General features: G+C 70.0%; 60 protein-coding genes, 1 tRNA gene and 1 pseudogene (1 of these 62 cut by a window edge). 29 read left to right on the forward strand and 33 right to left on the reverse strand.

From position 1 onward, the window contains the following. Window positions 1-69 precede the first annotated feature (69 nt). The 4 genes from ABZX11_RS29555 to ABZX11_RS29570 form a co-directional block, all read right to left on the reverse strand. Window positions 70-294 carry a heavy-metal-associated domain-containing protein gene (locus tag ABZX11_RS29555; protein WP_354918936.1) on the reverse strand — a complete coding sequence of 75 codons (225 nt, stop codon included), beginning with the start codon at window positions 292-294 and terminating at the stop codon, window positions 70-72. 64 nt (window positions 295-358) lie between these two features. Beyond that, on the reverse strand, window positions 359-562 hold the full coding sequence (locus tag ABZX11_RS29560) for a cold-shock protein (RefSeq protein WP_004563013.1): 204 nt from the start codon (window positions 560-562) through the stop codon (window positions 359-361). Between the two features lie 207 nt (window positions 563-769). After that, window positions 770-940, reverse strand: coding sequence for a hypothetical protein (locus ABZX11_RS29565; RefSeq protein ID WP_176173549.1), 171 nt, complete (start codon window positions 938-940; stop codon window positions 770-772). Window positions 941-1154: 214 nt separating this feature from the next. Beyond that, entirely contained in the window at window positions 1155-2813 is a 1659-nt protein-coding gene (locus ABZX11_RS29570; protein ID WP_354919113.1) for a thiamine pyrophosphate-dependent enzyme, read from the reverse strand. 135 nt (window positions 2814-2948) lie between these two features. Here ABZX11_RS29570 and ABZX11_RS29575 point away from each other — a divergent pair, with 135 nt between their 5' ends. Both ABZX11_RS29575 and ABZX11_RS29580 read left to right on the forward strand, forming a co-directional pair. Beyond that, window positions 2949-4229, forward strand: coding sequence for a hydroxyacid-oxoacid transhydrogenase (locus ABZX11_RS29575; RefSeq protein WP_354918939.1), 1281 nt, complete (start codon window positions 2949-2951; stop codon window positions 4227-4229). After that, window positions 4223-4636, forward strand: a complete 414-nt coding sequence (locus ABZX11_RS29580; RefSeq protein WP_176173551.1) for a thioesterase family protein — start codon at window positions 4223-4225, stop codon at window positions 4634-4636. The genes ABZX11_RS29575 and ABZX11_RS29580 overlap by 7 nt, the downstream gene beginning before the upstream one ends. Window positions 4637-5284: 648 nt before the next feature. On the opposite strand, the gene lanKC is transcribed toward ABZX11_RS29580, so the two are convergent. Next, window positions 5285-7852 (reverse strand): class III lanthionine synthetase LanKC, encoded by a 2568-nt coding sequence (lanKC, locus tag ABZX11_RS29585; RefSeq protein WP_354918943.1) that lies wholly within the window; start codon window positions 7850-7852, stop codon window positions 5285-5287. Window positions 7853-8297: 445 nt separating this feature from the next. On the opposite strand from lanKC, the gene ABZX11_RS29590 reads away from it, so the two are divergent. From ABZX11_RS29590 to ABZX11_RS29600, 3 genes are all read left to right on the forward strand, one after another. After that, on the forward strand, window positions 8298-8663 hold the full coding sequence (locus ABZX11_RS29590; protein WP_354918946.1) for a hypothetical protein: 366 nt from the start codon (window positions 8298-8300) through the stop codon (window positions 8661-8663). Between the two features lie 22 nt (window positions 8664-8685). Next, complete coding sequence (locus tag ABZX11_RS29595; protein ID WP_254897490.1) at window positions 8686-9057, forward strand: hypothetical protein; 372 nt, start codon at window positions 8686-8688, stop codon at window positions 9055-9057. Window positions 9058-9246: 189 nt separating this feature from the next. Further along, on the forward strand, window positions 9247-9963 hold the full coding sequence (locus ABZX11_RS29600; RefSeq protein ID WP_176173555.1) for a trypsin-like serine protease: 717 nt from the start codon (window positions 9247-9249) through the stop codon (window positions 9961-9963). Window positions 9964-10014: 51 nt separating this feature from the next. Here the strand turns inward: ABZX11_RS29600 and ABZX11_RS29605 are convergent, their stop codons facing one another. The 4 genes from ABZX11_RS29605 to ABZX11_RS29620 all read right to left on the reverse strand — a co-directional run bounded on the left by ABZX11_RS29605 (window position 10015) and on the right by ABZX11_RS29620 (window position 13686). Continuing rightward, complete coding sequence (locus ABZX11_RS29605) at window positions 10015-11316, reverse strand: alginate lyase family protein (RefSeq protein ID WP_354918950.1); 1302 nt, start codon at window positions 11314-11316, stop codon at window positions 10015-10017. A 99-nt stretch (window positions 11317-11415) separates the two neighbouring features. Then, the gene (locus ABZX11_RS29610) at window positions 11416-11925 is read right to left on the reverse strand and encodes a histidine phosphatase family protein (protein WP_354918953.1); all 510 of its coding nucleotides are present in this window, start codon (window positions 11923-11925) and stop codon (window positions 11416-11418) included. An 83-nt stretch (window positions 11926-12008) separates the two neighbouring features. Next, window positions 12009-12803, reverse strand: coding sequence for a hypothetical protein (locus tag ABZX11_RS29615; RefSeq protein ID WP_354918956.1), 795 nt, complete (start codon window positions 12801-12803; stop codon window positions 12009-12011). 142 nt (window positions 12804-12945) lie between these two features. Then, window positions 12946-13686, reverse strand: coding sequence for a hypothetical protein (locus ABZX11_RS29620; RefSeq protein ID WP_354918959.1), 741 nt, complete (start codon window positions 13684-13686; stop codon window positions 12946-12948). 1246 nt (window positions 13687-14932) lie between these two features. Between ABZX11_RS29620 and ABZX11_RS29625 the strand changes: the two genes are divergently transcribed. After that, window positions 14933-16378 (forward strand): AAA family ATPase, encoded by a 1446-nt coding sequence (locus tag ABZX11_RS29625; RefSeq protein ID WP_354918962.1) that lies wholly within the window; start codon window positions 14933-14935, stop codon window positions 16376-16378. A gap of 800 nt (window positions 16379-17178) precedes the next feature. Here ABZX11_RS29625 and ABZX11_RS29630 read toward each other — a convergent pair. Further along, window positions 17179-17358, reverse strand: a complete 180-nt coding sequence (locus tag ABZX11_RS29630) for a hypothetical protein (protein ID WP_354919125.1) — start codon at window positions 17356-17358, stop codon at window positions 17179-17181. Between the two features lie 88 nt (window positions 17359-17446). Further along, window positions 17447-17929 (reverse strand): annotated as a pseudogene (locus ABZX11_RS29635) (winged helix-turn-helix domain-containing protein); the annotation flags it as partial. A gap of 213 nt (window positions 17930-18142) precedes the next feature. Here ABZX11_RS29635 and ABZX11_RS29640 point away from each other — a divergent pair. After that, window positions 18143-18406 (forward strand): tyrosine-type recombinase/integrase, encoded by a 264-nt coding sequence (locus ABZX11_RS29640; RefSeq protein ID WP_354918965.1) that lies wholly within the window; start codon window positions 18143-18145, stop codon window positions 18404-18406. A 39-nt stretch (window positions 18407-18445) separates the two neighbouring features. On the opposite strand, the gene ABZX11_RS29645 is transcribed toward ABZX11_RS29640, so the two are convergent. Both ABZX11_RS29645 and ABZX11_RS29650 read right to left on the reverse strand, forming a co-directional pair. Beyond that, a tRNA-Lys gene (locus ABZX11_RS29645) sits at window positions 18446-18518 on the reverse strand. A gap of 132 nt (window positions 18519-18650) precedes the next feature. Beyond that, entirely contained in the window at window positions 18651-19499 is an 849-nt protein-coding gene (locus ABZX11_RS29650; RefSeq protein WP_354918968.1) for a hypothetical protein, read from the reverse strand. A gap of 210 nt (window positions 19500-19709) precedes the next feature. Between ABZX11_RS29650 and ABZX11_RS29655 the strand changes: the two genes are divergently transcribed. Next, window positions 19710-20252: a DinB family protein gene (locus ABZX11_RS29655; RefSeq protein ID WP_354918971.1), complete on the forward strand. Its 543-nt coding sequence runs from the start codon at window positions 19710-19712 to the stop codon at window positions 20250-20252. A gap of 4 nt (window positions 20253-20256) precedes the next feature. Here ABZX11_RS29655 and ABZX11_RS29660 read toward each other — a convergent pair whose 3' ends face one another. After that, window positions 20257-20898 (reverse strand): TMEM175 family protein, encoded by a 642-nt coding sequence (locus ABZX11_RS29660; protein WP_354918974.1) that lies wholly within the window; start codon window positions 20896-20898, stop codon window positions 20257-20259. A gap of 69 nt (window positions 20899-20967) precedes the next feature. On the opposite strand from ABZX11_RS29660, the gene pcaB reads away from it, so the two are divergent. Together pcaB and ABZX11_RS29670 are read left to right on the forward strand one after the other, a co-directional pair. Then, the gene (gene pcaB, locus ABZX11_RS29665) at window positions 20968-22380 is read left to right on the forward strand and encodes a 3-carboxy-cis,cis-muconate cycloisomerase (RefSeq protein ID WP_354918977.1); all 1413 of its coding nucleotides are present in this window, start codon (window positions 20968-20970) and stop codon (window positions 22378-22380) included. 530 nt (window positions 22381-22910) lie between these two features. Next, window positions 22911-23912, forward strand: a complete 1002-nt coding sequence (locus ABZX11_RS29670) for an SCO0930 family lipoprotein (protein WP_176173564.1) — start codon at window positions 22911-22913, stop codon at window positions 23910-23912. 5 nt (window positions 23913-23917) lie between these two features. Here the strand turns inward: ABZX11_RS29670 and ABZX11_RS29675 are convergent, their stop codons facing one another. Beyond that, window positions 23918-24586, reverse strand: coding sequence for a DUF4383 domain-containing protein (locus ABZX11_RS29675; RefSeq protein WP_354918981.1), 669 nt, complete (start codon window positions 24584-24586; stop codon window positions 23918-23920). Between the two features lie 190 nt (window positions 24587-24776). On the opposite strand from ABZX11_RS29675, the gene ABZX11_RS29680 reads away from it, so the two are divergent. After that, complete coding sequence (locus ABZX11_RS29680) at window positions 24777-25637, forward strand: hypothetical protein (protein ID WP_176173566.1); 861 nt, start codon at window positions 24777-24779, stop codon at window positions 25635-25637. A 6-nt stretch (window positions 25638-25643) separates the two neighbouring features. Here the strand turns inward: ABZX11_RS29680 and ABZX11_RS29685 are convergent, their stop codons facing one another. After that, window positions 25644-26852, reverse strand: a complete 1209-nt coding sequence (locus ABZX11_RS29685) for an alpha/beta hydrolase-fold protein (RefSeq protein ID WP_354918984.1) — start codon at window positions 26850-26852, stop codon at window positions 25644-25646. A gap of 146 nt (window positions 26853-26998) precedes the next feature. Next, window positions 26999-27961 carry an alpha/beta hydrolase gene (locus ABZX11_RS29690; RefSeq protein WP_176173568.1) on the reverse strand — a complete coding sequence of 321 codons (963 nt, stop codon included), beginning with the start codon at window positions 27959-27961 and terminating at the stop codon, window positions 26999-27001. Window positions 27962-28115: 154 nt separating this feature from the next. On the opposite strand from ABZX11_RS29690, the gene ABZX11_RS29695 reads away from it, so the two are divergent. Then, on the forward strand, window positions 28116-28565 hold the full coding sequence (locus tag ABZX11_RS29695; protein WP_176178003.1) for a MarR family transcriptional regulator: 450 nt from the start codon (window positions 28116-28118) through the stop codon (window positions 28563-28565). Between the two features lie 38 nt (window positions 28566-28603). Further along, window positions 28604-29446 (forward strand): SAM-dependent methyltransferase, encoded by an 843-nt coding sequence (locus ABZX11_RS29700; protein ID WP_176173569.1) that lies wholly within the window; start codon window positions 28604-28606, stop codon window positions 29444-29446. Here the strand turns inward: ABZX11_RS29700 and ABZX11_RS29705 are convergent. Continuing rightward, complete coding sequence (locus ABZX11_RS29705; RefSeq protein ID WP_254897034.1) at window positions 29443-30381, reverse strand: patatin family protein; 939 nt, start codon at window positions 30379-30381, stop codon at window positions 29443-29445. The genes ABZX11_RS29700 and ABZX11_RS29705 overlap by 4 nt on opposite strands. A 104-nt stretch (window positions 30382-30485) precedes the next feature. On the opposite strand from ABZX11_RS29705, the gene ABZX11_RS29710 reads away from it, so the two are divergent. The 3 genes from ABZX11_RS29710 to ABZX11_RS29720 are packed head-to-tail and all read left to right on the forward strand — an operon-like array spanning window position 30486 to window position 34041. Further along, window positions 30486-31028 (forward strand): PadR family transcriptional regulator, encoded by a 543-nt coding sequence (locus tag ABZX11_RS29710; protein ID WP_176173571.1) that lies wholly within the window; start codon window positions 30486-30488, stop codon window positions 31026-31028. Beyond that, complete coding sequence (locus ABZX11_RS29715) at window positions 31025-33037, forward strand: NADPH-dependent 2,4-dienoyl-CoA reductase (protein WP_354918989.1); 2013 nt, start codon at window positions 31025-31027, stop codon at window positions 33035-33037. Before ABZX11_RS29710 ends, ABZX11_RS29715 begins: the two co-directional genes overlap by 4 nt. A gap of 50 nt (window positions 33038-33087) precedes the next feature. After that, complete coding sequence (locus ABZX11_RS29720; RefSeq protein WP_176178004.1) at window positions 33088-34041, forward strand: prephenate dehydrogenase; 954 nt, start codon at window positions 33088-33090, stop codon at window positions 34039-34041. Window positions 34042-34044: 3 nt separating this feature from the next. Here ABZX11_RS29720 and ABZX11_RS29725 read toward each other — a convergent pair whose 3' ends face one another. Next, window positions 34045-34242: an antitoxin gene (locus tag ABZX11_RS29725; protein ID WP_176173573.1), complete on the reverse strand. Its 198-nt coding sequence runs from the start codon at window positions 34240-34242 to the stop codon at window positions 34045-34047. Between the two features lie 23 nt (window positions 34243-34265). After that, window positions 34266-36233, reverse strand: coding sequence for an FUSC family protein (locus ABZX11_RS29730; RefSeq protein WP_354918993.1), 1968 nt, complete (start codon window positions 36231-36233; stop codon window positions 34266-34268). Window positions 36234-36301: 68 nt separating this feature from the next. Here ABZX11_RS29730 and ABZX11_RS29735 point away from each other — a divergent pair, with 68 nt between their 5' ends. Continuing rightward, on the forward strand, window positions 36302-36751 hold the full coding sequence (locus ABZX11_RS29735; RefSeq protein ID WP_354918996.1) for an SRPBCC family protein: 450 nt from the start codon (window positions 36302-36304) through the stop codon (window positions 36749-36751). Window positions 36752-36865: 114 nt separating this feature from the next. Beyond that, window positions 36866-37612, forward strand: a complete 747-nt coding sequence (locus ABZX11_RS29740) for a polysaccharide deacetylase family protein (protein ID WP_354919117.1) — start codon at window positions 36866-36868, stop codon at window positions 37610-37612. Here the strand turns inward: ABZX11_RS29740 and ABZX11_RS29745 are convergent. The 4 genes from ABZX11_RS29745 to ABZX11_RS29760 all read right to left on the reverse strand — a co-directional run bounded on the left by ABZX11_RS29745 (window position 37609) and on the right by ABZX11_RS29760 (window position 40448). Continuing rightward, a complete protein-coding gene (locus ABZX11_RS29745) occupies window positions 37609-38088 on the reverse strand; it encodes a carboxypeptidase regulatory-like domain-containing protein (RefSeq protein WP_176173575.1) in 480 nt (159 codons plus the stop codon). The two genes, ABZX11_RS29740 and ABZX11_RS29745, sit on opposite strands and share 4 nt — an antisense overlap. Continuing rightward, window positions 38085-38690 carry a sigma-70 family RNA polymerase sigma factor gene (locus tag ABZX11_RS29750; RefSeq protein ID WP_176173576.1) on the reverse strand — a complete coding sequence of 202 codons (606 nt, stop codon included), beginning with the start codon at window positions 38688-38690 and terminating at the stop codon, window positions 38085-38087. Before ABZX11_RS29750 ends, ABZX11_RS29745 begins: the two co-directional genes overlap by 4 nt. A 418-nt stretch (window positions 38691-39108) precedes the next feature. After that, a complete protein-coding gene (locus ABZX11_RS29755) occupies window positions 39109-39774 on the reverse strand; it encodes an SGNH/GDSL hydrolase family protein (protein WP_354919001.1) in 666 nt (221 codons plus the stop codon). A gap of 65 nt (window positions 39775-39839) precedes the next feature. Beyond that, on the reverse strand, window positions 39840-40448 hold the full coding sequence (locus ABZX11_RS29760; RefSeq protein ID WP_176173578.1) for an NAD(P)-binding oxidoreductase: 609 nt from the start codon (window positions 40446-40448) through the stop codon (window positions 39840-39842). An 82-nt stretch (window positions 40449-40530) separates the two neighbouring features. On the opposite strand from ABZX11_RS29760, the gene ABZX11_RS29765 reads away from it, so the two are divergent. Next, window positions 40531-41094, forward strand: a complete 564-nt coding sequence (locus ABZX11_RS29765; protein WP_354919005.1) for a TetR/AcrR family transcriptional regulator — start codon at window positions 40531-40533, stop codon at window positions 41092-41094. Here the strand turns inward: ABZX11_RS29765 and ABZX11_RS29770 are convergent. Further along, window positions 41091-41579 carry a MarR family transcriptional regulator gene (locus ABZX11_RS29770; RefSeq protein WP_354919008.1) on the reverse strand — a complete coding sequence of 163 codons (489 nt, stop codon included), beginning with the start codon at window positions 41577-41579 and terminating at the stop codon, window positions 41091-41093. The genes ABZX11_RS29765 and ABZX11_RS29770 overlap by 4 nt on opposite strands. Before the next feature lie 93 nt (window positions 41580-41672). Here ABZX11_RS29770 and ABZX11_RS29775 point away from each other — a divergent pair, with 93 nt between their 5' ends. Next, window positions 41673-42569, forward strand: a complete 897-nt coding sequence (locus ABZX11_RS29775) for an ABC transporter ATP-binding protein (RefSeq protein ID WP_354919011.1) — start codon at window positions 41673-41675, stop codon at window positions 42567-42569. Next, window positions 42566-44200: an ABC transporter permease gene (locus tag ABZX11_RS29780; RefSeq protein WP_176173582.1), complete on the forward strand. Its 1635-nt coding sequence runs from the start codon at window positions 42566-42568 to the stop codon at window positions 44198-44200. Before ABZX11_RS29775 ends, ABZX11_RS29780 begins: the two co-directional genes overlap by 4 nt. Here ABZX11_RS29780 and ABZX11_RS29785 read toward each other — a convergent pair. Together ABZX11_RS29785 and ABZX11_RS29790 are read right to left on the reverse strand one after the other, a co-directional pair. Further along, window positions 44197-44664 carry a hypothetical protein gene (locus ABZX11_RS29785; protein WP_354919015.1) on the reverse strand — a complete coding sequence of 156 codons (468 nt, stop codon included), beginning with the start codon at window positions 44662-44664 and terminating at the stop codon, window positions 44197-44199. The two genes, ABZX11_RS29780 and ABZX11_RS29785, sit on opposite strands and share 4 nt — an antisense overlap. Before the next feature lie 40 nt (window positions 44665-44704). Further along, window positions 44705-45028 carry a hypothetical protein gene (locus ABZX11_RS29790; protein WP_176173584.1) on the reverse strand — a complete coding sequence of 108 codons (324 nt, stop codon included), beginning with the start codon at window positions 45026-45028 and terminating at the stop codon, window positions 44705-44707. A gap of 141 nt (window positions 45029-45169) precedes the next feature. Here ABZX11_RS29790 and ABZX11_RS29795 point away from each other — a divergent pair, with 141 nt between their 5' ends. Beyond that, complete coding sequence (locus tag ABZX11_RS29795) at window positions 45170-46396, forward strand: MFS transporter (protein ID WP_354919018.1); 1227 nt, start codon at window positions 45170-45172, stop codon at window positions 46394-46396. Here ABZX11_RS29795 and ABZX11_RS29800 read toward each other — a convergent pair. Then, window positions 46338-46910: a helix-turn-helix domain-containing protein gene (locus ABZX11_RS29800; RefSeq protein WP_354919021.1), complete on the reverse strand. Its 573-nt coding sequence runs from the start codon at window positions 46908-46910 to the stop codon at window positions 46338-46340. The genes ABZX11_RS29795 and ABZX11_RS29800 overlap by 59 nt on opposite strands. 95 nt (window positions 46911-47005) lie before the next feature. Here ABZX11_RS29800 and ABZX11_RS29805 point away from each other — a divergent pair, with 95 nt between their 5' ends. Together ABZX11_RS29805 and ABZX11_RS29810 are read left to right on the forward strand one after the other, a co-directional pair. Further along, a complete protein-coding gene (locus ABZX11_RS29805) occupies window positions 47006-47203 on the forward strand; it encodes a hypothetical protein (protein WP_254897035.1) in 198 nt (65 codons plus the stop codon). Beyond that, window positions 47200-47688, forward strand: coding sequence for a nuclear transport factor 2 family protein (locus ABZX11_RS29810; protein ID WP_354919024.1), 489 nt, complete (start codon window positions 47200-47202; stop codon window positions 47686-47688). The genes ABZX11_RS29805 and ABZX11_RS29810 overlap by 4 nt, the downstream gene beginning before the upstream one ends. Here ABZX11_RS29810 and ABZX11_RS29815 read toward each other — a convergent pair. From ABZX11_RS29815 to ABZX11_RS29825, 3 genes are all read right to left on the reverse strand, one after another. Further along, window positions 47651-48439, reverse strand: coding sequence for a metal-dependent hydrolase (locus ABZX11_RS29815; RefSeq protein WP_176173587.1), 789 nt, complete (start codon window positions 48437-48439; stop codon window positions 47651-47653). The genes ABZX11_RS29810 and ABZX11_RS29815 overlap by 38 nt on opposite strands. Before the next feature lie 57 nt (window positions 48440-48496). Continuing rightward, window positions 48497-48850 carry an STAS domain-containing protein gene (locus tag ABZX11_RS29820; RefSeq protein ID WP_003078104.1) on the reverse strand — a complete coding sequence of 118 codons (354 nt, stop codon included), beginning with the start codon at window positions 48848-48850 and terminating at the stop codon, window positions 48497-48499. A gap of 217 nt (window positions 48851-49067) precedes the next feature. Next, complete coding sequence (locus tag ABZX11_RS29825) at window positions 49068-49376, reverse strand: WhiB family transcriptional regulator (RefSeq protein WP_176173588.1); 309 nt, start codon at window positions 49374-49376, stop codon at window positions 49068-49070. A gap of 163 nt (window positions 49377-49539) precedes the next feature. Between ABZX11_RS29825 and ABZX11_RS29830 the strand changes: the two genes are divergently transcribed. From ABZX11_RS29830 to ABZX11_RS29840, 3 genes are all read left to right on the forward strand, one after another. Next, complete coding sequence (locus ABZX11_RS29830; RefSeq protein WP_176173589.1) at window positions 49540-49956, forward strand: anti-sigma factor; 417 nt, start codon at window positions 49540-49542, stop codon at window positions 49954-49956. Further along, window positions 49953-50732, forward strand: coding sequence for a SigB/SigF/SigG family RNA polymerase sigma factor (locus ABZX11_RS29835; protein ID WP_176173590.1), 780 nt, complete (start codon window positions 49953-49955; stop codon window positions 50730-50732). The genes ABZX11_RS29830 and ABZX11_RS29835 overlap by 4 nt, the downstream gene beginning before the upstream one ends. Window positions 50733-50794: 62 nt before the next feature. Beyond that, window positions 50795-51214, forward strand: a complete 420-nt coding sequence (locus tag ABZX11_RS29840) for an ATP-binding protein (protein WP_354919029.1) — start codon at window positions 50795-50797, stop codon at window positions 51212-51214. A gap of 1 nt (window position 51215) precedes the next feature. On the opposite strand, the gene ABZX11_RS29845 is transcribed toward ABZX11_RS29840, so the two are convergent. Next, the gene (locus tag ABZX11_RS29845; protein ID WP_354919032.1) at window positions 51216-51707 is read right to left on the reverse strand and encodes a MarR family transcriptional regulator; all 492 of its coding nucleotides are present in this window, start codon (window positions 51705-51707) and stop codon (window positions 51216-51218) included. 42 nt (window positions 51708-51749) lie between these two features. Here ABZX11_RS29845 and ABZX11_RS29850 point away from each other — a divergent pair, with 42 nt between their 5' ends. Together ABZX11_RS29850 and ABZX11_RS29855 are read left to right on the forward strand one after the other, a co-directional pair. Beyond that, the gene (locus tag ABZX11_RS29850; protein WP_176173593.1) at window positions 51750-52727 is read left to right on the forward strand and encodes an aldo/keto reductase; all 978 of its coding nucleotides are present in this window, start codon (window positions 51750-51752) and stop codon (window positions 52725-52727) included. A gap of 18 nt (window positions 52728-52745) precedes the next feature. Continuing rightward, a complete protein-coding gene (locus ABZX11_RS29855; RefSeq protein WP_354919036.1) occupies window positions 52746-53384 on the forward strand; it encodes a nitroreductase family protein in 639 nt (212 codons plus the stop codon). 78 nt (window positions 53385-53462) lie between these two features. Here the strand turns inward: ABZX11_RS29855 and ABZX11_RS29860 are convergent, their stop codons facing one another. Further along, on the reverse strand, window positions 53463-53577 hold the 3' portion of the coding sequence (locus ABZX11_RS29860) for a 3D domain-containing protein (protein WP_354919039.1). It continues 626 nt past the right edge of the window; 115 of the gene's 741 nt are visible here — the last part of the coding sequence; its start codon lies off the right edge, out of view; its stop codon occupies window positions 53463-53465.

Genomic DNA, 53577 nt, shown 5'->3' on the forward strand with positions numbered 1-53577 from the left:
GTGGACAGTCCAACCTGGAAGAGCCGGGCGGGTAAGAACCAACCAGGACGACGTCGCGGCAGCAGCGACCTACGGAACCAGGTCGGCGACGCCCTCGTAGGTGAAGCCGGCTTCGGTGACCGCGGCCCGGACGTCGTCTTCGGCCAGCGCGGTCTCGGCCCGCACGAGCACCCGGCGCGCCGCGACGTCGACGTCCACTTCGGCCACTCCCGGCAGCGCTGTGATTTCTTCGGTCACCGACTGGGCGCAGTGCCCGCAGCTCATCCCGGAAACGGTGTAACCGTGCTCGATCATGGTGCGCAGCTTACGAAAAGGGCCGCCACCCCGAACGGGTGACGGCCCTTTCCCAAGATCAAAGTCAGATCACGGTGACCGACGTGGCCTGCGGGCCCTTCTGGCCCTGGCCGATCTCGAACTCGACGCGAGCGTTCTCCTCGAGGGTACGGAAGCCGTTACCCTGGATCTCGCTGTAGTGAACGAAGACGTCGCCGCCACCGTTGTCGGGGGTGATGAAGCCGAACCCCTTCTCGGAGTTGAACCACTTCACAGTGCCCTGAGTCATCAAAAATCTCCATGTGTAACACCAAAACAGGAAGCCACTTCGGCGACCCGGGTCAGCACCCGGACGGTTTGCTTCCTCGGTGAGGAGACACTACGCCCGCTGACTTTCTGCGAGCGTGACTCAACACGAACACAAAAATCGAGACCTTAAGCAGTAAAGCACACCTTGACCAGGGCGGACAAGCCATCTTCACCCGGGCGGGGTGAGCTATTCGCCACTCGCGGGGCGCAGCCCCTCGGTGGCGAACGGCGAGCGCCAGGCGGCGTCCCGATCGGCGGCCACCACCGCGTCGTCGTGGGCTTCCGCGCTGGCGCTGAACAGCACCGGTACGACGCCGGAGGACTTCAGCTGGTCGGATGCGTGCTGGTGATCGGTCACGTCGAAACTCCCCTCGTTCCCTGCCCGCTTCGGCGCGGGTCATGACCGTGATGGTGCCATGCGGCACCGACAGAAACCGGTTGTCTCCCGCCGGGACCCGGCCGGGAAGGTTCAGCGGCGAACCACCACCGGAACACCGCCAGGTTACCCGAGCCAACGCCCTGCTACCACACGACATTCCCGGGATTTTCCGGAACGAAACGGAGTAAAACCGTTACTGGGCGGGAGGTTGCGGACGCGCCTGCCCGAGCAGGGCCGAGATCCGCACGTCCGGGGTCACGACATCGGGGTCGGTCCGCACGTCGATGACGCACGGCCGCTGCCGCACCAGCGCGCTGGCGATGATGGGCTCGAGCTCTTCGCGATCGTCCACGGTGTACCCGGCCGCGCCCAGCCCACGCGCCCACGAGGCGAAGTCGGTCAACGGGATGGACACCCCGGTGAGCCGGCCGTAGGTGCGGGCCTGGTGCATCGCGAGCGCGCCGTGAACGCCGTTCTGGAAGACGACCACCATCACCGGCGCCCGGTACCGGACGGCCGTTTCGATCTCCTGGCCGGTCATGAGCGTCCCGGCGTCCCCGACCATGGCGACGACGGTCCGCCGCGGTTCGGTCAGCTTCGCCGCGACAGCGGCCGGCACGGCGTAGCCCATGGCGGCGTTGCTCGGACCGAGCTGGCTGCGCGGCGCGGTGAAGCACCAGTAGCGGTGCATGAACTGGGCGAAGTTCCCGGCGTCGCTGGTCACGATGGTGTCCTCGGGCGCCAGCTTCCGCAGCGCCCGCACGACGTCGACGGGGTGCACCCGCGTGTTCCCGCTGGTGTCGGGCGGAGTCATGAAGGTGTGGACGGCGGCGTTGGCGGCCGAAGCCCGCCGCGTCCGCGGCGCCGCGACCTCACGTAGCTCCCGCAGGAACGGCTCGACCTCGGAGTCCACGCGGAAGGTCAGCCCCCGCCGCTTCGGGCTCACGTCGATGCCGGTGCCGACCATGACCAGCGTTTGCTGAGGGGTCGGGTAGCGGTAGGCCTGGGTGGTCACCTCGTCGAGCTGGGTCCCGAGCGCGAGCACCAGGTCCGCGCGCTCCAGGGCGTCCAGCTGCCGGGCCGGGATGCCGAGCCCCAGGTGACCGGCGTACCGGGCGTGGTTTTCGGGGAAGGCGTCCTGCCGCCGGAAGGCGTTGTAGACGGGCAGCGCAAGCTCATCGGCCACGGCGATGAGTTCGTCTCGCGCCGACCGCGCCCGCCCGCCGACGATGACCACGGGGTATTTGGCCTCGTCCACCAGCTGCGCCACAGCGTCCGCCGAACGGCCCAGCGTCCCGGACGCGGGCGGCCGCACCCGCGCCATCGGCTTGGCCGCGTCGTAGGGCATGCCCCAGATGTCGCAGGGCACGCCGAGCACGACCGGCCCCGGCCGCCCTTCCTGCGACGTCGTCAGCGCGTGCGCGAGCAGCCCCGGCAGCCCGTCCGGGTCGGTCACCCGCAATGTCGACTTGGCGATCGACTCGAACATGGCCGTGAGGTCCGACGTCGGCAGCTCCCCCGACGACAGCGGCACGGGTCCGGTCGCCGGCGTCTCCAGCAGGACGACCATCGGCGTCTCGTCCTGGTACGCCGTTTGGACGCCGATGGCCAGGCTCGCCGCACTCGGCCCCCGGCTGGCGAGCAGCACGGCGGGACGTTCGGTCAGCTTCCCCTCGGCCTCCGCCATGAACGCCGCGCCCGCGTCGTGACGGGCGGAGACCAGCGTGATCTCCCGCTCCCGTTGCAGGGCGTCGAGCAGTTCCAGGAACGACTCACCGACCACCGCGTACACGCGGCGGACACGCGCCTCGGTCAGGATCCGCACGGCCGTCTGGGCGACGGTCGCTCCCAGTTGGTATCTAATGAGGAGAGCTTAGGCGGGCACCGTTCAGTGCAGTCAAGTGATCTTCACCGAAACCGGACAAGGATAGGCCGAATGTCCGCTTTGACCGACTGCTAGCCGATCAAGGGAGCGAGGACCACCGACTTGGCCGCGACCGAACATGAAACTGTTTTTACTTATGGCGCACCGGCGCTGAAGTACGGCACCGGCGCCAGCGACGAGATCGGCTACGACCTGACCCAGTACGGCGCGCACCGCGTGCTCGTCGTGACGGACCCGCAGGTCGCCGAGACCGGCTGGCCCCGCCGCATCGCGGACGGGATAGCGAGCTACGGCATCGACACCGAGATCTTCGACGGCGTCCACGTCGAGCCCACCGACGTCAGCATGCAGAAGGCGGTCGACTTCGCCCGCGGAACAGGCCCGTACGACGCCTTCGTCGCCGTCGGCGGCGGGTCGGCCATCGACACGGCCAAGGCAGCGAACCTCCTGACGAGCAACGATGGCGACCTGATGGACTACGTCAACGCCCCCGTCGGCGGCGGCCGCGCACCGGACCGCCCGCTCAAGCCCCTGGTCGCGGTACCCACCACGACCGGCACGGGCTCCGAGAGCACCACGGTCTGCGTCCTCGACGTGCTGTCGCTGCGCGTCAAGAGCGGGATCAGCCACCTGCGGCTGCGCCCGACCCTGGCCGTCGTCGACCCACGGCTCACCGTCAGCCAGCCGCCCGGAGTGACGGCCGCCAGCGGCATGGACATCCTCTGCCACGCCGCGGAGAGCTACACCGCCAAGCCGTACACCGAGTTCGAGCGCAAGCGCCCGGAGCAGCGCGTGCCGTACTGCGGCTCGAACCCGCTGGCCGACATGTTCGCCGAGCAGTCCCTCAGGCTGTTGTCGTGGGCCCTCCCGGCTGCCGTGCGCGACGGTTCCGACCTCAAGGCCCGCGAGGCCATGGCCCTGGCCGCGACGTTCGCCGGTCTCGGCTTCGGCAACGCCGGCGTGCACATCCCGCACGCGAACGCCTATCCGATCGCCGGCCAGGTCAGGGATTTCCACCCGGAGGGTTACCCGGGCGAAGAACCCATGGTCCCGCACGGCATGGCCGTCTCGCTGACCGCGCCCGCCGCGTTCCGCTTCACCTTCGACGCGGCCCCGGACCGCCACCTGCGCGTCGCCCGCCTCCTGGCGCCCGACTTCGAGTGGCCCGGCGACTTCGCCGACCACCTGCCCGCGGTGCTGATCGACCTGATGCGGCAGATCGGCATCCCGGACGGCATCGGTGCCGTCGGCTACACGGAGTCCGATGTGGACTCCCTCGTCGAGGGAACGCTGAAGCAGCAGCGCCTGCTGGCCACCGCACCGCGCGAGGCGTCCGCGGACGACCTGTCGGAGATCCTGCGCGATTCGGTGTCGCTGTGGTGAGCGGCTACCCGCACTGGCAGACGGTCCCGTTGCGCTGGAAGGACAACGACGTCTACGGGCACGTGAACAACGTGGTCCACTACTCGCTGATGGACACCGTGATCAACACGTGGCTCATCGAGCAGGGCGGCCTCGACATCGAAACCGGGGCGGTGATCGGGCTGTGCGTCGAGTCGCACTGCGGGTATCACTCATCGGTGTCCTTTCCTGGTTCGCTGAGGGTCGGGTTGCGGGTCGCGCACCTCGGGAAGTCCAGCGTCCGCTACGAGATCGGGATGTATGCGGCCGACGAGTCCCTGGTCGCCGAAGGACACTTCGTCCACGTCTTCGTCGACCGCGAGTCCCGCCGGCCGACACCGGTCTCCGGCAAGCTGCGCGAGGCACTGGAGGCACTGCAACCCGGATGACGTGCACCGCCGCCGTGTCACCTCCTTTCCGACGGTGTCGCTTCCGGGCCGTGTTTCTCCCGTGCTTCCGATGATGCATCACGGCACCGACAGAACCGGCCGATCGGCCCGAGTTGTCCACAACCGCCACGATCATCGGCCAGTTATCCACAGATTCCCGTCGAGGGGTTCCCCGCCCCTTCGGCGGCGATAAGCTGGAAAGCGCACAGGAAAGGTCCACAGTGGACGAGCTGATTGCTCACCGGATCGGCAGGTAACACGGACGGCGGCCTAGGAGTCGGTCCGGTTGCGGCGGCAGAGTGGTGAGGGGGCGGCTCGAGTGTGGTCCCCCGACCGCCGCCGGCAGGCGTCCCGCCGGCGGTCGCGGCACCCGAACTCGAAGTGGGCCGAAGAAGTTGGTGGTCGCGCGTCCGCTCTCGGCAGACGCCCCGGGGGCGGACGCGCCACCGCCGTGTGTGGCCTGGTGGTTTCACGGATTCGTCGCCGGAAGGCGCCCCGCCGACGACCGGAACCCGCCGGAGGCGGCCAGGTAGTGGTCGCGGCCCGTCGCCGGAAGGCGCCCCGCCGGCGGGCCGCACCACCACCGAGAGCGGCCGCCGCCGACCCCAGCCGGCCGGTTGCTTGCACCGGCCGCCGCGGTGGTTCCAGTCAGCGACCGATAGACGGCGAAGACTGCGTACCGCCCAAAAAGGGCAGTGCTTCCTTACCGTCGAAGAGCGAAGCCAGAGAAAGGAGGACCCCCGCACTGCCGGTCTTGACGTCCATCGACAGGCGCAGCAGCCGGGTGCCCGGAAACGCGAGGCCGCCCTTGTACGGCACCGCGTACCAAGCCAACCACGCCAGGTGTTGATCGATCGCCGCCGAACGGTTCGGGAGTTCCGCGCCCGGACTCGCAGCCAGCGCAACCGCCAGCCCGCACCGTCCGGCGAGCAACCCCGGCTGGACGACGAACTCACCCAGGCACGCCTTCCGCAAAGCGGGAAGGCTGTCGCAGGCTTCCGCGTCCGGGCGGTGCCGCGCCAGCTGCTCGGCAACCAGGAGGATCCCGGCGCTGCCGACACCGACGTGAGGCAACGTGCGGGCCGCGCCGTCTCGGACCTGCAGCGAGCCGTCCTCGGCTTCGATGCATTCTTCGAGGTCACGGCACAACGCCTGGTCGGCAAAGGCGAGCCAGGCCGGCTCGCCGGTGCGTTCGAAGAGCCGGATGAACAGCAGCGCCGGCCCGGCCCAGCCGGACAACAGGCCGGCGCGAGCCGAGTTTCCCGGCGGCGCGGCGGTCTCCAGCGCCTCGGCCAGCCGAACGGCCGTGGCCAGCGCCTGGCGGCCGAACTCGTTGTCCTGGCGGACGGTCGCGAAGTGCAGCATCGTCAGCCCGATGCCGGCCAGACCAGTCTCCAGGGAATGGTCGGTCGTCTGCTCGACGAGCCGCGCGGACGAAGCCAGCAGCTTGCCGGCTTGGTCGTGGTACCCGAAGTTCTCCAGCACATAGGCGATGCCGGAGCTGCCGTCGTAGAACCCAGGCCGGGTCGGCGGCTCCCGGCGGACCGCTTCGATCAGCCAGCCTTCATGCTCGGGGAAGCGGCCGGCCCCAGCGACGTCAAGCGCGTGCAGCACACCGGCGGCACCGACGCCGAAACTAGAACCGCCGACGCGAAACTGTTCGATGTCCCCCGGGAACAGCCGGTCCTGGCGCGAGGGCGTGGCGCTGGCCAGGATCGCCTCGACGACCTGCTTGCGAACCAGCGGCCAGTCCGGTTTGTCGTGGTCGAGCTCCGTGTGAGCCGAGGTGGGTTCAGCATCGACGTCACGCTGGGCCAGCACAGCGACTGCGGCATCGGCGTACCCCTCGGGCAGCGCGAACCGGCGTTGAGCGAAGTCGGCGATGCGGCGCAGCTTCGCCGGAGCGAGCTCGGCCAGCGGCGTCAGCGGGAGGAAGAGCCACAGCCGCAACGCCGCGAGTGCGTGTTCGTCGACCTCGAAACCGCTGCGGTCGGCCGGCGCGCGGAAGCCGGGCGTGCCCGGAGCGGGACGATCGCCTGACTCGACGTCGAACGCCGTCCCGAAGTCGGTCAGGGCGATGCGGTCTTGGTCGTCCTCGTCGATCAGGATGTTCGAAGGGTGCAGGTCTCCGAAGACGATGCCGCGAGCGTGGATGTCCGCGAGCGTCTTCTCTACCTGTGTGGCGATGTCCAGCGCGCGCCGCGCGTATGCCGCGAGGTCAGCGGTTGACGAGTTGCTGCTGGTCAGCGGGTAGTTACGGGACAGCCAGTCGGCCAGCGAGGTCCCTGGCAGGTACTCCGTGGCCAGGTAGTGGCGCTCCGAGACGGTGAAAAGCTCGACCACCTGCGGCACACCCGGGATACCGGCGAGCCGGACGAGCACCTCGTGCTCTCGGCGTAGCCGTTCGACGGCGTCGGTCCCCGCCTCGTCAAGACCCGCGTGCGGACGGGCCTCCTTGAGGACGACCGGGTCACCGCCCGTCTTGGGGGCGGCCACGAAAATTCTCGTGCTGTGCGAGGTGCGGAGCGGGCGCACCGTCCGGTAGGGGAACTGAGCCAGGGCACCTTCTTTGCGCGCAGCGAGACTGCTACGCAAACAGGCTGGCAGCTTGACCCAGTCGGGTACCGAGAACGTCAGCTCGCGCTTCTCGGGTACCAGCCGTCCATCCGGCTTGCGAACCGCCGGGACGCGGCTGCCATTGTGTTCGACCCACTGGTCTGCGAATCCGCCGTAACGTACATAGAGCGGGTGGTCGCCGTACTGCAAGGCGCCGGAAATGCCGGGTCCCGCCTCACCTTCCAAGCTCGTTGAGAGAGCTACGAGGACTCGCTCGAGTTCGCTGTCGTCGACCGGGTTAATGGTGGCCAACTCGACACCGCCGTCGCCGGATGCGTATTTCGAATTCCGCGTGAGCAAAGTCGTCAGCGAGCGGAGGTGCTTGAACGCAACTCTGTGCTCGAGGCAGCACTCAGAGACCTGCGCAAGTACCCGGCTCGCGTTGTCCGGGCGAGCCGTGACATGGACCTGCCAGCCCTGCGCAGGAAGAACACTGCCTTCGGGATGTAGCTCGCGCCACGCTCCACGTTCGGTGGTCACCCAATCAGGGCCCGGCACCGGGAGAGCCTTCGCGAGATCGTCGGCCGGAGCGCCGTTTTCAGGCTGTTCGTCGTAGAACAGCCGGTCGGCGAAGCAAAAAGCTTCGTGGCGCAGATCCATCCGAGATACCCCTCCGTACGATCCCCCGGACATCACAGTCCTGGGACGAGGATATTCCCCCATGCCGAACAGCTCTGGGCCAATCCGCCAACCCGGCGGTTCAGCTGGGCTATCCGAGGTAAGTAGAAACGACGTCTACCGGCCGATAGACGAACCCAGGGTGATTTTGTCCAGTCGGACCATCACACCATAGTGGTGTAACGTGAAGATCTTTCCGCCATTTCCGCAGGTCCACCCATGGAACGCCGCGAATGACCCCAGCGAATTGGCAGAATGCCATCAAGACCGGCTTGTGATCGATTTTCGGGATAGGCGCCATTCTCGTCGGCCCAGACGTAGAACACAGGAGCACCGCGGTGGTCCACGCCACGCCCGGCACCTCGCCGGACAGACCCGCCGGTACCACGGAGTAAGTTGACGACCGGCGGACCGGAAGGAGGAACGGGTGATCTTCGGATTCGCCGTGACGGTCGCCGTGGCTGCCACGCTCGTCGCGCTCTGGAGCTTCGTCCAGTCGGCCAGGAACCGGCTGCCGGACAACCCGCTCCTGATCGGAGTCGCGGCCGTCGAGGCGCTGCTGGTCGTCCAGCTGGTGATCGGGATCGTGCTGCTCGCCGGCGGTGACCGGCCCGGCAGCCTGGCCACCTACCTGGCCTACCTGATCGGCTGCCTGGTCGTGCTGCCCGTGGGCGCCGCCTGGGCGCTGGCCGAGCGGAGCCGGTCGAGCACCGTCGTGCTCGGCATCGCCTGCCTGGCCATCCCGGTGATGGTGCTGCGACTGAACGAGGTGTGGAGTGGAGCAACAGCGTAAAACGGCCTCCGGCCCCGGACGGGTGCTCGTCGCCGTGTACGCGATCTTCGCGCTGGCCGCGACGTCGCGGGCCGGCGTCCAGATCAGCACCAAGTTCCACGAAGCTCCGCTCGCCTACCTGCTCTCGGCGTTCGCCGCGGTCGTCTACATCGTCGCGACGATCGCGCTGGCCCGGCGCGGGGACGGCTGGTGGCGCGTGGCCCTCGTCGCCTGCTCGATCGAACTGCTGGGCGTCCTGACCATCGGCACGCTGAGCCTCGTCGACGCGGCCGCGTTCCGGCACCCGACCGTCTGGTCGGTCTACGGCGAGGGCTACCTCTTCATTCCGCTGGTCCTGCCGGTCATCGGGCTGTACTGGCTGCGGAAGACCGCCCCGGCGAAGGTCGCCGCCTAAGACGGACGGCCCCGCTCACGAGCGCGGAACAGTACGGGAACTGCACGTACCCCACTCCGGGAAATAAATACGGATTCCACCGGCGACTTTCGTCGGTTCCGGACATTCGCCGGCAACTCGGACAATCTTCGAGTTCGGTCCCCACCGGCTTTCCCCACGCGGTTCTCCCCCGCGTGAAAAGGAGTGAGCGTGAAATTCGGCAAGTTCGTCCTGCTGGCCGCGAGCACCGCGCTGGCCGTCGTCGGCCTCGGCGGTCCGGCGGCCGCCGACAGCACCCCGCAGGCCCAGCCGTCGATCATCGGCGGCAGCACCGCCACCAGCGGCCCCTGGGCGGCCCGGCTGTTCGTCAACGGCCAGCAGAACTGCACCGCGACGATCATCGCCCCGCAGTACATCCTCACCGCCAAGCACTGCGTCAGCAGCTCCGGCACCTACACGTTCCGCATCGGCAGCCTGGACCAGTCCAGCGGCGGGACGACGGCCACCGGCTCCACCATCACGCGCTACCCCGGCTCCGCCGACCTGGCGATCGTCCGGCTCACCACCTCGGTGAACGCCACCTACTCGCCGCTCGGCAACGTCGGTGACGTCTCGGTCGGCCAGAACGTCTCCGTCTACGGCTGGGGCGCCACCAGCCAGTGCGGCTCCGAGATCAACTGCCAGTCGCGCTACCTCAAGGTCGCGACCGTGCGGGTGAACTCGATCAGCTGCAGCGACTACACCGGCGGCGTCGCGGTGTGCGCGAACCGCGTCAACGGCATCACCGCCGGCGGCGACTCCGGCGGCCCGATGTTCGCTTCCGGCCGTCAGGTCGGCGTCGCGTCGACGAGCGACCGGTCGAACAACACCGCCTACACCAACATCACGCGTTATCGCAGCTGGATTTCGCAGGTGGCGGGCGTCTGATTCCGCCGGAAAAGGGCCCGGCCGCGAAAGGCCGGGCCCTTTTCCGCACGCTCAGGACGTCGAAATGTCGTCGAGCTGTTCCGCGGCCGGCCGCACCGGGTAGAGGTCTCCGCCCGGCTGCACCGGCACCCGCGGCAACGCGGATCGAGCCGCGGGATCACCCGCGTCGGCCGCCGCGTGCAGGACGTCCAGCGCCGCGTACGGCCGGAAGTCCAGCTCGGGGTACGGCCACGCCGGCTGCCCCTGCGTCGCTCCCGGGATCAGGAAGTCGACCGCGGCGAACAGTGTCGCGCCACTTGGTGCCGTGTAGTGCCACAGGTCGACGCCGACGTGCTTGCCGATCTGCGCCAGCCGGGTCAGCGCGACCAGGTTGAACGCCGAGTAGTGCCAGCTGCGGGTCCGGCTCGTCTCCTGCGGCTGCAGACCGCCGGCCTGGATCTGCGGCGCGATCCGGTTCGGCCCGGCGTCCCGCGCGATGGCCGCGGCCAGCTCACGCTGCCCCGTGCCGAGGGCGAGCGACGCTGCGAGCATGTCGTAGAAGCTGCCGTGGTTGTTCTGGGCCTTGGCCTCGTCGGTCCCGTTCTTGCTGGTCCGCAGCCAGTCCAGGAACTGCGTGTACCAGCCGGTCATGCCGGCCTGGTCGGTCTTCGTCCAGCCGGGCGCACCGGTCGCCAGGATCGCGGTGGCGTCGACGACCTGGCTCAGCGTGTAGGAGAACTCGATGATGCCGATGCCGCGGCCGTCCACCTTGCACGGGATGCCCTGGGCGAAGTTCATGTTCGGGTTCATCTTCGTGGCCGTGTCGAGGAACCACGTGCGCAGGTCGAGCGCCGCGCGACGGGCGTATCGCGCGTCGCCGGTGTAGTACCAGGCGAGCGCGAGCCGGTAGATCGCGGCGAATGCCTGGCCGCGGTAGGCGTGGTCGGTGATCTCGTCGACGATCGGGTTGCGCTGGCCGTCGCGCTGCACGAAGGGGCAACCCCACGGGTTTTCCGCGGTCGGCTGCGTCGTCGGCCACCAGTAGGGCGCCAGGCTCAGGTAGTCGTGCTTGTCACCGCTCGGTGGGACCTGTTTCTTCGACGTGACGCTCCACGGCCCCGCCGTGAGATCGGTCTTCGCCGCAGTGAGCAGGTTGTTCAGCGCGGTGCGGGACGTCTTCTCGCCGACGAGCGCGGCGAACTTCGTGCGAAGCAGCTGATTGCCGTCGAGGACGGCGGTCTGCGGCGCGCACACCGGCCCGATGACCGGGACAGCGCAGCCGGTGGGTCGCGACGCGGCCTCAGCCGGCGTAGCAAGCGAAGCGACGAGGCCGACAGCGGCGAGCGCGGCCACGACGGTGTGGCGGAAAACCATGTCCGCTCCATTCACAAATATGAACAACAGACCTGTGAGTGAATGGAGCGTACGCATGTGAACACAGCCGAGGCAATGCCTGGTCCAAACCAGAGACCGTCAGCCGGCGAAGTCGCGCGGCCGGAAGAAGGCGACGAGCCGCGCGGTGCGAAGAGCGTCCCAGGGATCCGTGGTGGCGAGCACGGCCGCGGCGCCGGTGGGGAACTTGGTCTGGACCGCCAAGGTCTCTTCACCGAGGCCGGCGAGGTGCAGGGTCACGTCGCTGACCCCGGGCTCGTGCCCGACGAGCGCGAGCTTGGTGACGCCGGGCGGCGTCCGGCGGGCGGCGTTCAGGAACTCGGGGACGTCGCCGCCGTAAAGATCGTCGTCGTATTCGACGGGCGGTGGCGCGGGGAGTTCGTCGCTCACGCGCAGCCACGTTTCGCGCGTGCGACGCGCGGTGGAGCAGACCGTCAGCTCGGGAACGTGTCCCTCTTCCACGAGCCACCGGCCGAGCCTGGGCGCGTCGCGGAGACCGCGCGGCGCCAACGGCCGCTCGTGGTCGGGCAGGCCCTCCGACCAGTCCGACTTCGCGTGCCGGACAACGATGAGCCACCTGGTCGCGTCCATTCCGCCACCCTAACGGTTTCCAGAACAACAAAATCGGGGCCGGAAGCAGCTGCGCTTCCGGCCCCGATCATGGTGTTTTGGTGCTACCCGCGCTTGAGCGCATCGGTGAGGCCGCCCTGGGTCAGCGGCGTGTTACCGGCCAGCTGGGTCAGCCCGCCCAGCGAGAGCAGCTGCGTCACGTCGGGCAGCCCGTTCAGCGTCGGGAGACCGCCGGTGCTCGGCACCAGCCCGCCGACCAGCGGAAGCCCGGTCGCCGACCGCTCGTCGGTCTGCTGGAGCGGCGCCGCGGCGTCGGCGGAGGCCTGCAGGCCGGTGACCCGGGTGCCCGCCTCGGGGTCGAGCGGTTCGGTGGAGACGTTCCCGTGCAGCGGCAGCCGGTCGTCGACCGGCGTGATCGTGGCGCGCCCCTGCTCCGTGTCGGCCGTCGCCGCCAGCGGCAGGGCGGCCGGGAGGGCAGGCAGGTCGGTGGCCGAGAGCTCACTGCCGAGCGGCGCGTTGAGGTCGTGCTCGGGCGAGTCGCCGTCGGCCTCGGTGCTCGGAACGGCGTCCTGCTGCAGCAGGTGCAGCGGCACCACGTGCAGGACCGGGGCGAGGCTGCCGACGACCGGCTGCTGCACGGCGGGCAGCGCCGCGGCGAGAGGCTGGTCGGACTGCTGCAGGTCCTCGCCCGTCGTCTCGGTCACCGCTTGGAGCTGCTCGGGGGCGCCGTTGACCGTGTTCGCGAAGTGGTGGATCCCGGGGTTCGTGGCGAGCTGCCCCAGGACGGCGTCGGAAACGCCGGGAACGATGGACTCGGCCGATGCGACGCCGGAGCCGACCGCCAGCAGCCCGCCGCTGGCCAGTGCAACCTGCAGGATCCGCTTCGTCTGAATACGCATGACAAATACTCCTTTGATGAATACTGGAAAAGTGATTTCTGGATGAAGGTTCAGCGCAGCCGGAAGTAAGATTCACGACCGCTCCGGCAGCACCTCATGCGAGCCCGGCGAAATACCGGCTCTGTTCGAAGGTGGCCGTTCGTCAGTCCGGCGTGACGCCGGGCTGGATTTCCGCTGCCACCACGGCGTGCTGCTGCACGCGATTCCGACGGCCCGAGGACTGCAGGCGAGTTTCGGAACGGGGCTGAGCGACATCACCGCAACCGCGATCGCCGCCGGCGGCGAATGCCGCCGTCGCGGGGACCACGTATGACTGCAAACCCGATCGTCCGCCGAGCCCGCCCAAACCGTGGTCGGCCCCGAGGTCAGCGTGTGCCTCACCGAGCACGGAAGCCGCGGCAGGCCGAAGCGGAGGCGCTGCGGAGGGGTCGGTTGACGCTTCCGGCGAGCCGGTTTTCGCCGGCGCAGACCGGACGTCGTGCGACTCGGTGGCAACGGGGTCGGCGGGCCGCTTTCCGACGTGCTCGACAGGGCTGTCGGGCGACTTGAGGATTCCCGTCAGGTCGGTCAGCGTGAGAACGGCAGCAGGAATTGTTGTCACTGCAGGGATTGCGTGGGCGTGCAGCACGTCAACACGAGTGGCAGCCTCAGAAAGGCCGCGTGCGACGTCATCGACGCGTTCCACCGCTTGCGGCAGCACAGACGGCTTCGGGTCGCTCACGGCCGACACGGCAGTCTGAACGCCGGCACCGATCGGCTCGTTCGTGATGTCGGTGAGCGTGCTGGCCGACGCCGTGGCCGTCAGCCACGCGACGGCGGAGACGGCGGCAGCGCCGCCGACCACGACGAGCGCACGAACCAGGGCACGGCGGGCATTGACCATGCCGCCTTCCCGCCCTGTCCCGCTCGTCACGTTCGCGATCCCGCCTGTTCGCCGATTCCCTGTGCCGCCGACGCAGCCGTTCCACCATAACCACACTCTCATTCCCCGGTCGCGCAATACCCCACTCTCGTGGCCGATTAGCCGAAATCGGGCCGTTTCGAGCCCGACGACCACGGCGCCGACCAGGGGAAATCGGTCGGCAAGATCGCCTTTGCGCGTCTCGAATGATGCGTCGCCAATTCACCCGATGCAGCTACAACGACCGCGGATTTCGCGAATGTTCGGGTACACGATCGGGGGCCTGGGACGCCGTCCACACCCAGCCGGCCACCGACGGCGTGCCCTCGGCGTACCTACCCTGCCGCCGGGCGACCACGCTGCTAGTGATGAGAGTTCGTACAACTGCGCCGCCAGCGCGCTCACCAACGGCGGCGCCGGCCAGGGCTTCTGACAGTCGTGCAGCCGTACTCCACTGACGAAGGAGACGACTGTGTGGTGGGCCGCCTGGGGCTCGAACCCAGAACCTACGGAGAATAAGCCCAGGTCAGCGGCTAGTTCTCGTCATCTGTCGATACCAGTCTTCACCTGCATCGACGTCCGCGCCAAACGATCATGGTCGGTCGCTGGTTCTCGTCGTTCTGCGTAGTTTCCCGGGGGAAAACCGGCGAGATGATCATGCCCTCTTCGCGGCTCTCGCTGCCAGCTCGCGCGTACCTACTCTACCGCCCACAGCTCCCCCGCCATCCTGATACGAAGCCAGCACGCGGCCGGTGGCGTCGGGTCAAGGCACGCTTCCCAGCCTTGACGCGGCGCTACCGGCCGTTGTCACGATCAAGCTTCGGGATGTGCTTACCGCCGAACGGGCGTAACACGGTGGCGTCTGACAGCGACCCGGGTTGTACGACTCATCGACGAGGGAGGCTCGACGTTGGCTGAATGGCTCAGACGTGCCGTCGGCGTGCGGCGCTGCGCAACTGCACCAAAGGCGGCCACGCCGCCCGGCCGGTCGGCAGAGCGGAGCGGAGCCGGCCGTGCCGGGCACGGCGTGGTCGCCGACGTGAGCAGCGCCGCCAGGCGACAAGCGCGCCGCCCGGCGGCGCGCCCTTGATCCCATAGAGCCAAATTCGGCAAAACGCAATCAAGGAAGCTGGCGTCGATACATCGTTCACGAGACAAGTAGCCCACCACGCGACACTCGTATAGTCTTGGCAAATCGACCACCATCGAGAAGCCAAAAGGGGAACTAGTGGATATAACCATCAGAAACATCGGCCCAATAAAGGAGGCGAGCTTCTCAGTAGATCCACTCGTTGTCTTGGTCGGGCCGAACAATGCCGGTAAATCCGTCGCAGCAACAGTGATATACGCTTGTCTTTCGACAAGCAATATGCCTGTCGCAAACTATCGCCTCGACCGCCGTTATTCACCGGGATCAAGCTCTGGATCTAGCAATACGTCAGATGACGACTGGGGAGACCTTGCCTCATTTATCGTTGACACGGTCGGGTTTCGCAATAACAAGGAAGATATTTTCGAGCAAATTGCCGAGGGCGATCATGTGCCACCCGGGCTACGCGAGACGATCACCCAGATTGTGGAACGCCTTTTCGACGCCTATTGCCTCTCCATAGTAGACGAACTCGAGCGAGTATTCGGAACTGAAATCCTAGAGCTTCGCCGAGTCCAGCAGCGCGCAACGAAGGCTCACATAACCATAAGAAGCACTGCGCCATCTTGGAAAATCGATATATTTATCGATTCCAAGGGGCCAAATTTTGTGGTCGAACATCCGGAATGGCAACCAATCTGGTCACTCATGGCAAAACATGGCTTTCGCCGATGGGGACGATTCGGGCCAAGTCGGGCAATGATCGCACGAGAGATCGCGATCGAGACTCGTCGCGCCTGCTTCTACTCACTCCCAAACCGAACGCGTTACTTACCCGCCGCACGATCCGGCATCATGCAGTCACATAAGGTCATTGCGAGCACCCTGATCCGGCAATCCTCCTGGGCAGGACTGCAGGATATGCGGATACCAGCAATGAGCGGGGTAGTTACAGACTTTCTCAGCGAAATGATTGAGATTGACGTCTCGTACCAGGGGCCGTTCAGCAAGATCGCCAGCCAGTTGGAAAGAGGAGTGCTACACGGCTCAGTGGAGCTACGGAGCAGTCGCGGGAACTCGCCAGAACTCGTATTCGCCACCAAGAATGGCAGCTATCCGTTGACACGAACGTCTTCGATGGTGTCAGAGCTAGCTCCAGTCGCGGTATACCTGAAAAACATAATTCACGCAGGTGAATTACTTATAATTGAGGAACCAGAGGCGCATCTACATCCAGCAAGTCAGGTTGCATTTGCCCAGATACTTGTGCGCCTAGTGAACGCTGGCCTCAAAGTTGTAATGACCACACATAGTGAATTTTTTCTCCAGCAGCTCAACAATTCATTAGCTGCAGGTAGTTTATCTCAAGGAGAAGTCGCCCATCTGAAGTTTGACAGAGAACTACAGATTAGGCGCGACAGCGTTGGCGCTTACACATTTGTTCCGGGAAACCGTGGAACTATAGCCAGACGCCTTGCTCTCGACGCTCGTTACGGGATACCAGACGCTGGCTTCGATACCGTTACCGAGCAACTATACAACGAGAACGTCGAATTGGATCGGCAACTTGAGACAGAAAATTGAGATTCCGGCCGATGCGGCTTTGCATCGCACCTGCTGCTCGATACGCAGCTTTACGGAAGGTAAGTGCTCAATCAAGCTGCCGAACTCTGGCAAGTGGCTGGCGATATCAGGGACGAAGTTCCAAAAAACTCATAATCCTAACGGTAATTTGTGCGACGTGTGCTTGCTGTGGGCCGCAGTCAAAGTGGACTTGACCGCAATGGCCCTAGAGGCAAAGGGGGTAGCGCTAGCGTTGATCACGTACGCGGGCAGCTCCAGGGCGGCGCAGACCTTATAGCAAGCTGGGTACCACCGAAGCAGACTGTAAACTTCTTTCCTGTTCTAGTTCATAATCGTCTTTCGACTGTACAAGTTCGAGAACTGGCTAAAATTTGGATCAAGTTCCGCGGCCGTAAATACAAGGTCGGCCTTCTCCGTTGCGGCAGCCACGTGTCAAATACGCCAGGCTTTAGTGAATGCAACTGACGCTAGCGTCTATCGATTTTCCCACACCATTAGTGAACATCCATGACGTATCGAATCTCATATCGATCTGCCGGAAAGAGAATGTCAGCTGTCTCTACTGCCAGATCTTCTTCGGCACCGAACCGTCAGCTACGCGGAAAGTCTGTGTAATCTGCACGACCGGCCTACTTGCGGGGATTCTAGAGGCTTAGATTCCTCGACAGTGGCTGTGCGAATGTCAAGGCGCTCCTCAAACTGGTTTACCTCGTGCCCAATGGCCGAGAACCGGTCGACGATGCCCTTGTCGGCGTGCGGAGCCTCGTGCGGCAGCTCGATGTCTGTCCCGCCGGTAATGGCTAGCGGCTCCACGCCAGGCTGCTCGTGACCGGCTGTGGAGGGTTCCCCATCCGGATGAAGTACCGGGTACAGGTCACCGGGTCGCATTCGTTGATGCCCAGCCGCTCGGCGATGTTGGCCGGCGCCGTCGTCTTGTTCTCGACCTGCATCTCGACGTTCGCGGCCTCGGCCTCGCGCACGTATGTGCGGGCCTCCTGACCTCGGAAGTAGCGCAGCGGCGCAATCCGCGTCCGCTTGTACAAGCGGCGGACGAACACACCCCTTGCCCCGGATGCCGTTCGCGAAGCCCCACTCCCGCAGCAGACGCATCGCCGCGCGCGCGGTGATCGGTGAAACGTCGTGGATCTCGCAGAGCTGAGCCTCGCTCGGCAGCTTCTCCGCATCCTGCAGCTCGCCGCTGGTGATCCGGGCCCGGTACTCCTTCGCGATCTGCTTATAGCGAGGCTCGTCGTTGTCCGGGAACTCCGGGTGGTCGCCGAACAGCAGCTCTGACATGTCTCCTCCTGGTCGTCGGCGGTCACGCAACCCGACGCGGGACACCCGCCGTATTCCGAAGAGCAAGAAGAAGCCTCGGGCCCTTGGACGCGGAGGAGCGCACGAAGTGGCTGGCGCGGGTTGAGGCCAACGAGAAGGCGCAACGGTGGGACCTCCTGACCTCTCGCGCTTCATGATGGCTGCTGGTGTCCGGGTCGGCGAGGCGCTGGCGACGTTCTGGGAGGACGTCGACTTCGTCGAGGGCACGGTGGACATCACGCACACGGTCGTCCGGGTCAAAGTGAGGGCCTGCTCCGCAAACCTCGGCCGAAGACGGAATCGAGCATGCGCGCACTCCCCCTACCCTCCTGGGCGCTGGCTCTGCTGGAGCGGCGGTGGGCTGAGGCGAAGGCGGATGGCTGACCTCTGGCGAGCCCGATCTTCGGCAGCACGACCGGCACCCTGCGGGACCCGAACAATGTCCTCCGAGTGCTTCGTGAGGTCCGGGGATCGGACGACTTCCTGTGGCTCACGTCGCACAACTTCCGGAAGACGAAGGCGACCGCCTTGGACGACGCGGGCGTCCCGACGCGGCTGATCGCGGATCACCTCGGCCACTCGCGGGTATCGATGACCCAGGACACCTACCTGGGCCGGAAGACGGTCGACCCGATCACAGCGAAGGCCCTGGAAGGGCTCTTGGATAAACCGTCGGACCCCAATTCCGGGGATAACCCGGGGAGCCGATCTTGACCGGTGGCGACCGACAGGCCGCTGACCAGGTAGTTTGAGTGGGCCGCCTGGGGCTCGAACCCAGAACCTACGGATTAAAAGTCCGCAGCTCTACCAATTGAGCTAACGGCCCGTACCCCCAGTTTAGCCAGGCCCCGGTCAGCCGGTCGCACGCCGGGTGCGGCTGACGGTCCTGGCAAGGTCGGCGCTGGTCCGCGACCTGTGGACGTGGACGCGCGGGGCCCGAGCCCCGCGCGTCACGCCGTCAGCACTGGACGAACAGGCCCGTGTAAGCCGTGCACTTCGTCGACGCCTTGTCGTTGTCCGCCGTCGGGTCGGCCGGCGTGCTCGCCGCTCGCTGAGCCGTCGCCGTGAACGCCCCCCACGCGAAGAAGCCGCCCTCGGACGTGAACTTCGCCGTTGCCGACGCTCCCGGGGCCAGGGTGCCGATCGCGCAGTTCAGAGCCGTGCCCGCGCGGGTGCAGCCCGTCGTCGAGACGATCGTGCGGCTCGCGCCCGGGTTGGCCGTCACGCGGACGCCGGTCGCCGTGGCCGGGCCGGTGTTCGACACCTTGATCACGTAGTCGACGCGGGCGGCCAGGCCGATGCGCGGGGTGGCGGTCAGCGCGACCTTGACGTCGGCCTCGTCCGGCGGGGCGATCGTCACGGCCGGGCCGTCCTCCACGCTGAACGCGTAGTTGTCGCCGGCGAACTGGTGCTGGAGCGTGAACTGCCCGGGCTGGACGTCGTCCTTGACGCGCAGGGTGAACGTCACCGTCCGGCTCTCGCCCGCGCCCAGGTCACCCACGCCGCCGCGGAAGCTGCTGAGGTACGGCGCGCACGGTGCGATCGCGCCGGTGCAGGAGACCAGGTCCACCACGTCGGCGATCGGCTTCTCCTTCACGTAGAGCGCCGCCTTCGCGCCCGTGACCGTGAAGTCCGTCGGGTTGGTCAGCTGCTCGGTGACCGTGAACGTGGTGCCCGCGCGCACAGTGGTCGCGCTGACGTCGATCGTGCTCGCGGGCGGAGCCGCGGACGCGACGGCGGGAGCCGCGCACAGGACCGCCGTCGTCAACGCGGCCAGAACGGCGGTTCTTCGTCCGGTTCGCTGCATATTCGTGATCTCCTGGTTCCGAACCGAGGGTGCGCTCCGACCGGTCAGACTGGCCTGCGCAGCGGGGGTGACGAAGATCAGATCGCCGCACCCCGAGATTCGTTACCGGGTTCTTCAAACCGTACTTGAACTGGGGTTTTACCGCGGTTGCCCGGTCACCGACCGCCCACGTGATCCGAAACTGTCGGACCCCTGTGGGACGCTCCGCGCATGACCGAACACACCACCCCGGTGGCGTCTCCGCCCCGCCTGACCGGCCCCCGAACCGACCCGGCGCCGGTCGCGGACGAGCGGCAGGCGCTCACCGAGAGCCTCGAGTACTACCGGCGCACCTTCGAGCTGAAGTGCGCCGGCCTGAGCCCGGCGCAGCTGTCCGAACGCTCGGTACCACCGTCCACATTGACCCTGCACGGGCTGCTGCGGCACCTCACCGGCTGCGAACGCTGGTGGTTCCGCATGCAGTTCGCCGGCGAGGACGTCCCGAACCTCTACTACTCCGACGACGACCCGGAGCAGGACTTCACGGACCTGGGTGGCGATGTCGACGAAGCGTTCTCGTTGTGGCACGAGGAATGCGCGCGTTCCCGCGAGATCGTCACGGCCAGCGCGATGGACCAGACGGGCACCCGGCGCAGCACCGGCGAACCGTTCACCCTGCGCTGGCTGATGCTGCGGATGATCGGCGAGTACGCGCGGCACATCGGCCAAGCCGACCTGGTCCGCGAGCGGATCGACGGCGCGACCGGCGAGTGACGGCTCAGGCGTCGGCCGTCCGGCGGCGGAAGCGGAAGAGGAGGTTGGCCACGAGCGGGACGACGATCCAGCACGCGTAGGCCCAGTGCGTGAAGAACGCGACCGGGATGGAGACGGCGAAGGCGGCGATCATCGCGCCGATGCCGCGGTGGACCGCGCCGAAGAGCTCCGGCGGGGTGTCCGCGCGGTAGAGGTGGTTCCGCTGGATCTGCCAGGCCATGAGGAGGAACAACGTCAGCGCGATGACCTGCACGACCGCGTAGAAGACGAACCGGAACTCGAACCCGCCGTCTTCGGCGAGCACCTTCGTGGCGAAGGGCATGACCACCTGCATCAGGAGCCAGCCGAAGGTGAGGCGGGCGAGTCCGCCGCCGAGCGTGGTGACGTAGTTGAACAGGCGGTGGTGGGCCCGCCAGTGGCCGCCGATGACGACGAAGCTGATCAGGAAGGAGACGTATTCGGACTGGTGATGACCGAGTGACCGGAGCAGTTCGGCGCTGGTGGCGCCCTCCGGCAGCGGCAGCTCGAGCGCGAGCAGCGTGATCGCGATGGCGACGACGGCGTCCGAGAAGAAGGTCAGCCGCTCGGCGGCGATGGCCCGGGATCCGGAGCCTGCGGTGTCCTCGGCGGACGGAGCGCTGGTCATGGCGGATGAGCGTGCCAGACCCCGGTCGTGGAACGGCCGCCGAGGTGGGGCGCGTGCGATGCTGACGCCATGACCGTCGACCCCGATTCCGGACTCCTGTCCCCGGTGCGGGCCGGTACGCCGGCCGAAGCGTCGACCGGAGACGCGGCCTGGCTGCGCGCGATGCTCGACGCCGAGGCGGCGCTCGCGAGGGCGCAGGCACGGCTCGGGACGGTGCCGCCGGAGGCCGCGGACGCGATCACGGAGGCCGCGGGCAAGGCGCGGATCGACGTCGCCGAGCTGGCGCGCGGGGCGCGGGCGACCGCGAACCCGGTCGTCGGCCTGGTGAAGGCGCTGACGTCGGCCGTCCGGGAGCTCGAGCCCGATGCCGCCGAGTACGTGCACCGCGGCTCGACCAGCCAGGACATCTTCGACACCGCGATGATGCTGGTCGCGGACCGGACGCTGCGGCCGCTCGCCGCCGACCTCGACGCGACCGCCGAGGCGCTGGCCGGGCTGGCCCGCGCGCACCGGGACACGACCATGGCCGGCCGGACGCTGACGGCCCACGCGGTGCCGACGACGTTCGGGCTCAAGGCCGCGGGCTGGCGGCAGCTGGTGCTGGACGCGGCCGTCCGCGTCCGGCGCGTGCTGGACGGCGGGCTGCCGGTCTCGCTGGGCGGCGCGGCCGGAACGCTGGCGGCGTACGTCGAGTACGCGCGCCTCGCGGACGAGACGACCGACGGTGACTACGCGGAACGGCTCACGGCCGCGTTCGCGGAGGAGGCCGGGCTGGCCGCTCCCGTGCTGCCGTGGCACACGCTGCGGACGCCGGTCGCGGACCTCGTCGGCGCGCTCGCGTTCGCCGCCGGGGCGCTGGGGAAGCTGGCCGTCGACGTCGAGACGCTCAGCCGGACCGAGCTGGGCGAGGTCGCCGAACCGGCCGCCGACGGGCGGGGCGGGTCCTCGGCGATGCCGCACAAGCGGAACCCGGTGCTCGCGACGCTGATCCGGTCGGCGGCGCTGCAGGTGCCCGTGCTGGCCGCAGGGGTCACGCAGTCGATGCTCGCCGAGGACGAACGGTCGGCCGGGGTCTGGCACGCCGAGTGGCAGCTGGTGCGCGAGTGCCTCCGGCTGACCGGCGGCGCCGCGCACACCGCCGCCGAGCTGGCGCGCGGGCTCACCGCGGAGCCGGCGCGGATGCGGGCGAACCTGGCGTCGACGCACGGGCTGATCGTCTCGGAGCGGCTCTCGGCGGCGCTCGCGCCACTGCTCGGCAAGGCGGAGGCCAAGGAGCTGCTGGGCGAGGCGTCGCGGCGGGCGGTGCGCGAGGACCGGCCGCTGCGGGAGGTGCTGGACGAGCTGCCGGCGATCACCGGGGTGCTGACGCCGGCCGCGCTGGACGGGCTGCTCGACCCGGCCGGTTACACGGGCGCGGCGGGCGCGTTGGTGGACCGCGCCCTCGGCGACGACGGGCCGGCGGGCGGCGGCGCTCAGGAGTAGCAAGCTGCGGCGGGGAAGCAGGCAGGCCGGCTCGCGAGAGAAGCTCGGCCGCTCGGCGAGGGCCGCTCAGCCCGCCCCGCTTCGCGGGGACCGCGCAGTCCGGCCGCCCCGGAAGGGCCGCCCAGGTACGCGCCGCCCAGGCACGGCGCCGCCCACGACGACCGCTCAACCCACCCGCCTCACGAGAGCCGCGCAGTCCGGCCGCCCCGGGAGGGCCGCCCGGCCCACCCCGCCCACGAGACCCACCCAGCCCGCCCGCTTCGCGGGGGCCGCGCAGTCCGGCTGCCCCGGGAGGGCCGCCCAGGCACGGCGCCGCCCACAACGGGCCGCTCGGCCCACCCCCGCCCACGAGAGCCACCCGGCCCGGCCTCCCCGCGAGAGCAGGCTGGGCGCGCCGTCGGCACCGGGCAACCCCCTCGCCGGCGTCGGCGAAAATTCTTTGAACCGCCTCCGCCGGGGGTCCGTGTAGTGGGTATCAAGCAGCCGCACCGAGCGGCGGGAAAACCCCAACGGACACAAGGAGAACTTCCATGCTTCGCACGCGCATCGCCGTCTCCGTCGCCGCGGCGGCAGCCGGGCTGGCAGTGCTCACCGCTTGCTCGGGTGCCGAGACTGCCCAGCCCGTTGTCGCTCCTGCGGCGGCCGGTGGCACCGGTGGCGGTCAGGCCGCCAACGGCCAGGTCGGGAACGCCGCTCCGGCGTCGAACGAAAGCAAACTGGTCGTCGCGGACGTCGCCGATCTCGGGCAGGTGCTCACCGACCAGAACGGCATGACCCTCTACCGGTTCGACAAAGACACCGCGAAGCCGCCGAAGTCCAACTGCGACGGTGACTGCGCCAAGGCCTGGCCGCCGGCACTGGCTACCGGGGACGTCCAAGTCCAAGGGGTCGACAAGGCACTGGTCGGCAAGGTGACCCGCTCCGACGGGACCGAGCAGATCACCGTCGGCGGGTGGGCGCTCTACCGCTACGCCAAGGACACCAAGCCCGGCGACGCGACCGGGCAGGGCGTCGGCGGCGCCTGGTACGCGGCCAACGCCAAGGGCGGCAAGGCCGGGCAGGCCGCGGCGGCCGGTTCCGAGGCCGGGGCCGTCAAGCTCAGCGCCAGCAACATCGACGGCCTCGGTGAGGCGATCGTCGACCAGAACGGCATGACGCTCTACCTGTTCACCAAGGACACCAAGAAGAAGGCCTCCGCCTGCAACGGCGACTGCGCCAAGACCTGGCCGCCGGTCCTGTCGAAGGGCAAGGTCGAACTGCAGGGCATCGACTCGAAGCTGCTCGGCAGCATCAAGCGCCAGGACGGCACCGAGCAGGTCACCGTCGGCGGCTGGCCGGTCTACACCTTCTCGAAGGACCTGAAGCCGGGCGACGCGAACGGCATGGGCGTCAACGGCACCTGGTTCGTCATCGAGCCCAACGGCTGCAAGGTCGGTACCACTCCCAGCACTGCCGCCAACCAGGCTCCGGCGGCCAACAGCAACACTGGGAGCAGCAACGACACCTCCGGTGGCACCGGCACCACCTACTGAACCTCCTAGTGGGCGAGGCCCGGCGGACGCTCCTCGCGAGCGACCTCCGGGCCTCGCTCCTTGTGGTCACGACGCAGGAACGACCGGCGGCGCGGTTCGTCGGTGCGGTCGGTGGTGCGGTCGGCGACGTCCGTGCGGCGGTCGCGGGCGGCGACGTCCGAGCGGTCGATGACCTCGGTGCGCTGCTCGGCGACGATCGGCTCGTCGGCCGTCTCGTCCTCGGGCAGCAGGATGGTGCGGCGGGCCGGCAGGACCGCGATCAGCAGGCCGAGCGCGGCGACGCCGAGGTGCAGCCACGTGTCGGCGGGGCCGAGGTCCATCGGGTTGCCGGCGTTGGCGAACGGGTTGGTCGAAATGAGGCCGTCGATCATCAGGCCCCACACGAACAGCAGGCCGTAGCCGATGAACAGCAGCCAGCCGAACGTCCGCGCCCGGCCCGAGCCGAACGCCAGCAGCAGGCCGACGACCCCGGTCACGACGCGGACCAGGCTCATCAGCGGGTTCCCGGAGAACCGCCAGAACCCGGCGTCGTGGTGCCCGGCGAAGTCGCCGAAGCCGGTCCTTGAGAATCCGATGATGCCGACGACGAGGAACGCGAGCCCGGCCAGTCCGGCCAGCACCTGCGCCGGCTGCAGGCCTCGGACCCGGATGCGTGCGCCTTTCGCGTGAACCATGACTCCAGTCCTTCCCAGCGGGTGGTGACAACCGTCACCGCGCTGAGGTACCCCGCGACCACGGGGAGCGAAACGATGGTGCTTGCCCGCAGCACCGGTTCGCGTTCCCGATCCGGGCCCCCTTCGAGACCTATCCCACAAACCGCCCCCGATCGGCGAACAGCGCGCGGCCTTCCCGGCAATCCAGGTCATGCGCAAGCTGAGCGGGATCTTCCTGGTGGGGCTGTGCCTGGGGGCGATCGGCGCGGTGGTGGTCACGGCGGGGCACAGCACCGCCGCGGCACCCCGGCCGATCGCGGTCACCGAGATCGCCGCGACGACGTCCGCGGCGCCGGCACCCACGCCGGCCCCGGCACCCAAGACCGAGCCGAAGCCGACGCCCAAGGCCGCACCGGCCGAGGTGGACGCCGCCGAGCTGGACAAGGTCGTGCGCGACGGCACCGTCAGCGCCGTGGTCTTCGACCGGGACAGCGGCAAGACGACCGTCTCCGTGCGCCCGGACCGCGGGTACACCTCCGCGTCGGTCGTGAAGCTGCTGATCGCGCTTTCCGTGCTCGACCGCGGCGGCCCGGTGGCGGACGTGCAGCGGATGCTCTCCCGCAGCGACGACGACCTAGCGAGCCAGTTCTGGTCGGGCTACGGCGGGCCGGCGATCGTCACGCGCTGGGCGACGAAGCTGGGCCTCACCGGCACCCGCCCGCCGGCGGACCCCGGCCGCTGGGGCGACACGCGCATCACCGCGGCGGACGTCGTGAAGATCTACCAGTACCTGCTGGACCGCAAGGTGACCGCGGTGCTGAACGCACTGGGCAACGCGACCGAGCGCGGGTCCGACGGCTTCCGCCAGTACTTCGGCATCCCGGACGCCGCCAAGGGGCAGGACTGGCTGGTCAAGCAGGGCTGGTCGTGCTGCCGTCCGACGCGGACGCTGCACACCACGGGCGTGGTCGGCCACCTCATCGTGGTGGTGCTCTCCGAGTACCCCGCCAAAGTGGACTACGCGACCGGGTCGAGGCGGGTCACCGAAGTCGTCTCGAAGCTGCTCGGCTGACCCGGCTCACTGGTCGGTGTCCGCCAGCGCCCCCGGCGCACCGCTCCGCGGCAGCGGCCACGGCTGGACCCCGCCGGTGGTGTCGACCTGGCGGCCCACCGGCGCCGGCGGCGTCGTGTGCGCCCCGATCCAGCTCAGGATCTCGGGGATCTGGGACTTGAAGGTGTTCATGTTGTGGCCCGCGTCCGGCACCCGCCACGACTGGAAGCGGACCGGCGGCCGGACGCCGGCGCGGATCAGCTCGGCGGCCGCGCCCTCGAACTTCTCGTTCTCGCCCCAGATCGCGAGGATGTCCACCGGGGAGGGGTGCAGGCGGACCGTGATCCCGACGTTGTTGGCGTCGTCGACGTCCTGCCTGCCCTTGTAGAGGTTTTCGGTCTCGGCGTCCATCTGCGCGCGGTCGTAGCCGCTGACGCTGACCGCCTGGCCGTACCACTGCGGGTGGCGGGTCACCAGGTTCATCGCGCAGTAGCCGCCGGACGACCAGCCGGCGAAGGTCCAGGCCTTGCGGTCCGCGGCCACGCCCAGCTTCTGCAGCGCCCACTCGCGCAGGTCCGCCGTCAGGTACGTGTCGTTCGCCGTGCCGTTGACCTCGTCGACGCACTCGGTGTCGTGACCGATCTTCGGGACACCCGTCGGGTCCGGCATGATCACGACCACCGGGGGCAGCACGCGCTTGGCGATCGCCGCGTCGAGCTGTTGCGGGAGCTTGTAGCCGTCGGTGACGACCTCGGGCCCGGACGGGTAGTTCGGGATCCACTCGACGGCCGGGAACTTCAGGTTCTTGTACGCCGGGTCGAAGTACTGCGGCGGGAGGTACACCGTCACGTCACGGGTGAGCTTGGTGCGCCGGCCGGTCACCTTCATGTGGGCGACGGTTCCCTTGCCCTCCTTGGCGTGCGCCGCCCCGACTTCCCGCACCACGTCGAGGTTTTCGCCGTTGGCGCTCGACTCCGCGTCGATGCTGTCGGCCGCGTAGACGCCGGTGCCGAGCAGCGAGCCGAGCGTCGGGAAGAACCCGCCGATCAGGTTGCCGGCCAGTCCGGTGGTGACGACGATGGAGACGACCGCGCAGAGGATCGTGAAGGTGCGCCACAGCAGCTTCCGCTTCCACCGGTCCCAGAACAACGGGATCGCGATGATCGCCAGCAGCGTCACCGCGATCACGACGGCCATCGTGATCGGTGAATCGAGCCGGATGCGGCTGAGGTGCATGGAACGGTCCTTCCGGGCGGGCAACGCATGCGCACCCGGACCCCCCGGGACTCGCGTATATATCACGTTTGACCCGGCTTGCACGTTGCGGACCTGTGAGTTGGCTCATAGGCCCGCAACGTGCGGCGCACTCAGCGTTTTCTCAACTACTTCGCCAGCGCACGCGCGAGCACGGTGACGGCCTGGGTGATCGCGGCCTCGGCGGCGTGCGTCTCGCGGAGCGCGTTCACCATCACGAAGTCGTGGATGATCCCCTGGTACCGGACGGCGGTGACGGGCACGCCGGCCTGACGCAGCTTCGCCGCGTACGCCTCACCTTCGTCGCGAAGCACGTCGGCTTCGCCGGTGATCACCAGCGCCGGCGGCAGCCCGGCGAGCTCGTCGAGCGACGCGCGCAGCGGCGACGCCGTGATCTCCGCCCGCTGGGCGGGGTCGGTCGTGTACTGGTCCCAGAACCACTTCATGCCTTCGCGGCCGAGGAAGTAGCCCTCGGCGAACTTCAGGTACGACTCGGTGTCGAAGGAAGCGTCGGTGACCGGGTAGAAGAGCACCTGCTGCTTGAAGGTGACGTCGCCGCGCTGCTTGGCCAGGATGGTCAGCGCCGCGGTCATGTTGCCGCCGACGGAGTCGCCCGCGATCGCGATGCGCGAGGTGTCCAGCCCCTGCGAAGCGCCGTCCGTGGCGATCCACTTCGCGACCGCGTAGCTCTGCTCGATGGCGACCGGGTAGCGCGCCTCGGGCGAGCGGTCGTACTCGGGGAACACGACGGCCGCGCCGGCACCGGCGGCGAGCTCGCGCACCAGCCGCTGGTGGGTGTGGAAGTCGCCGAACACCCAGCCGGCGCCGTGGATGTAGAGGATCACCGGCAGCGGGCCTTCGACGCCGGCCGGCTTCACGATCCGGGTCTCGACCTCGCCGGTCGGGCCGCCCGGCACCTTGATGACCTCGATCGACGCGTCGGCCATGGCGACCTCGCCGTCCTGGACGCCGTCGACGGCCTTGCGGCCCTCCGCCGGCGGCAGCTGGAACAGGTACGGCGGCTGGTCGGTGGCCTCCGCGAACGCCTGCGCGGCCGGTTCGAGGGCCAGGTTGTGCGGGTTGGCGGTCATCTCGTCCTCCTCGGGGTGGAAGCTGATGTCACGAAGGTAGCTCGCAACTCAGTTGTGCACAACTAATTTGAGCCCAATGAGATGCAGGGCACTTAAGTTGCCACCCAGCCAGATGGCGAGGACCATCGACGGGTACGAGAAGAAGGAGGACGCCATGGCATCGCTGCGGCTGGACGACCAGCTCTGCTTCGGGCTGTACTCGGCGTCGCGCGCCGTGACGTCGCTGTACCGGGTCGTCCTCGAAGACCTCGATCTGACCTATCCCCAGTACCTCGTCATGCTGGCGCTCTGGGAACGCGACCACCGCCTCGTCAAGGAGCTCGGCGCCGAGCTGAACCTCGACTCGGGCACGCTCTCGCCGCTGCTCAAGCGGCTGCAGACGGCGGGGCTGGTGACGCGGAACCGGCAGGCCGACGACGAGCGCTCGGTCCGCGTCAGCCTGACCGAGGCCGGCCGGGCCCTGCACGAGAAGGCGCGCGGCATCCCCGACGTGATCGGTGCCGCGATGAACCTGGACGAAGCCGGGCTCGCCCGGATGCGCGCCGAACTGGACCGGTTGACGGAGTCGGTCAACGCCTATCGGGAGGCGCTGTCCCCCGCGTGAGAAGTTCACGTGGCAGCATGGGCCACGGAGGGGTGGCCATGATCAACCACGACGACGCGCTCAAGGCCGTCGAAAGCAGTCTCGACCGGCCGTCGGCCGCGCGGATCTACGACTACTTCATCGGCGGGAACACCCACTACGCGATCGATCGCGACTTCGCCGAGAAGGTCCGCGCCCGGCTGCCGCTGATGGGTGACTACTGCCTGACCAGCCGTCAGTTCCTGGGCCGGGCGGTCCGGCAGTGCGTGCGGGAGGGCATCCGGCAGTTCGTCGACGTCGGCTCCGGCCTGCCGACGGCGGGCAACGTGCACGAGGTCGCCGACGACGCCCGCCCCGAACTGGACACGCGCGTGCTCTACATCGACAACGAGCCCATCGCGCTGGCCCACTCGACGCTGCTGCTGGCCGACACCGCAGACCCGGACCGCCACCACGCCATCGCCGCGGACTTCCTGCAGCCGGACGATCTCTGGGAGCGGGTGAAGGCCTCGGCGATCATCGACGTCCGCCGTCCGGTCGCCCTGGTGATCAACGCAGTCATGCACTTCGTCAAGGACGAGCAGAACCCGGACCAGCTGCTCGAGTACTACCGCAGCCGGCTGGCGCCCGGGTCGCTGCTGGTGCTGTCGCAGATGACCAACGAGAACCCGGTGAACGAGGACGAGCGGCAGGCGCTGCTCGACCTGCTCGAGTACTACGAGACCACGACCAACCCGGGTTTCCTGCGCACGATGGCCGAGTTCGAACGCTTCTTCGGCGGCTGGCCGCTGCTGGAGCCGGGGCTGGTCTACGCCCCGGCGTGGCACCCGGACGAGCGCACGGTGTTCGCCGCCTCCCCGTCCGAGTCGCGGGTCATCGGCGGTGTCGCGCGCAAGCCCTAAGAGGCTTCGCGCACATCTTCGAGCACGTCGAGAACGGCGCTCTTGCCGAGTTCGACGGCTTTGCGCAGCACTTCCGGGTCGCGTTCCAGCACCGCCACGTCCGGCGCACCTGCCGGCGGCCGGATGCTCAGGATTCGCGGGTCCGACGCCAGGGTTTCCTCGTCTTCGACGTCTCGCCGGTAGGTGTCCTGCCAGGCCGGGATGGCGCCGGGGGCTTGGCGGCGCAGGAATCGCGGCACGACGACGTCGTGCACCCGCGGCGGCCGCACCGGCAGCTCGTCGGCGCGGCGGGTGCGCAGCACCAGGACGTCGGTCGCGCCCTGGGCGAGTGCGGTGCGGTACGGGATGGGCTCGGCCACGCCGGCGTCGACGAAGCGGCGGCCCGCCATCGGGATCGGGGGTCCGGCCAGTACCGGCATGCAGGACGACGCGGCGAGGGCGACCTTGATTGCGTCGACATCGTCGAGGAAGGGGTGCAGGTCGGTGGACTCGCCGGTGTCGGCGTCGGTGGCCAGGGGGTGGAACGTCACCGGGTTGGCCAGGATGGCCGGGAAGTCCATCGGTTCCAGGACCGAGTAGACCTGGTGGACGAGGTATTCGAGGTCGATCACCGCGCGGCCGCGCAGGGTGTGGAGCGGGTTGATGATGCGGCGCATGACGACCGGGTTCCACCAGGTCCGGACGCCGGTGGAGGACCGGCCGCAGAGCAGCCAGGCGCCGTTCAGCGCGCCTGCCGACGAGCCGTAGACGGCGTCGAACGCGGGGGTGACGCCGAGTTCGTCCAGGGCCAGGACCATGCCGCTGGAGTAGGTGCCGCGGCTGCTGCCGCCCTCGATCGCGAGCGCGAGCCGCCTGTCGTCGGTGCGTTCGCCCGGGACACTGCCCGCCGCCATCCGTTCGGAGATCAGTTCGAGTACCGGGTGCACTCCTCCCATCCTGGTCTTTTCCCGGACGAAGTCGACCCGTTTTGCCTGACCCAGGAGGGTGAAGTGATGCGCGCCTCGTTGCACTGCAACTCGTTGCATAGCACCCTTCGACCATGGCACTGGAGCACGCGATCCTCGTCTCGCTGTCCGAGCGCGCCGGTTCGGGCTACGAGCTGACGCGCCGGTTCGAGAAGTCGATCGGGCTCTTCTGGAGCGCCACCCACCAGCAGATCTACCGCGTGCTGAAGCGGATGGAGGAGGCCGGCTGGGTGGCGGTCGACGTCGTCGCGCAGTCGGGTCGGCCGGACAAGAAGGTTTACACGGTCGGCGACGGCGGCCGGGCCGAGCTCGTCCGCTGGCTGGCCGAGCCGGATCCGACCGCCGGGCCGGTCGAGCTGGCCGTGAAAATCCGCGGCGCCACCTTCGGCGATCCGGCGAAGGTGGCCGAGGAGATCGTCCGGCACCGCGCGCGGCACGCCGAACGCCTCGACGTCTACCGCCAGATCGAGAAGCGCGACTTCCCCGCGCCGGCCGCGCTGACCGGCCGGCACCTGCACCAGTACCTGGTCCTGCGCGGCGGCATCCGCGTCGAAGAGGGCCAGGTCGAGTGGTTCGACGAAGTGCTCGCCGCCCTCCGACCGAAGGACGCCCGATGAGCCCGTACCCGCACCTGCTCTCGCCGCTCGACCTCGGCTTCACGACGCTGCGCAACCGCGTCCTGATGGGGTCGATGCACACGGGCCTCGAAGACAAGGCCGCGCACTTCCCCGCGCTGGCCGAGTACTACGCCGAACGCGCCCGCGGCGGCGTCGGCCTGATCGTCACCGGCGGCTTCGCGCCGAACCGCACCGGCTGGCTGCTGCCGCTCGCCTCGAAGCTGACGACGTCCGCGGAGGCGAAAGAACACCGGAAGCTGACCGCGCCGGTGCACGAGGCAGGCGGCAAGATCGCGCTGCAGGTCCTGCACGCGGGCCGGTACGCCTACCACCCGCTGAGCGTGTCGGCGTCGAGCATCAAGGCGCCGATCAACCCGTTCCGCCCGCGCGGCCTCACGGACCACGGCGTCCGCAAGCAGATCGACGCCTTCGCGAACTGTGCCGCTCTCGCGCGCGAAGCGGGTTACGACGGCGTCGAGATCATGGGCTCCGAGGGCTACCTGATCAACCAGTTCCTGGCCGAGCGCACCAACAAGCGCACCGACGCCTGGGGCGGCACGCCGGAGAAGCGCCGCCGGTTCGCCGTCGAGATCGTCAAGCGCACCAGGCAGAAGGTCGGCGACGACTTCATCATCGTCTACCGGCTATCCATGCTCGACCTCGTCCCGGGCGGCCAGCGCTGGGAGGACGTCGTCGCGCTCGCGCAGGAGGTCGAGGCGGCAGGCGCCACGATCATCAACACCGGGATCGGCTGGCACGAAGCCCGGGTGCCGACGATCGTGACGTCGGTGCCGCGCGCCGCCTTCACCTGGGTCACCGGAAAGCTCAAGCCGCACGTGGGCATCCCGGTCGTCACGTCGAACCGGATCAACATGCCGCAGGTGGCCGAGGAAGCGCTGAGCAGCGGCGACGCCGACCTCGTGTCGATGGCCCGGCCGTTCCTCGCCGACCCCGAGTGGATCCGCAAGGCCGAGGCCGGCCGCGAGGACGAGATCAACACCTGCATCGCCTGCAACCAGGCCTGTCTGGACCACGCCTTCAAGCGCAAGCTCGTGTCCTGCATGGTCAACCCGCGCGCCGGCCACGAGACGACCCTGACGCTTTCGCCGACGCGGCGGTCGAAGCACGTCGCGGTCGTCGGGGCCGGGCCCGCGGGCCTTTCCGCGGCGACCGCACTGGCCGAACGCGGGCACAGCGTCGAGCTCTTCGAAGCCGACGACGAGATCGGCGGCCAGTTCGGCATCGCGCGGAAGATCCCCGGCAAGGAGGAGTTCGCCGAGACCATCCGCTACTACCGGCGGCGCCTGGAGGTGACCGGGGTGAAGCTGCACCTCGGGAAGCGCGCGTCCGCGGCCGAGCTCACCGCGTTCGACGAGGTCGTGCTGGCCACCGGCGTAGCGCCGCGCGTGCCGTCGCTGCCCGGGATCGACCACCCGAAGGTGCTTTCCTACGTCGACGTCGTCAAGCACGGCAAGCCGGTCGGCGAGCGGGTGGCGGTGATCGGGGCCGGCGGCATCGGGGTCGACGTCAGCGAGTTCCTCACGCACGCGGCGTCGCCGGCGCTGGATCGGGCCGCCTGGATGGCCGAATGGGGTGTCACCGACCCGGAACAGGCCGCGGGCGGCCTCGCCACGCCGCAGCCCGAGCCGTCGCCGCGGCAGGTGTTCCTGTTGCAGCGCAAGAAGTCCGGCATCGGCGCCGGGCTCGGCAAGACGTCCGGCTGGGTGCACCGGGCCGCGCTCAAGGCCAAGCGCGTCGAACCGCTCACCGGCGTCACCTACGAGCGGATCGACGACGACGGCCTGCACATCACCGTCGACGGCGAGCCGCGGGTGCTCGACGTCGACACGGTGGTCGTCTGCGCGGGGCAGGAGCCGGTGCGCGACCTCGCCGACGAGCTGCGCGCGGCCGGGCTGCCGGTGCACCTGATCGGCGGGGCCGACGTCGCCGCGGAACTCGACGCGAAACGCGCGATCGACCAGGGAACGAGGCTCGCCGCCGCGCTGTAGCCCGTAACCCGTCCGGCACTGGCAGGATGGGGCCCGTGCGAGACGTATGCGTGATCGGGCTCGGGCTGATCGGCGGGTCACTGCTGCGCGCGGCGGCCGCCAGCGGCCGCACGGCGTGGGGTGCCGCGGTATCCGAAGTGGACGCCGACGCGGCCAGCAGAGCGGGCTACGACGTCACGACCGACGTCGAAGCGGCCCTGCACCGGGCCGCGGCCGAAGACGCGATGGTCGTGCTCGCCGTGCCGCTGCCCGCCGTCGAAGACCTGCTGCGGCTGGTCAACCAGCACGCGTCGCACTGCCTGCTCACCGACGTGACCAGCGTGAAAGCGCCGGTGCTGGACGCGGTCCGGCGTCGCGTGCCGTACACGCGGTACGTCGGCGGGCACCCGATGGCGGGGACGTCGAGCTCCGGCTGGCTGGCCGGGGACGCCGCGCTGTTCCGGGGTGCGGCGTGGGTGGTCGCCGTCGAAGAGGACACCGACCTCGAAGCCTGGGCCGAGGTGGCGAAGCTGGTGCTGGACATCGGGGCGCACGTCGTCCCGCTGCCCGCGGAGTCGCACGACGAAGCCGTCGCCCGGATCTCGCACCTGCCGCACCTGTTCGCGGCGATCCTGGCCACGATCGGCGCCGAGGGCGGCCCGCTGGCGATGTCGCTGGCCGCCGGGTCCTACCGCGACGGCACGCGCGTCGCCGGCTCGAACCCGCAGCTGGTCCGCGCGATGACCGAGGGCAACCGGGACGCACTGCTGCCGATCGTCGACGAGGCACTCGGCCGGCTCGGCGCGGCGCGCGGCTCGCTGGCGTCCACCGGCGGGCTCGCGGCCACCATCAACGCCGGGTACGAAGGCGCGCAGGCGCTCGCGGCCAACCTCGACGTCGAACGCGCCGGGGTCCGGATCAGCCTGGCCGCGCCGGACGCGCGGCAAGGCCTGATCGCCCTCGGGGAACGCGGCGGCCGGATCACCGGCCTTTCGGACGGGATCGCGACCGGCGAGGTCCAGTAGGAGCTACCGGTCCGGCGTGTCGTCGAACTTGTTGAGGAAGTCCTTCGCCTTCTCGACACCGGTGTCGATCTGGCTGTCGTGGCCGCTGAACTTCGACTTCGCGAAGTCGGCGGCCTTGTCGAGGCCTTCCTCGATCTTGTCGTTGTGCTCGCGCAGGGCCTCTTCGGCCTTGCCCTTCAACGCTTCGAAGTCGATTCCCATGGGTGCATTGAACCGCACGAACGTCACGAACGCCTGGGGTAGGGCAGGAACCGCCGGAGCGGGCCCGGCGGCGTGCGTTCGGCCAGGTCGGGGCCCCGGACGGCGTCGAACGCCGACTCCAGCTGGTCGACAACGCCGGACAGCTGCGGCGCGTCCGGCAGCGGCACCGGCCGCGGCTCCCGCTGCTCCCGGACGGCCGCCGCGAGTTCCCCCAGCGCGGCCGTGAGCAGCTCGACGTCGGCCGGGTCCGGCGGCGGCACCCCGCGGCCGATCGTCACGCCGACCTCGGTGACGGCGTCCGCGACCCGCTCCTGCGCGGCGATCACCGGCCACCAGGCCACCGCCTGCCTGCCGTGCGCGGACGGCTCGACGACCGCCTGCTGGAACGCCGTCCGCAGGTCGGCCAGGGCCCGGTAGGCCCCGCGCCGCGCCCGCGACCGCGTCAGCCGCGCCTCCCCCGAAGACGCCTCGACCAGCGCGCGGGAGACGTACTTCGCGACCGCGTCCAGGGCGTCGGCCAGCCGGCCGCCCACCCGCGGGCGCCGGCTGCCCGGCCACAGCAGGTAGCCGAAGCCGAGCACGATCACGCAGCCCAGCACGGTGTCGACCAGCCGCGCCAGCACCACGCTCCAGTTCCCGGTGTGGGCCAGGCCCATCTGCAGGATGATCAACGGCGTCACGAAGGCGCTCTGGATGCCGTAGTTGCGCACCTTCCCCACCGCGATGCCGCCGGCGAAGACCGCGCTGAGCACCACCAGCACCCAGCCGTTCGCGCCGAGGCCGAGCACGGCGGCGCCGATCCCGACGCCGATGACCGTGCCGATCCCGCGCAGCAGCGCGCGGCCGAACACGGACCCGAAGTCGGGCTTGAGCACGATCCCGACGGTCAGGGTGATCCAGTACGACCGCTCCAGCGGCACGAGCAGGCCGACGACCTCGGCGATCGCGATGCACAACGTCAGGCGCAGCGCGGCGATCCAGGTCAGCGGCCCGGACGCGAGCGAGCCCGCCCACGCCCGCAGGCGGCGGTGCCAGGGTGTCGGCTCCCGGCGCTTGCGGTCGTCGCCCTTGCCGATCCGGACCAGGCCGGCGTAGAGCGCGGCGAGGACCGGGTCGGGGTCACCCGGCGGCGCGGGCGGCGGGGGCGGCAGCGGCTGGCCGGCCAGCACCGCCGCCGAGAGCGCGACGAAGTGGTCGACGACCTCGCGGGCCGGGCGGCGGCCGGCGTTGACCATCGCCACCGACGCCTCGACCGCGGGGGTCGTCGCCGAGAGCAGGTTGAGCAGGTGCCGGTAGGCGGCGTCGCGGCCGGAGAGCCAGGAGCGCGCGGTGAGCAGCTGGTCGTAGGCGGTGTTCATGGCCGTGGTCAGCCGGTGGCGGGCCACCCGCGAGACGGCTTCGTCGGTCGCCGACAGCATCGCGGCCAGCTCGACGTAGACGTGCGCCACGGCGGTGCGTTCGGGACTGGTCGCCCGGACCGTCCAGGTGGCGAGCGCGACCAGCAGGCTCCACGCGGCGCCGAGGCAGAAGCGGCCGAACAGGATCTCGACGCGGACGCCGGTCGCGTGCTGCCCGGTGGCGAGCACGCAGAACACGAGCATCTGCAGCCCGGCGACCGAGGCGTTGCTGCCGGCCGCGCTGATCACCGCGGACACGGCGGCGACCAGGATCACCGCGGGCACGGACAGCGCCGGCGTGCCGCCGGTGAGCAGCCCGACGAGGTAACCCGTGGTCGCGGCGAGCGTCGCCCCGCCGAGGCGGCGGGCGCGGTAGCGGTAGGGCCCGGCCGATTCGGACAGCACGGCGGGCAGGGCGCCGGTCGAGATGAGCGCGCCGACGGCGATGTCGCCGGCCGCGTACGCGATCCCCAGCGGCACGGCCAGCGCGACCACGGCCCTGGCGACCATGTTCCACGGGATCGGCACCGGCGTGCTGCGCAGGAGCTGGACCAGCCAGTGCGGCGCGGCGAGGTCGGGGCGCGGCGTGCTCACCCTCTCATCTTGACCTACGCTCCCGGACAGGATTAATTATCAACCTGTCAACAACGCGGGAGGTACCGGTGGGTAGGAAGTACTCGTACGAGGTCAACCGCACGAGCACCGCGTCGCCGGAGGCCCTGTTCGCGCTCGAAGCGGACGGGCCGCGCTGGGCGGAGTGGGGAAAGCCACTGATCGTCCAAGCCCGCTGGGCCCGGCCCGGCACCGGAGAGCCGGAGGGCGTCGGCGCGGTCCGGGAGGTCGGCCTGTGGCCGGTGCTGATCCGCGAGGAGACCCTCGAGTACGAGCCCGGCCGCAAGCACGTCTACACCTTCGCGGCCGGCAAGCCGCTCAAGGACTACCGCGCCGAAGTGCTCTTCACGCCGGCCCCCGGCGGCGGCACGCACCTGCGGTGGACGGGGTCGTTCACCGAGCCGGTGCGCGGCAGCGGACCGGTCCTGGCGGCGACGCTCCGGGCCACGATCCGGCTCTTCTCCGCGAAGCTGGTCAAGGCGGCCGAAACCGGGCGCTGACCTGGGTGGTTCCGGTCACGGAAGATCGTCCGGCGCAACTTTTCCCCGCCTCCCCGCGTCACCCTTTCGAGCAGTACACGAAAGGGGGAAAGCGTGAGGAAGCGCTTGACAGCCGTGGTGGCCGCGGCGGCACTCGCACTGACCGCGTGCTCGGGCCACGACACGGACCAGCGGGAGCCCGGCACCAGCCAGCCGAACCCGGCGCCCCAGGCCGCCCCCGACGTGCAGACGTCCGGGCCGTACCCGTTCGGCACGGTCCAGCAGAAGGCGCCCGCGATCGAGAACGGCCAGGTCCCGGTGATCCGCCGGATCGCCACCGACAAGCCGTACGTGTTCCTCACCATGGACGACGGCGCCGTGCAGGACCCCGACGCGCTGAAGCTGATGCAGCAGAACGGCACCCACCCGGTGCTGTTCCTGAACCAGAAGTACGTCAAGGGCCACGAGGCCTACTTCAGGCAGATCCTCGACGCCACCGGGGCCACGCTCGGCGACCACACGGTCGACCACCCGAACCTCAAGGGCAAGCCGTACGAGTTCCAGCGCAAGGAGATCTGCGACGACGCCGACGACTTCGCCAAGAGCCTCGGCGTCCGCCCGTCGCTGTTCCGCCCGCCGTTCGGCAACTACGACCAGAACACGCTGAAAGCGGCGGCGGCGTGCGGCATGCGCGCGTCGGTGCTGTGGACGGCCGCGGTCAACGACGGCGTCGTGCAGTTCCAGTCCGGCGACAAGCTCAAGCCGGGTGACATCGTGCTGATGCACTTCCGGAAGACCTTCAAAGAGGACTACACGGCGTTCGTGGAGCGGGCCGAGAAGGACGGGCTGACTCCCGTCCCCCTGGCCGACTTCCTGGGTTAGAGCACCACCGTCGGCGTCACGACCGTCCGGCGGCACGAGACGTCACCGAGGTGCACGAGGATCTGCGTCGTCCCGCGCGGGACGTTGTCCAGCACGAACCGGCCGCCTTCGTCCGCCGTGGTCGACGTCGTCCCGTGCTCGGCCACCCGCACCTCGACGCCGTACTGGCCGGCCGGGACCAGCCAGCCGTCGATCCGGTGCAGCTTGCCCATCTTGGTCAGATTGATCATCACCGTCAGGTCGCTGACGGTGAACGTGATCGTGCCCGTGCCGCCGCCGCGGACGCCGGCGAGGTTGTCCAGGCGCTCCCAGCGGGCGACCTCGACGTCGAGGTCTTCGAGGGCGAGCGCGAATTGGACCCGCTGCACCAGGTCACCCGGTGGCGGGTCCAGCTCGTCGAGGAAACGGCCGACATCGGCCAGCAGTACGTCGTCGCCGTAGGAGGATTGGCCCCCCGGCGCCCCGAGGTTGTTCATCGGCTTCCCCCTTCACTGGCGAGGAGATCGCGCATCTGGTCGAGGCAGCGACCCCTGGTCGGGCCGACACTGCCACGCGGCATGCGCAGCGCCTCGGCGACGAGCTGGTACTCCGCGCGGCCCGCGAGCACGGTCAGCCGGAGCAGTTCCTGACAGCGGTGGGGCAGCCGGACGAAGGCGCGCCAGACCCGGCGGTCGCGGTCGGCGCGGACGGCTTCGTCCTCGGGTGCCGGTTGGGTGCTCGGCATGGCTTCGGCCACCTCGTCGCTCAGCGGCACCGGCTGCATGCGGCGGCCGAACGGGTGGGTGGCTTCGCGGCGGGTGGTGGTGATCAGCCAGGCGGCGAGGGCCTTCGGGTCGCGGAGCTTGCCGAGCTGGCTGAACAGCGCCAGCCAGACGGTCTGGACGACGTCCTCGGCGACCGCGCGGTCGAGTCCGTTGGCCCGGGCGACGTGCCAGACGAGCGGGGTCAGCTCTTCGACGAGGCGGGCCATCGCCCGGCGGTCACCGTCCCTGGCGGCCTGCATGCAGGCAGCGTGCAGCTCGGCGCCGGTCAGGCCCTCCCACGGCGGATCTACCTCTGTGGTTTGCACGTCGGTCACCGTATCTGCCCCTCTTCGGAAGAGTCTTCGAGTCGGCGTTGGCAGTATCGCGGGTCCTTCGGGGGGAAGGAGCGTGCAGGTGGATCTCGGATACATCAAGGTCACTTACTTCGTCGGTCGTGCACTACCGGTCAGTGGCAAGTCGGTGAGGTACCGGCCGGCGCGCGTGGACTCGCACCGGCCGGCACTCCCCTCCCTCAAGGACCCGCTCCCCAACGGGCCCCGCCGGATGTCCCCTCCCCCGAAGGGCACCCGGCCGACGGTGTCCGGCAGCCCCCTCGGCTCCCGGTCACCGCGTTCAATCCGAACGCGACACCCCCTGTCGTGTTCCTCCGTGCTTGGCTGCTCCACAGGACGCAGTGGGGGCGCCGCCAGATACACGAACCGGCGACTTTTTTTGAAGATCTACGGACAGCGGCTAACTGATCACCACGCGTGCCAGCGTCCCGGCCCACCGCGCGTAGCCCGCCGGGCCCGGGTGGAACCGGTCGCTCGCGAACGCGGCCGGGTCGAGCAGCGCGGGATCCATCGGGACGTGCCGGACGCCGGGGAGCTTGCCGAGCGTCGCGGCCGCGCGGTCGAGAGCGGTGGAGCGGGCCGAAAGGACGTCACGCAGCGGCCGCGGCAACGCGGGGAAGCGGGACATCGGCGGCACACCGGCCAGGAGAACCTCGACCGGACCCATCCGGTCGCGCACGTCGAGCACCAGGCGCAGCAGGTCGCGGCGGTAGGCCGGAGCCGTCCGGAGCTCGATGGTGTCGTTGACGCCGAGGGCGATCACGACCAGGTCGGCCGGGCGGAGCAGCGGGACGAGCTCGGCGCGGGCCACCCGGGCGTTGGCGCCGGTCCGGCCGGCCGCCTGCCAGCGCACCGCCCGGCCGTCGCGGGCCAGCTCGCGGGCGAGGCAGCCGGTGAGCGCTTCCTCGTGGTCCGCCGCGCCGACGCCGTCCACCGTGGATTCGCCGAGGACGGCGAGCCGGAAGGGCTCGCCGTCGCCCGGGACGAGTCCGTCCGTCGGTCCCGCCGCGCCCGGGAGCCGCGGGGTCTTGCGTTTGACGTAGATGGCTTGAGCCAGGAGCACCATGCCGGAATTAGAACAGCGGCGCGAAGCGCCTCCGTTGAGGGCGGTGGCGGGGAGGAAGGCGGAGGCTAGCCGTGCGCGATCGAAACCTTGCGCCTGATCAGCGTGGGGTCCGCCACCGCGTCGAGCAGGTACGCGGCGACGTCGGCGCGGCGGATGGTGAACGTGCGGACGTTCCCGTCGAGCCGGCTCGCGACCTTGCCCGTGCGCGGGCCGTTCAGCAGCATCGGCGGCCGGACGATCGTCCAGTCCAGGTCGCTCGCCGCCACCACGGCCTCCATCGCGAGCATGTCCGCCCAGCCGTGCTTCAGCACCCGGCTGAGCAGCGGCTTGACGAGCGAGCGGGTGAAGAAGCCGTCTCCCTCGGTGTGCATGCCGCTGGCGCTGACGACGAGCAGGCGTTTCGCCCCGGCTTCGATCGCCGCGCGGGCGCCGTCCACGCAGACGGTGGTCGGCCCGCGATCCCGGGAGCCGACGGCCGAGATCACCGCGTCACGGCCCTCGACAGCAGCCGCCAGCTTGTCGCGGTCGGTGAAGCCGGCGACCACGACTTCGGCGGGCAGCTGCAGCTTGGCCGGGTCGCGGACGACGGCCGTGACGTGCCAGCCGCGGTCGAGTGCCTGCCCGACGACCTCGCGGCCGACGCCGCCGGTGGCTCCCAGCACGGTGATCCTCATGGTTTCCTCCTCGGTTAGTGAACACTCACCAGGTAGGGTGAGTGTTCACTAACCAGGCTGAGAACGCACTCAGGGAGCCGCCATGGGAAGCCGCGAAGAGATCGTCGCCGCGGCCGCGAAGGTGATGCGCGAGCAGGGCTACGCCCACGCGACGACGAAGGTCATCGCGCAGACCGCGGGTTACTCGGAGGCGATGCTCTACAAGCACTTCCGCGACAAGACCGACCTGTTCCGCAGCGTGCTGGCCGAGGAACTGCCCGCGCTGGGCGCCACCCTGGCCGAGCTGACCGCCGACCCCGGGCGGGCGCCGCTGCGGGACAACCTCGTCCGCGTGGCCCGCCTCGGCCTGGCGTTCTACGTCGACAGCTTCCCGATCGCCGTCTCGATGTTCTCGTCACGGGAACTGCTGCGCTCCCACCGGGAACGGTTGCGCGGACACGGCCCGCACACGCCGCTGAAGGGTGTCACGGACTACCTGCGCGCCGAGCGGCAGCTGGGCCGGATCAAGGCGGAGACCGACGTCGAAGCGGCGGCGGCCCTGCTGCTGGGCGCGTGCTTCCAGCAGGCGTTCCTGGCCACGTTCGAAGAGACCGAGCCCACCGACCACGCCGAGCGGCTCGCGGACGTCCTGCTCGCCGGGCTCTAGGCGTTCTTCTCCTCGCGGAGCTTGTGCCAGCGCTCGTACATGCCGTTGAGCTCCTGGAGCATGAACGACAGGAAGTCCCGCATCTCGGCCAGCCGCTTGCCCGATGGGGTGTCCTCGCCGAGGGCCTCGATGCCGCTCTCGGCCGCGTCGCGCCACATGATGATCATGCGGTCGCGCTTGAGGAAGGTGGCGTACCAGAGGTCGTCGTAGAGGCGGTAGTGGTCGCGGCGCTCGCCGGGCTCGCGCTCCTTGGCCACCAAGCCGATCTGCTCGAGCCAGCGCACCGCGCCGGAGACCGCGGCGGGGCTGACCGACAGCTGCGAGGCCAGCTCGGCGGCGGTCAGCCTGCCCTCGTCGGTGGTCATCAGCGCGGCGAACACCCTGGCGGGCATGCGCTGCATGCCGATCTGCGAAAGCACGAGCCCGAGGCTCTCGACGTACCGGCGGACGGCGTCTTCATCTCGCTTCGTGTCAGGCGTCGTCATCGGCCCATCCTTTCGCACCCAACCCCCATGATCACTCGATCTAGACATTTTCTTAACTTCACAACTTCGTGAAGCAAGTGTAGCTTCCGAACCATGGAAAACGCCATTTCGGTCATCGACCTGCACAAGTCGTTCGGCCGGACGAAGGCCCTCGACGGCCTCGACCTGCAGGTGCCCGCTGGGGAGGTGCACGGCTTCCTCGGCCCGAACGGTGCTGGGAAGTCGACGACCGTCCGGGTCCTGCTCGGCTTGCTCCACGCGGATTCGGGGGACGTCCGGCTGCTCGGCGGCGATCCCTGGAAGGACGCCGCGAGCCTGCACCGCCGCCTGGCCTACGTGCCCGGCGACGTCAACCTCTGGCCCAACCTCTCCGGCGGCGAGGTGATCGACCTGCTCGGGCGCCTGCGCGGCGGCCTCGACGAGAAGCGCCGCGCCGACCTGATCGAGCGGTTCGACCTCGACCCGAAGAAGAAGGGGCGGACGTACTCGAAGGGCAACCGGCAGAAGGTCGCCATCGTCGCGGCGCTGGCCTCGCGGGTCGACCTGCTGATCCTCGACGAGCCGACGTCCGGCCTCGACCCGCTGATGGAGGCGACGTTCCAGTACGCCATCCAGGAGGAGCGCGAGCAGGGCCGTACGGTGCTGCTCTCCAGCCACATCCTCGCCGAGGTCGAGGCGCTGTGCGACAAGGTCAGCATCATCCGCAACGGCAAGACGGTCGAGTCCGGCACCCTCGCCGAGTTGCGGCACCTGACCCGGACGTCGATCACCGCCGAGCTCGCCGGGCCGCCGAACGGGCTCACGAAGCTGGCGAACATCCACGACCTCAAGGTCGACGGCAACCGCGTCCGCTTCGACGTCGAAACGCGCTCGCTCGACGAAGCCCTGCGGCAGCTGACCGAGGTCGGCGTCCGCAGCCTGGTCAGCCAGCCGCCGACGCTGGAGGAACTCTTCCTGCGCCACTACACGACCGAAGCGAGCGCGAAATGACCGCGACGCTGGACCGCCCGGCCGTGGTGGCGCCTGCCCACGAGCTGGCGGGCACCTGGCACCTCACCCGGCTCGCGCTGCGCCGCGACCGGGTGATCCTGCCGATCTGGATCGTGCTGCTCAGCGTCGTCCCGGCGAGCTCGGTCAACACGTTCACGCAGTTCTACCCGACCGTCGCCGACCGGCTCGCCCTGCAGGCGGGCGCCAGCGCCAACCCGTCCTACGCGCTGCTCTACGGCCCGCCGTTCGACCTGACCACGGCCGGCGGGTTCATCGCCTGGCGCATGTGCGGGTTCCTGGCCCTGCTCACCGGGCTGATGGTGGTCTTCACGGTCACCCGGCACACCCGCGCCGAGGAGGACACCGGGCGCGCCGAACTGCTCGGCTCCGCGGTGGTCGGCCGGTACGCGGCGCTGACGGCCGCGCTGCTGGTGGCCGGCGGCGCGAGCGTGCTGACCGGGCTGGTCCAGGCGGTCACGCTGATCGGCGCCGGCCTGCCCGCCGCCGGCTCGGTCGCCTTCGGCGCGTCGGAAGCACTGGTGGGCCTGGTCTTCACCGGAGTCGCGGCGATCGCCGTCCAGCTCGCCGAATACTCCCGGACGGCCAACGGCATCGGGACCGCCGTGGTCGGCGCCGCCTTCCTGCTGCGCGGCGCCGGGGACTCCACTGTGGACGCTCGCTGGCTGTCCTGGCTGTCGCCGATCGGCTGGGTGCAGCAGATCAGGGCGTTCGCCGGGGAACGCTGGTGGGTGCTCGTGCTGCCGGCGGCACTGGCGCTGGTCGCCGGCGCGGCGGGCTACTGGCTGCTGCCCCGCCGCGACGTCGGCGTCGGGATCCTGCCGCCGCGGCCGGGCCCGGCGCGGGCCGCGGCGGGCCTGCGCACGCCGCTCGCGCTCGCCTGGCGGCTGCACCGGGGACCGCTGCTCGGCTGGATCATCGGCACGGCGGTGGTCGGCGCGGTGTTCGGCTCGATCGCCAGCGGCATCGGCGGGCTCGTCGGGTCGAGCCCGCAGGCGCAGCAGATCTTCGAACGGCTGGGCGGCAGCCACGCGCTGACGCAGGCGTTCCTCGCCGCGATGGCCGGGATGTTCGCCATGGTGGCGTCGCTCTACGGCGTCCAGGCGGTGCTGCGGATGCGCGGCGAGGAGACCGCGCTCCGGCTCGAGCCGGTGCTGGCCACCAGCGTCGGCAGGCTGCGCTGGGCGGGCAGCCACCTGGTGTTCGCCTTCTTCGGCACGGCGGCGCTGCTGCTGTCCGGCGGGGTGTTCATGGGGCTGGCCAACGGCCTGCGCACCGGCGACGTCGGCGGCTCGCTCGCGGACACCCTCGCCGGGATGCTGGTCCAGCTGCCCGCGGCCTGGGTGGTGGTCGCGCTGGCGGTGGCGATCTTCGGGCTGCTGCCGGGCTTCTCGGCCGCGGCGTGGGCGATCGGGGCGCTGGCCCTGCTGGTGAGCCTGTTCGGCCCGATCGTCGACCTGCCGCAGGTGGTGCTGGACGTCTCGCCGTTCCAGCACCCGCCGAAGCTCCCGGGCCAGGAGTTCACCGCGACGCCGTTGGTCTGGCTGCTGGCGGTCACCGTCGTCGCGCTGGTCGCCGGCCTGGCCGGCTGGCGGCGCCGGGACGTCGGCTAACGCGCACGCAGCTCGTGGTCGCGACCGGCCACGAGCTGCGCCTGCGGGCCCGCCTTCCCGCAACCGGGGCCGTTCGGCTCGCTCATCGCCGGCGTGACCTCGATGCTGTGCGGCTTCCCGTCGTCGAACCGGACGGTGACTTCGACCGGCTCGGCGGGCAGGCCGGGGACGTCCGCGAAGCCGTGGAGCCCGCCGGTCGGGACCATCGACGTGCCGCACGAGCTGTCCGGGCCGGTGCCCGTGCAGGTCGTCGCGCCCGCCGACGTCTCGGGGTGGAGGCCGACGTCGCGGGTGACGCACTGGCCGCGCCAGCAGGCCTCGAGCGTCGCTTTCGAGATGCCGGCCGGCGCCGGGATCGACAGGCCGATGCCGATCGGGAACCCGATCGCCGTGCAGGCGATCTCCGGCCCGGTGCACCCGGCCGTCACGGCGGCCAACACGGCGATCCCCAGTACGTGGCGCATGCCGACCAGACGGGACCGGCGGCCGCCGGGTTGCACCGCCTCAGTCACGCCAGATCGAAGTCGGCGGGAAGGTCGGGGTCGGCGAGGTCGGCGTGGCCGAGGTGGTCGGCGGAACGGTGACCTCGACGACGCTGGTCGTGGTCGTGGGCGACGGCGTCTCGACCGAGGTGACGGTGGCCGGCGTCTCGACCGAGGTCACGGTGACGGGCACAGCGGAAACGGTCCTGGTCGGCGGCACGGTGATTTCGGCGGGGCGCGGCGCCGCGGGCCGTCCGGCCACCAGCAGGGCGGCCACCAGCAGTCCGGTGGCGAACCCCGCGAGCCCGGTGACCGCGGCGGAGCCCCAGGTAGGTCGGCCACTCATCCCGGGCACCCCCTCGCCACGCGCAGCGCAGGTTCGAGGACTAACTCGCGTTGATCTTACGTCTTGTTACCCGACGTGCACCTGGAGCGGATAAGACTCAACTTTCTTGCGTCGGGTGCGCGCATGTGCCAGCTTGGAACCATGGGGGTACTGAGCAACCGGGACTTCCGGCGCCTTTGGCTCGCCGACCTGGTGAGTCAGCTCGGCAGCCGGATCGACGTGCTGGCGGTGCCGCTGCTCGCCGTCACCGCGCTCGGCGCGCCGGTCTTCGAGGTCTCCCTGCTGCGGACCGCGCAGACGCTGCCGTACCTGGTGCTCGGCCTGCAGGTCGGCGCCTGGTGCGACCGGATCCGCCACCGCCCGGTGCTCATCGCAGCCGACGCGGGGCGGGCCGTGCTGATCGCTTCGGTGCCGGTCTCCGCGCTGTTCGGCGTGCTCGGGATGGCCCAGCTGCTCGCGGTGGTCTTCGCCGTCGGCGTGCTCGGCGTCTTCTTCGACGTCGCCCACCAGACGTACGTCCCGCGGCTGGTGGCGCGCGGGCAGCTGCCGGAAGCCAACACCCGGCTGCAGACGAACCGGTCGACGGCGGCGGTCGCCGGCCCGGGGCTGGCCGGGCTGGTCGTCCAGGCGCTCGGCACGGCCGCCGCGCTGGCCGTCGACGCCGCCAGCTACCTGTGGTCGGCCCTCTGGCTGCGCCGCATCGCGACGCCCGACGTGCGGCCCGAGCCGCGTGAGCGGCGGCTGCTGCGCGAGATCGGTGAGGGGTTGCGGCTGGTTCGCGGCGACCGCGTCCTGCTGGCGATCAGCGCCCACGGGGCGGTGTCGAGTTTCTTCCAGTCGGCCCACCTGGCGATCGTGGTCGTGTTCCTGGCCCGCGACCTCGGGCTCTCGGCCTGGGTGATCGGGGTGCTCGGCACCGCGTCGCTGACCGGCGCCCTCACCGCCGGGCTCACCGCGCGCCTGCTCGGCGAACGGGTCGGCCAGGCGCGGGCCCTGTGGGGCGCGGCGGTCCTGTTCGGCCTGGCCTACCAGCTCTACCCTTTCACCGGCCGCGGCTGGGCCCTCGCCTGCTACGTCGTGGCCGGGTTCTTCACCAGCTACAGCGTCATCGTGCTGAGCGTGTTCGGCGTGAGCTTCCAGCAGGCCGTCACGCCGCCGGAGCTGCTGGGCCGGGTCAACGCCATCTCCCAGACGCTGGTGTTCGGCGTGGCCCCGCTCGGCAGCCTGCTCGGCGGCACTCTGGCCGGCGTGCTCGGCATGCGGCCGACGCTGCACGTCGCGGCGGCCGGCGTGCTGGCGTCGGCGGCGATCATGGTGTGGTCGCCGCTGCGGAAGCTGCGGGACCTGACGCCTTCAGGCCGTCGATGACCACCCGGACCAGGTGCGCGCTGCCCGGCGCGTACCGCTCGACGGCGAGGCAGCCGACGATGAGCGCCCGCAGGTCGTCGCCGTCGATGTCGCGGCGGATTGCGCCGGCCGCCTGGGCGCGGGCGAGCAGCTCTGCCAGCGCGGCGCGGAACTCGTCACCCGCGCCGGCCTTGAAGGCGTGCCCGCTCGACTCGGCCAAGGCGTCGCAGATCGCCCGGTTCAGTGACGCCTGTTTGATGACGCGAACGAAGTAGTCGATGAACACCGCGCCGGGATCTTCGGCTCCGGCGAGCGCGCGGGCCTCCTCGGCGAACCGCTGGATCCGCTCGAGCACGACGGCCTGGAAGAGGGCTTCCTTGCTGGGGAAGTGCCGGTAGACGGTCCCGGCGCCGACACCGGCGAGCCGCGCGATGTCGTCGAGCGGAACGGCCAGGCCATCAAGGGCGAAGGCCTCCTCGGCGGCGGCCAGCACCTTGGCGCGGTTGCGCCGCGCGTCGGCGCGCATCTTCTCCATCACGTCTCCTCGTTGACAACCGGAGCGGGAGCTCCGTATCGTCCTAAGCGGGCCCACCGTTCCGATTCAACGCCCAGTCTCGCAGGAGCATTCCGATGCCGCCCACCGTGCCCGAAATCGCCACCGCCGTCCGAACGGGAATGTCCGCTTTGGACGTCACGCCGTTCGCCGCCCTCTTCGCCGCCGACGCCGTGTTCGAGGTGCCTTTCCTCGGAAGGCGGATCGAAGGCCGCGAGGCCGTGGTGGCGGAGCTGACGGCCGGCGGCGACCGGGCGCGGGCGGCCGGCCTGTGACCGCCGCGGACGGCGAAATCACCTCGTACCGCGACTACCCGAACGTTTCCGCCGCTTCGGAGCTCACGCGTGCCGTGTTCGACCGGTTCCTCGCCGCCTCCGTGGAGAACCGGTGGGACGACCTCGCCGACCTCTACGCCGAAGACGTCACCATCGAGATGCCGTTCACCCCGGCAGGCGTCCCCCGGGTGACGAAGGGCCGCGAAGAACTGCGGCGCCGCTTCCACGCGGCCGCCGGCGTGCGGCGGGTGACCGGTGCCGGCAACGTCGTCGTCCACCAGACCAGCGACCCCTCGGTGCTGGTCGCCGAGTTCGACCTGCACCAGGAACTCGGCGGCGAGAGCCTCGTGGCCTCCTACGTCATGGTGCTGACGATCGAGGACGGCCGGATCGTGCACTCCCGCGACTACGCGGACACCGCCGCGGCCGCCGAGCGGATCCGGCGGTTCACGGAGTCGTTGCCCGCTGGGACGCCGGAGGGATGAACAACCGCTCGAACGTGCTCACCGTGTGACCCCAGACCCCCGGCACCAGCAGCACGCCGAGCAGTGCGAACACCGGGAAGATGAGCCGCTTCTCGACCTTCTTGCCGGTCCGGAAGCGCAGCACGCGCGGCGGCCGGATCTCGTACCACGTCTCCCCCGCGATCGGGATCGGGAAGAGGAACGGGCAGCCGGCCTCGGTCAGGGCGTCACCCAGGCAGTGGGTGAGGCAGCCGGCCGCCACCGCGATGCCGAGCCAGCCCGAAATGGCCGCCAGCTCACCCGCGCGGTCGGGCGGGGCGGTGAAGAACCACCAGGCCACCGCGGCTCCGCTGACCGGGAGGAGCCAGTCGCCCAGTGCGCCTTCGGCCAGCATCAGCCCGAAGACCACGACGCCGACGACCGCCCACGGGCCGCCTTCGGTCGTGCCCCACGACGTCAGCAGGCCGAGACCGGCCGCGAAGAGGACCGTGTGGGAGAGGTGGCGGTGCTTGCCGGAGACCTTCTCGTCCCGCGGGCCCTTCGTCAGCGCGTAGAAGCCGGCCGAGACGCGGCGGAGCACCCAGGACAGGGCGCCCGTCAGCCAGCCGAGCAGGCGGGACGCGCTCGCTCCGGGGTGGTCGAGGTCGGGCAGCAGGGCGAACCCCGCCGTGGTCGCCGCGAAGACGACCGCTTGGTGCACCGAACCCGCCCCCACCGCGGGCGCCAGGGCCAAGCCCGCGCACCAGCCGGTCAGGGCATGCGTCCGCCCCATCATCGTGCGCCCCCAGGTCCACGCGGAAAAATCGGTCCGCGGAACCGTAGCGGGCGGTCAGGCTTGGGGGTCTTCCGACACGCTCAGGTGTTCGGCCACGCCGGTGAGCTCGATCACGCGGCTCACCGCGGGGCTCGGGACGACCGCGAGTTCGACGTCCTGCTCGCCGGCCTGGCGTTGTGCGCGGAGCACCACGTTCAGCGCGGAGGAATCGAAGAAGGTCACCCCGGTCAGATCGGCCACGACCCGCTGCGCGCGCTTGTCCGCGATCAGCCCCGCGAGGGCCTCCTGCAGCTGCGGGCTGGTGAGCAGGTCGAGCTCGCCGGTGACCACCACCCGGGGTTCCGTCGCGTCGGTGTCCAGCGTGATGCCGAACCCGGGCGGGGTGGCGTTCTGGTCGGCTGCGGGCATGCAGTTTCTCCTCGTCAGGCGCTGCTCCTGCGCCGGGTACGCGCCTGTTGTTTCAAGCGGCAACCGTGTCACCGTGCCTTCCCAAGCTCGCGCCGGGCACGGTCAAGGCAACTCCGGGGCCAACCCTAACCCAGGAAGCGGCCGCGCCCGCCACGGCCGCCGTCCTTTCGCGTGTACTGCTCACCCGCGATCAAATCCTGCCTGCTCAGCGCTCTGCTCAGTGCGCACTCATGGTCTTCCGCGCCGCCCTGCGCTGGCGCAGGAAGAGCTGCCGCCGCTCGATCTCGCCGAGGCCGCCCCAGATGCCGTACGGCTCCTGTACGGTCATCGCGTGCGTGCGGCACTGGGCCAGGACGGGGCACGACTGGCAGATCGCCTTGGCCCGCGCCTCCCGCCGCTCCCGCGCCGAACCCCGCTCGTTGTCCGTGTGGAAGAACAGGCTGCTGTCCGCACCCCGGCACGAGCCGTGCAGCTGCCAGTCCCACTCTTCAGCAACCACGTTGGGCAGCCGGCTCACGTCAGCCATGTCGTCCCCGCCTTTCCCAGGATCAGCACGTCGACCGCTACATGCCCGCCGGTGGAGCGGATCAAACCCGGGTTTGGTTTGCTCACCCCACGGGCATCTCGCTGACCGGGCGTGGCAGAGACCGCCGATCCCCGGCAGCGCGAGTGCGGAGAAAGGAACAAACGTGGAGGACAACGCCCCGCTCGTCCCGGAAGGCGCGCAGGTCATCGAGGTGCGGACGGCAGCGATCCCGCACGTCGTGCCCACGCTCCGGACCATCGTGGCCGACATCGCGATGCGCCAGGACTTCGACCTCGACGCCGTCGAGGATCTGCGGATGGCGGTGGACGAAGCCTGCTCGCTGCTGCTCCCCGCCAGCGCGGACGGCCGCCTGACGTGTGTCTTCTCCTGGAGCGGGCCGCGCATCGAGGTTTCCGTGTCGGTGCTGTCCGACAGCGCCGACCACGAGGACGACGCCGGCCTGTCGTGGCAGCTGCTCACCGCGCTCGCGACGTCGGCCGAGCGCACGATCACGCCGGAGAACGGACGTTACGTGTCCCGGGTGGACCTCGTCCGGGAGAGCCAGGCGGCGGACTCGTGAGCGATCCCGCCGGGAGCAGCGGGGACGACCTCGACGTCGGCGCGCTGTTCAACCGTCTTGCCGAGCTGCCCGCGGACTCGCCGGAGCGCGAACGCGTCCGCGACACCCTCGTGCGCGCGCACCTGGAGCTGGCGCGCAACCTCGCCCGGAAGTTCCGCAACCGCGACGAGGCGATGGAGGACCTGGTCCAGATCGCCACGGTCGGGCTGATCCACGCCGTCGACCGGTTCGACCCCGCGCAGGGGACGGACTTCCTGGCCTTCGCGGTGCCCACCATCTCCGGTGAACTGCGGCACCACTTCCGGGACAACAGCTGGTCGGTGCGGGTGCCGCGGCGGCTCAAGGAGCTGAACGCGAACATCTCCGCCGCGCGCGAAGAGCTCACCGTGCAGCTCTCGCGGGCCCCGAAGCCCAGTGAGATCGCCGCGCGGCTCGGGGTGCCCATCGAGGACGTCTACGAGGGTCTCCGCGCCGGCCAGGGCCGCTACGGCGCGTCGCTGGACCACCTGCTGGAGAACGCGGCGCACACCCGGTTCGGGGCGCCCGACGCCGAGCTGGGCCAGGCCGAGCTGCGCGAGGCGCTGCGCCCGATGCTGGAGAGCCTGCCGGAGCGGGAGCGCAAGATCGTCGCGCTGCGGTTCGGCTCGGGGATGAGCCAGTCCGACATCGCCCGCCGTGTCGGGGTGTCGCAGATGCAGGTGTCGCGGCTGCTGGCCTCGACGCTGAAGAAACTGCGGTCCGGGCTGGACGAATCCGAGCTGGCCGACGGCACCTGATTAGGCCATCCGGCACCTGGGTACTTGGCGGGCAGGACCGAACTCACTGGGAGGGGGACCGGATGACGACGTCGAAGATGCCGCAGCGCACCGCCGCGGCCGCCGCCCCGCTGAGGGTGCTCCTCCCGGACGACGTCACCGCGCCGGCGATCGCCCGGCACGAGGTCCGGACGGCGCTGCTGCGGCTCGGCGTCCGGGAACGGCAGCTCGACGACGTCCTGCTGGCGACCTCGGAGCTGGTCACCAACGCCTTCGAGCACGGTGAGCGGCCCCAGCGGCTGGAGATGGAGTACGCCGGGGGCCGGCTGACGCTGCGGGTGCACGACACCGGCGGGCGGCTGCCCGAGCTGCGGGCGCCGTCGCCTGCCGAGGCCCGCAGCCGCGGGCTCGTCCTGGTCCAGGCGCTTTCGGTGGACTGGGGCTTCGAGCGGTGCCCCGGCGGCAAGTACGTCTGGGCCGTCTTCCGGCTGCCGGACGCCTGAGTCAGCGCTCCAGCAGCTCCCGGGCGGCGGCGGTCTCCGCGATCCGCTGCCGGAACGGCTTCCGCTCCAGCGCCTCGACGATCGCCGCCAGCACCCCGCGCAGCGGGTAGGGCAGCTCGGCCTCCAGCGCCTCGGACGCCTCGGTCGTCGCCGTCCACTCCGCCTCGATCAGCGGCAGCAGGCCGTGCGTCTTCTCGGTGAGCGACACGATGCGCTGCCGGGCGTCCGCGCCCGGTTCGAGGGCGACGAGCCCGGCCCGGTTCATCTGCGCGACGGTCTGGCTGGCCGCCGAGTGCGTCACGCCGATCTCCGCGGCCAGGTCGCGGATGGCGAGCGGGCCGCGCGCGAGCAGCGCCCGCACCACCGGGGAGTACCGCGGGCGGTAGTCGTCGAGGCCGATGTCGGCGAGGAACTTCGCGATGTCGGTCTCGAAGATCTCGAGGACGTGTCGCATCCGGGTCCCCAGCCCGTCCGGACCGGATGTCATGGCCATGACGGCGAATCATAGGCGCCGGGCGTGTGCTTGGATCGCGACATGGAGAACCGGAAGATCGCCCGCCTGGGCCGCGAGGTGTCCGTCGTCGGGCTCGGCTGCTGGCAGCTCGGGGCGGACTGGGGCGAGGTCGACGAGAACGACGCGCTGGGCGTGCTGCACGCGGCCGCCGACAACGGTGTCACCTTCTTCGACACCGCCGACGTCTACGGCGACGGCCGCAGCGAACGGCTGGTCGGCCGGTTCCTCGCCGAGCGCGGGGACGTCTTCGTGGCCACCAAGATGGGCCGCCGGGTCGAGCAGGTGCCGGAGAACTACGTCGCCGCGAACTTCCGCGAGTGGAACGACCGGTCGCGCCGCAACCTCGGCGTCGACACGCTCGACCTGGTCCAGCTGCACTGCCCGCCGACGCCGGTGTACTCCTCCGACGCGGTGTACGACGCCCTCGACGAGATGGTCGAGGAAGGCCGCATCAAGGCCTACGGCGTCAGCGTCGAGACCGCCGACGAGGCGCTGACCGCGCTGGCCCGGCCGCACGTGGCTTCCGTCCAGATCATCCTGAACTGCCTGCGCCTCAAGCCGCTGGAGCGCGTGCTGCCCGCGGCGGCCGAAGCGGGTGCCGGGATCATCGCGCGGGTGCCGCTGGCGTCCGGCCTGCTGTCCGGCCGCTACACCGCGCAGACGACGTTCGCCGAGAACGACCACCGCAACTACAACCGCCACGGCGAAGCGTTCGACGTCGGCGAGACCTTCTCCGGCGTGCCGTACGAGGTCGGCCTGGAGGCCGTCGAGCGGCTGCGCGGGCTGGTGCCGTCCGGCCAGACGCTCGCCCAGTTCGCGCTGCGCTGGATCATCGACCAGCCGGGCGTCAGCACGGTGATCCCGGGTGCCCGCAACGCTGCGCAGGCCTCGGCGAACACCGCGGCGGCGGCGCTCCCGCCGTTGACCCCGGAGGCGCTGGCCGGCGTCCGCGAAACCTACGACGAGCTCATCCGGCCGCTGGTGCACGATCGCTGGTGAGCCCGGCATGATGGGCCGATGATGACGCCCGAAGAGCTGCTGACCACCACCCGGACCGTCCGCAAGCGCCTCGACCTCGAGCGGCCGGTGCCGCTCGACCTGGTCAAGCACTGCATCCAGGTCGCGCTCCAGGCGCCGAGCGGTTCCAACACGCAGCGGTGGCAGTGGCTGGTCATCACCGATGCCGGGCAGCGCGCCGCGCTCGGCGGCATCTACCGCCGGGCGTGCCAGGAGTACCTGGAGTCGTCGCGGGCGGCGGGCAAGCTGTTCGCCGACGACCCCGAGCGGTCGAAGGTGCAGCAGCGCGTCGGCGACAGCGTCGCCTACCTCGCCGACCGGATGGGTGACGTGCCGGTGCTCGTCATCCCCTGCCTGGAGACGGACTCGCCGGAGCTGCCGCCGGGCAACCAGGCGGGCCTGTGGGCCTCGCTGCTCCCGGCGGCGTGGAGCTACATGCTCGCGGCGCGCTCGGTGACGCTGGGGACGGCGTGGACGACGCTGCACCTGAAGTACGAGCAGGAGGCGGCGGAGGTGCTGGAGCTGCCGAAGAACGTGCACCAAGCGGCGTTGATCCCGACGGCGTTCTACACGGGCGACACGTTCAAGCCGGCCGCGCGGCAGCCGCTCGAGGAGGTCCTGCACCTCGACCGCTGGTGACCCGCGAAGACCTCCTTGCCGGGGCAATTGGGGGACGTCGGCAAGGAGGCCGTCACGGCCTTTCGGCGGTCAGGTGGCCTACCGCACGGTGAGGGTCAGTCGCTGGATGCCCCAGGCGTCGGCCTGGCCTCCGGGCAGCCAGACATCGACGATGTCGTCCTTGATCCAGCTGCCGATGTCCGCCGCGTAGCAC

Source organism: Amycolatopsis sp. NPDC004169 (genome assembly GCF_040610315.1).
GTDB lineage: Bacteria > Actinomycetota > Actinomycetes > Mycobacteriales > Pseudonocardiaceae > Amycolatopsis.

Excerpts from the sequence above, each read along its gene's own strand:
- ABZX11_RS29555 (WP_354918936.1), bottom strand. The coding sequence starts at position 294 with ATGATCGAGCACGGTTACACCGTTTCCGGGATGAGCTGCGGGCACTGC.
- ABZX11_RS29560 (WP_004563013.1), bottom strand. The coding sequence starts at position 562 with ATGACTCAGGGCACTGTGAAGTGGTTCAACTCCGAGAAGGGGTTCGGC.
- lanKC (WP_354918943.1), bottom strand. The coding sequence starts at position 7,852 with ATGGATCTGCGCCACGAAGCTTTTTGCTTCGCCGACCGGCTGTTCTAC.
- ABZX11_RS29605 (WP_354918950.1), bottom strand. The coding sequence starts at position 11,316 with ATGGTTTTCCGCCACACCGTCGTGGCCGCGCTCGCCGCTGTCGGCCTC.
- ABZX11_RS29610 (WP_354918953.1), bottom strand. The coding sequence starts at position 11,925 with ATGGACGCGACCAGGTGGCTCATCGTTGTCCGGCACGCGAAGTCGGAC.
- ABZX11_RS29615 (WP_354918956.1), bottom strand. The coding sequence starts at position 12,803 with ATGCGTATTCAGACGAAGCGGATCCTGCAGGTTGCACTGGCCAGCGGC.
- ABZX11_RS29620 (WP_354918959.1), bottom strand. The coding sequence starts at position 13,686 with ATGGTCAATGCCCGCCGTGCCCTGGTTCGTGCGCTCGTCGTGGTCGGC.
- ABZX11_RS29650 (WP_354918968.1), bottom strand. The coding sequence starts at position 19,499 with ATGCAGCGAACCGGACGAAGAACCGCCGTTCTGGCCGCGTTGACGACG.
- ABZX11_RS29655 (WP_354918971.1), top strand. The coding sequence starts at position 19,710 with ATGACCGAACACACCACCCCGGTGGCGTCTCCGCCCCGCCTGACCGGC.
- ABZX11_RS29660 (WP_354918974.1), bottom strand. The coding sequence starts at position 20,898 with ATGACCAGCGCTCCGTCCGCCGAGGACACCGCAGGCTCCGGATCCCGG.
- pcaB (WP_354918977.1), top strand. The coding sequence starts at position 20,968 with ATGACCGTCGACCCCGATTCCGGACTCCTGTCCCCGGTGCGGGCCGGT.
- ABZX11_RS29670 (WP_176173564.1), top strand. The coding sequence starts at position 22,911 with ATGCTTCGCACGCGCATCGCCGTCTCCGTCGCCGCGGCGGCAGCCGGG.
- ABZX11_RS29675 (WP_354918981.1), bottom strand. The coding sequence starts at position 24,586 with ATGGTTCACGCGAAAGGCGCACGCATCCGGGTCCGAGGCCTGCAGCCG.
- ABZX11_RS29680 (WP_176173566.1), top strand. The coding sequence starts at position 24,777 with ATGCGCAAGCTGAGCGGGATCTTCCTGGTGGGGCTGTGCCTGGGGGCG.
- ABZX11_RS29685 (WP_354918984.1), bottom strand. The coding sequence starts at position 26,852 with ATGCACCTCAGCCGCATCCGGCTCGATTCACCGATCACGATGGCCGTC.
- ABZX11_RS29690 (WP_176173568.1), bottom strand. The coding sequence starts at position 27,961 with ATGACCGCCAACCCGCACAACCTGGCCCTCGAACCGGCCGCGCAGGCG.
- ABZX11_RS29695 (WP_176178003.1), top strand. The coding sequence starts at position 28,116 with ATGGCATCGCTGCGGCTGGACGACCAGCTCTGCTTCGGGCTGTACTCG.
- ABZX11_RS29700 (WP_176173569.1), top strand. The coding sequence starts at position 28,604 with ATGATCAACCACGACGACGCGCTCAAGGCCGTCGAAAGCAGTCTCGAC.
- ABZX11_RS29705 (WP_254897034.1), bottom strand. The coding sequence starts at position 30,381 with ATGGGAGGAGTGCACCCGGTACTCGAACTGATCTCCGAACGGATGGCG.
- ABZX11_RS29710 (WP_176173571.1), top strand. The coding sequence starts at position 30,486 with ATGGCACTGGAGCACGCGATCCTCGTCTCGCTGTCCGAGCGCGCCGGT.
- ABZX11_RS29715 (WP_354918989.1), top strand. The coding sequence starts at position 31,025 with ATGAGCCCGTACCCGCACCTGCTCTCGCCGCTCGACCTCGGCTTCACG.
- ABZX11_RS29725 (WP_176173573.1), bottom strand. The coding sequence starts at position 34,242 with ATGGGAATCGACTTCGAAGCGTTGAAGGGCAAGGCCGAAGAGGCCCTG.
- ABZX11_RS29745 (WP_176173575.1), bottom strand. The coding sequence starts at position 38,088 with ATGAACAACCTCGGGGCGCCGGGGGGCCAATCCTCCTACGGCGACGAC.
- ABZX11_RS29755 (WP_354919001.1), bottom strand. The coding sequence starts at position 39,774 with ATGGTGCTCCTGGCTCAAGCCATCTACGTCAAACGCAAGACCCCGCGG.
- ABZX11_RS29760 (WP_176173578.1), bottom strand. The coding sequence starts at position 40,448 with ATGAGGATCACCGTGCTGGGAGCCACCGGCGGCGTCGGCCGCGAGGTC.
- ABZX11_RS29765 (WP_354919005.1), top strand. The coding sequence starts at position 40,531 with ATGGGAAGCCGCGAAGAGATCGTCGCCGCGGCCGCGAAGGTGATGCGC.
- ABZX11_RS29770 (WP_354919008.1), bottom strand. The coding sequence starts at position 41,579 with ATGACGACGCCTGACACGAAGCGAGATGAAGACGCCGTCCGCCGGTAC.
- ABZX11_RS29775 (WP_354919011.1), top strand. The coding sequence starts at position 41,673 with ATGGAAAACGCCATTTCGGTCATCGACCTGCACAAGTCGTTCGGCCGG.
- ABZX11_RS29780 (WP_176173582.1), top strand. The coding sequence starts at position 42,566 with ATGACCGCGACGCTGGACCGCCCGGCCGTGGTGGCGCCTGCCCACGAG.
- ABZX11_RS29785 (WP_354919015.1), bottom strand. The coding sequence starts at position 44,664 with ATGCGCCACGTACTGGGGATCGCCGTGTTGGCCGCCGTGACGGCCGGG.
- ABZX11_RS29790 (WP_176173584.1), bottom strand. The coding sequence starts at position 45,028 with ATGAGTGGCCGACCTACCTGGGGCTCCGCCGCGGTCACCGGGCTCGCG.
- ABZX11_RS29795 (WP_354919018.1), top strand. The coding sequence starts at position 45,170 with ATGGGGGTACTGAGCAACCGGGACTTCCGGCGCCTTTGGCTCGCCGAC.
- ABZX11_RS29800 (WP_354919021.1), bottom strand. The coding sequence starts at position 46,910 with ATGGAGAAGATGCGCGCCGACGCGCGGCGCAACCGCGCCAAGGTGCTG.
- ABZX11_RS29805 (WP_254897035.1), top strand. The coding sequence starts at position 47,006 with ATGCCGCCCACCGTGCCCGAAATCGCCACCGCCGTCCGAACGGGAATG.
- ABZX11_RS29815 (WP_176173587.1), bottom strand. The coding sequence starts at position 48,439 with ATGGGGCGGACGCATGCCCTGACCGGCTGGTGCGCGGGCTTGGCCCTG.
- ABZX11_RS29820 (WP_003078104.1), bottom strand. The coding sequence starts at position 48,850 with ATGCCCGCAGCCGACCAGAACGCCACCCCGCCCGGGTTCGGCATCACG.
- ABZX11_RS29825 (WP_176173588.1), bottom strand. The coding sequence starts at position 49,376 with ATGGCTGACGTGAGCCGGCTGCCCAACGTGGTTGCTGAAGAGTGGGAC.
- ABZX11_RS29840 (WP_354919029.1), top strand. The coding sequence starts at position 50,795 with ATGACGACGTCGAAGATGCCGCAGCGCACCGCCGCGGCCGCCGCCCCG.
- ABZX11_RS29845 (WP_354919032.1), bottom strand. The coding sequence starts at position 51,707 with ATGGCCATGACATCCGGTCCGGACGGGCTGGGGACCCGGATGCGACAC.
- ABZX11_RS29850 (WP_176173593.1), top strand. The coding sequence starts at position 51,750 with ATGGAGAACCGGAAGATCGCCCGCCTGGGCCGCGAGGTGTCCGTCGTC.
- ABZX11_RS29855 (WP_354919036.1), top strand. The coding sequence starts at position 52,746 with ATGATGACGCCCGAAGAGCTGCTGACCACCACCCGGACCGTCCGCAAG.